Annotated in this window: 52 protein-coding genes; 33 read left to right on the top strand and 19 right to left on the bottom strand. The window is 64.2% G+C overall.

The window, feature by feature from the left end; genetic code table 11:
• Window positions 1-94: 94 nt before the first annotated feature.
• The 3 genes from Q0O95_RS04125 to Q0O95_RS04115 all read right to left on the bottom strand — a co-directional run bounded on the left by Q0O95_RS04125 (window position 95) and on the right by Q0O95_RS04115 (window position 2180).
• Window positions 95-664, bottom strand: coding sequence for a hypothetical protein (locus Q0O95_RS04125; RefSeq protein ID WP_293695599.1), 570 nt, complete (start codon window positions 662-664; stop codon window positions 95-97).
• A 37-nt stretch (window positions 665-701) separates the two neighbouring features.
• A complete protein-coding gene (locus tag Q0O95_RS04120; protein ID WP_293695596.1) occupies window positions 702-1472 on the bottom strand; it encodes a hypothetical protein in 771 nt (256 codons plus the stop codon).
• Window positions 1473-1823: 351 nt separating this feature from the next.
• A complete protein-coding gene (locus tag Q0O95_RS04115) occupies window positions 1824-2180 on the bottom strand; it encodes a sterol carrier family protein (RefSeq protein ID WP_293695594.1) in 357 nt (118 codons plus the stop codon).
• An 81-nt stretch (window positions 2181-2261) separates the two neighbouring features.
• On the opposite strand from Q0O95_RS04115, the gene purD reads away from it, so the two are divergent.
• The 10 genes from purD to Q0O95_RS04065 all read left to right on the top strand — a co-directional run bounded on the left by purD (window position 2262) and on the right by Q0O95_RS04065 (window position 13150).
• Window positions 2262-3527 carry a phosphoribosylamine--glycine ligase gene (gene purD, locus Q0O95_RS04110; RefSeq protein WP_293695591.1) on the top strand — a complete coding sequence of 422 codons (1266 nt, stop codon included), beginning with the start codon at window positions 2262-2264 and terminating at the stop codon, window positions 3525-3527.
• Complete coding sequence (locus tag Q0O95_RS04105) at window positions 3524-4372, top strand: phosphoribosylaminoimidazolesuccinocarboxamide synthase (protein WP_293695588.1); 849 nt, start codon at window positions 3524-3526, stop codon at window positions 4370-4372. The genes purD and Q0O95_RS04105 overlap by 4 nt, the downstream gene beginning before the upstream one ends.
• A 174-nt stretch (window positions 4373-4546) precedes the next feature.
• The gene (purS, locus tag Q0O95_RS04100; RefSeq protein ID WP_293695586.1) at window positions 4547-4801 is read left to right on the top strand and encodes a phosphoribosylformylglycinamidine synthase subunit PurS; all 255 of its coding nucleotides are present in this window, start codon (window positions 4547-4549) and stop codon (window positions 4799-4801) included.
• Window positions 4798-5490: a phosphoribosylformylglycinamidine synthase subunit PurQ gene (gene purQ, locus Q0O95_RS04095; protein WP_293695584.1), complete on the top strand. Its 693-nt coding sequence runs from the start codon at window positions 4798-4800 to the stop codon at window positions 5488-5490. Before purS ends, purQ begins: the two co-directional genes overlap by 4 nt.
• Window positions 5491-5608: 118 nt before the next feature.
• Window positions 5609-6775 carry an acyl-CoA desaturase gene (locus tag Q0O95_RS04090; RefSeq protein ID WP_293695582.1) on the top strand — a complete coding sequence of 389 codons (1167 nt, stop codon included), beginning with the start codon at window positions 5609-5611 and terminating at the stop codon, window positions 6773-6775.
• 208 nt (window positions 6776-6983) lie between these two features.
• Entirely contained in the window at window positions 6984-8141 is a 1158-nt protein-coding gene (locus Q0O95_RS04085; protein WP_293695579.1) for a peroxidase-related enzyme, read from the top strand.
• A gap of 119 nt (window positions 8142-8260) precedes the next feature.
• Window positions 8261-9373 (top strand): ABC transporter substrate-binding protein, encoded by a 1113-nt coding sequence (locus tag Q0O95_RS04080; RefSeq protein ID WP_293695576.1) that lies wholly within the window; start codon window positions 8261-8263, stop codon window positions 9371-9373.
• Entirely contained in the window at window positions 9370-10455 is a 1086-nt protein-coding gene (locus Q0O95_RS04075) for an iron ABC transporter permease (protein ID WP_293695574.1), read from the top strand. Before Q0O95_RS04080 ends, Q0O95_RS04075 begins: the two co-directional genes overlap by 4 nt.
• Window positions 10452-11237 carry an ABC transporter ATP-binding protein gene (locus Q0O95_RS04070; RefSeq protein WP_293695572.1) on the top strand — a complete coding sequence of 262 codons (786 nt, stop codon included), beginning with the start codon at window positions 10452-10454 and terminating at the stop codon, window positions 11235-11237. Before Q0O95_RS04075 ends, Q0O95_RS04070 begins: the two co-directional genes overlap by 4 nt.
• Window positions 11234-13150, top strand: a complete 1917-nt coding sequence (locus Q0O95_RS04065; protein ID WP_293695571.1) for an FAD/NAD(P)-binding domain-containing protein — start codon at window positions 11234-11236, stop codon at window positions 13148-13150. Before Q0O95_RS04070 ends, Q0O95_RS04065 begins: the two co-directional genes overlap by 4 nt.
• Before the next feature lie 18 nt (window positions 13151-13168).
• On the opposite strand, the gene Q0O95_RS04060 is transcribed toward Q0O95_RS04065, so the two are convergent.
• A complete protein-coding gene (locus tag Q0O95_RS04060; protein WP_293695570.1) occupies window positions 13169-14284 on the bottom strand; it encodes a histidine kinase in 1116 nt (371 codons plus the stop codon).
• A 329-nt stretch (window positions 14285-14613) separates the two neighbouring features.
• Between Q0O95_RS04060 and Q0O95_RS04055 the strand changes: the two genes are divergently transcribed.
• A complete protein-coding gene (locus Q0O95_RS04055) occupies window positions 14614-15288 on the top strand; it encodes a response regulator transcription factor (RefSeq protein WP_293695567.1) in 675 nt (224 codons plus the stop codon).
• A 321-nt stretch (window positions 15289-15609) separates the two neighbouring features.
• Here the strand turns inward: Q0O95_RS04055 and Q0O95_RS04050 are convergent, their stop codons facing one another.
• Window positions 15610-16449: a transporter substrate-binding domain-containing protein gene (locus Q0O95_RS04050; RefSeq protein ID WP_293695564.1), complete on the bottom strand. Its 840-nt coding sequence runs from the start codon at window positions 16447-16449 to the stop codon at window positions 15610-15612.
• A gap of 75 nt (window positions 16450-16524) precedes the next feature.
• Between Q0O95_RS04050 and Q0O95_RS04045 the strand changes: the two genes are divergently transcribed.
• Window positions 16525-17085, top strand: a complete 561-nt coding sequence (locus Q0O95_RS04045; RefSeq protein WP_293695561.1) for a DUF3817 domain-containing protein — start codon at window positions 16525-16527, stop codon at window positions 17083-17085.
• A gap of 146 nt (window positions 17086-17231) precedes the next feature.
• The gene (gene purL, locus Q0O95_RS04040; RefSeq protein ID WP_293695558.1) at window positions 17232-19526 is read left to right on the top strand and encodes a phosphoribosylformylglycinamidine synthase subunit PurL; all 2295 of its coding nucleotides are present in this window, start codon (window positions 17232-17234) and stop codon (window positions 19524-19526) included.
• 104 nt (window positions 19527-19630) lie between these two features.
• Here the strand turns inward: purL and Q0O95_RS04035 are convergent, their stop codons facing one another.
• Window positions 19631-19924: a chorismate mutase gene (locus Q0O95_RS04035; protein WP_293695555.1), complete on the bottom strand. Its 294-nt coding sequence runs from the start codon at window positions 19922-19924 to the stop codon at window positions 19631-19633.
• Window positions 19925-20087: 163 nt separating this feature from the next.
• Between Q0O95_RS04035 and Q0O95_RS04030 the strand changes: the two genes are divergently transcribed.
• From Q0O95_RS04030 to Q0O95_RS04020, 3 genes are all read left to right on the top strand, one after another.
• Entirely contained in the window at window positions 20088-21416 is a 1329-nt protein-coding gene (locus Q0O95_RS04030; protein WP_293695552.1) for a glycosyltransferase 87 family protein, read from the top strand.
• Window positions 21417-21497: 81 nt separating this feature from the next.
• Window positions 21498-22841, top strand: a complete 1344-nt coding sequence (gene gdhA, locus Q0O95_RS04025) for an NADP-specific glutamate dehydrogenase (protein WP_293695549.1) — start codon at window positions 21498-21500, stop codon at window positions 22839-22841.
• A gap of 51 nt (window positions 22842-22892) precedes the next feature.
• Window positions 22893-23276 carry a hypothetical protein gene (locus Q0O95_RS04020; protein ID WP_293695546.1) on the top strand — a complete coding sequence of 128 codons (384 nt, stop codon included), beginning with the start codon at window positions 22893-22895 and terminating at the stop codon, window positions 23274-23276.
• A 79-nt stretch (window positions 23277-23355) separates the two neighbouring features.
• Here the strand turns inward: Q0O95_RS04020 and Q0O95_RS04015 are convergent, their stop codons facing one another.
• Window positions 23356-25821, bottom strand: a complete 2466-nt coding sequence (locus Q0O95_RS04015; protein WP_293695544.1) for a metallophosphoesterase — start codon at window positions 25819-25821, stop codon at window positions 23356-23358.
• A 179-nt stretch (window positions 25822-26000) separates the two neighbouring features.
• Here Q0O95_RS04015 and Q0O95_RS04010 point away from each other — a divergent pair, with 179 nt between their 5' ends.
• On the top strand, window positions 26001-26183 hold the full coding sequence (locus tag Q0O95_RS04010) for a hypothetical protein (protein ID WP_293695541.1): 183 nt from the start codon (window positions 26001-26003) through the stop codon (window positions 26181-26183).
• Window positions 26184-26248: 65 nt separating this feature from the next.
• Here the strand turns inward: Q0O95_RS04010 and Q0O95_RS04005 are convergent, their stop codons facing one another.
• Window positions 26249-27532 carry an adenylosuccinate synthase gene (locus Q0O95_RS04005; protein WP_293695603.1) on the bottom strand — a complete coding sequence of 428 codons (1284 nt, stop codon included), beginning with the start codon at window positions 27530-27532 and terminating at the stop codon, window positions 26249-26251.
• Between the two features lie 56 nt (window positions 27533-27588).
• Complete coding sequence (locus Q0O95_RS04000) at window positions 27589-28128, bottom strand: TetR family transcriptional regulator (protein WP_293695539.1); 540 nt, start codon at window positions 28126-28128, stop codon at window positions 27589-27591.
• A gap of 86 nt (window positions 28129-28214) precedes the next feature.
• Here Q0O95_RS04000 and Q0O95_RS03995 point away from each other — a divergent pair, with 86 nt between their 5' ends.
• Both Q0O95_RS03995 and Q0O95_RS03990 read left to right on the top strand, forming a co-directional pair.
• Window positions 28215-28958, top strand: coding sequence for a hypothetical protein (locus tag Q0O95_RS03995; RefSeq protein ID WP_293695537.1), 744 nt, complete (start codon window positions 28215-28217; stop codon window positions 28956-28958).
• The gene (locus tag Q0O95_RS03990) at window positions 28955-30892 is read left to right on the top strand and encodes a YhgE/Pip domain-containing protein (RefSeq protein ID WP_293695535.1); all 1938 of its coding nucleotides are present in this window, start codon (window positions 28955-28957) and stop codon (window positions 30890-30892) included. The genes Q0O95_RS03995 and Q0O95_RS03990 overlap by 4 nt, the downstream gene beginning before the upstream one ends.
• Here the strand turns inward: Q0O95_RS03990 and Q0O95_RS03985 are convergent.
• Window positions 30882-31733: a helix-turn-helix transcriptional regulator gene (locus Q0O95_RS03985; protein ID WP_293695533.1), complete on the bottom strand. Its 852-nt coding sequence runs from the start codon at window positions 31731-31733 to the stop codon at window positions 30882-30884. The two genes, Q0O95_RS03990 and Q0O95_RS03985, sit on opposite strands and share 11 nt — an antisense overlap.
• Window positions 31734-31751: 18 nt before the next feature.
• Here Q0O95_RS03985 and Q0O95_RS03980 point away from each other — a divergent pair, with 18 nt between their 5' ends.
• Both Q0O95_RS03980 and Q0O95_RS03975 read left to right on the top strand, forming a co-directional pair.
• Window positions 31752-32123 (top strand): VOC family protein, encoded by a 372-nt coding sequence (locus tag Q0O95_RS03980; protein WP_293695530.1) that lies wholly within the window; start codon window positions 31752-31754, stop codon window positions 32121-32123.
• Window positions 32124-32125: 2 nt separating this feature from the next.
• Complete coding sequence (locus Q0O95_RS03975) at window positions 32126-32545, top strand: DUF6157 family protein (protein ID WP_293695527.1); 420 nt, start codon at window positions 32126-32128, stop codon at window positions 32543-32545.
• 7 nt (window positions 32546-32552) lie between these two features.
• On the opposite strand, the gene Q0O95_RS03970 is transcribed toward Q0O95_RS03975, so the two are convergent.
• Complete coding sequence (locus Q0O95_RS03970) at window positions 32553-33374, bottom strand: TSUP family transporter (RefSeq protein ID WP_293695524.1); 822 nt, start codon at window positions 33372-33374, stop codon at window positions 32553-32555.
• Between the two features lie 55 nt (window positions 33375-33429).
• On the opposite strand from Q0O95_RS03970, the gene Q0O95_RS03965 reads away from it, so the two are divergent.
• Window positions 33430-33930: a CGNR zinc finger domain-containing protein gene (locus Q0O95_RS03965; protein WP_293695521.1), complete on the top strand. Its 501-nt coding sequence runs from the start codon at window positions 33430-33432 to the stop codon at window positions 33928-33930.
• Between the two features lie 159 nt (window positions 33931-34089).
• Here the strand turns inward: Q0O95_RS03965 and Q0O95_RS03960 are convergent, their stop codons facing one another.
• On the bottom strand, window positions 34090-34713 hold the full coding sequence (locus tag Q0O95_RS03960) for a TrmH family RNA methyltransferase (protein ID WP_293695520.1): 624 nt from the start codon (window positions 34711-34713) through the stop codon (window positions 34090-34092).
• A 145-nt stretch (window positions 34714-34858) separates the two neighbouring features.
• Here Q0O95_RS03960 and Q0O95_RS03955 point away from each other — a divergent pair, with 145 nt between their 5' ends.
• Both Q0O95_RS03955 and Q0O95_RS03950 read left to right on the top strand, forming a co-directional pair.
• Complete coding sequence (locus Q0O95_RS03955; RefSeq protein WP_293695519.1) at window positions 34859-35338, top strand: hypothetical protein; 480 nt, start codon at window positions 34859-34861, stop codon at window positions 35336-35338.
• A complete protein-coding gene (locus tag Q0O95_RS03950) occupies window positions 35328-35642 on the top strand; it encodes a transcriptional regulator (protein ID WP_293695517.1) in 315 nt (104 codons plus the stop codon). Before Q0O95_RS03955 ends, Q0O95_RS03950 begins: the two co-directional genes overlap by 11 nt.
• Here Q0O95_RS03950 and Q0O95_RS03945 read toward each other — a convergent pair.
• Both Q0O95_RS03945 and Q0O95_RS03940 read right to left on the bottom strand, forming a co-directional pair.
• Window positions 35611-36108, bottom strand: coding sequence for a GNAT family N-acetyltransferase (locus Q0O95_RS03945; protein WP_293695515.1), 498 nt, complete (start codon window positions 36106-36108; stop codon window positions 35611-35613). The genes Q0O95_RS03950 and Q0O95_RS03945 overlap by 32 nt on opposite strands.
• Before the next feature lie 18 nt (window positions 36109-36126).
• Complete coding sequence (locus tag Q0O95_RS03940) at window positions 36127-36624, bottom strand: GNAT family N-acetyltransferase (RefSeq protein ID WP_293695513.1); 498 nt, start codon at window positions 36622-36624, stop codon at window positions 36127-36129.
• Window positions 36625-36688: 64 nt separating this feature from the next.
• Between Q0O95_RS03940 and Q0O95_RS03935 the strand changes: the two genes are divergently transcribed.
• From Q0O95_RS03935 to Q0O95_RS03925, 3 genes are all read left to right on the top strand, one after another.
• Entirely contained in the window at window positions 36689-37474 is a 786-nt protein-coding gene (locus Q0O95_RS03935; RefSeq protein WP_293695511.1) for an HAD-IIA family hydrolase, read from the top strand.
• A 242-nt stretch (window positions 37475-37716) separates the two neighbouring features.
• Complete coding sequence (locus Q0O95_RS03930; protein ID WP_293695508.1) at window positions 37717-38283, top strand: hypothetical protein; 567 nt, start codon at window positions 37717-37719, stop codon at window positions 38281-38283.
• A gap of 12 nt (window positions 38284-38295) precedes the next feature.
• A complete protein-coding gene (locus tag Q0O95_RS03925; protein WP_293695506.1) occupies window positions 38296-38424 on the top strand; it encodes a hypothetical protein in 129 nt (42 codons plus the stop codon).
• A gap of 271 nt (window positions 38425-38695) precedes the next feature.
• Here the strand turns inward: Q0O95_RS03925 and Q0O95_RS03920 are convergent, their stop codons facing one another.
• Genes Q0O95_RS03920 through pyrE form a run of 3 tightly spaced genes read right to left on the bottom strand, consistent with a single transcriptional unit; the run spans window position 38696 to window position 40811 of the window.
• A complete protein-coding gene (locus Q0O95_RS03920; RefSeq protein ID WP_293695504.1) occupies window positions 38696-39307 on the bottom strand; it encodes a hypothetical protein in 612 nt (203 codons plus the stop codon).
• A gap of 28 nt (window positions 39308-39335) precedes the next feature.
• The gene (locus Q0O95_RS03915) at window positions 39336-40259 is read right to left on the bottom strand and encodes an AEC family transporter (protein WP_293695501.1); all 924 of its coding nucleotides are present in this window, start codon (window positions 40257-40259) and stop codon (window positions 39336-39338) included.
• Window positions 40260-40262: 3 nt separating this feature from the next.
• Window positions 40263-40811: an orotate phosphoribosyltransferase gene (gene pyrE / locus Q0O95_RS03910; RefSeq protein ID WP_293695499.1), complete on the bottom strand. Its 549-nt coding sequence runs from the start codon at window positions 40809-40811 to the stop codon at window positions 40263-40265.
• Between the two features lie 98 nt (window positions 40812-40909).
• Between pyrE and Q0O95_RS03905 the strand changes: the two genes are divergently transcribed.
• The 3 genes from Q0O95_RS03905 (at window position 40910) to Q0O95_RS03895 (ending at window position 43962) form a co-directional block, all read left to right on the top strand.
• Complete coding sequence (locus Q0O95_RS03905; protein WP_293695496.1) at window positions 40910-42391, top strand: peptidase S10; 1482 nt, start codon at window positions 40910-40912, stop codon at window positions 42389-42391.
• Window positions 42392-42658: 267 nt separating this feature from the next.
• Window positions 42659-42997, top strand: a complete 339-nt coding sequence (locus tag Q0O95_RS03900; protein ID WP_293695493.1) for a helix-turn-helix transcriptional regulator — start codon at window positions 42659-42661, stop codon at window positions 42995-42997.
• Entirely contained in the window at window positions 42994-43962 is a 969-nt protein-coding gene (locus Q0O95_RS03895; RefSeq protein ID WP_293695490.1) for a permease prefix domain 1-containing protein, read from the top strand. The genes Q0O95_RS03900 and Q0O95_RS03895 overlap by 4 nt, the downstream gene beginning before the upstream one ends.
• Here the strand turns inward: Q0O95_RS03895 and Q0O95_RS03890 are convergent.
• The gene (locus Q0O95_RS03890; RefSeq protein ID WP_293695488.1) at window positions 43959-44657 is read right to left on the bottom strand and encodes a hypothetical protein; all 699 of its coding nucleotides are present in this window, start codon (window positions 44655-44657) and stop codon (window positions 43959-43961) included. The genes Q0O95_RS03895 and Q0O95_RS03890 overlap by 4 nt on opposite strands.
• 40 nt (window positions 44658-44697) lie before the next feature.
• On the bottom strand, window positions 44698-45237 hold the full coding sequence (locus tag Q0O95_RS03885) for a hypothetical protein (RefSeq protein ID WP_293695486.1): 540 nt from the start codon (window positions 45235-45237) through the stop codon (window positions 44698-44700).
• A gap of 45 nt (window positions 45238-45282) precedes the next feature.
• Here Q0O95_RS03885 and Q0O95_RS03880 point away from each other — a divergent pair, with 45 nt between their 5' ends.
• The 3 genes from Q0O95_RS03880 to Q0O95_RS03870 all read left to right on the top strand — a co-directional run.
• Window positions 45283-46095 (top strand): exodeoxyribonuclease III, encoded by an 813-nt coding sequence (locus Q0O95_RS03880; protein WP_293695483.1) that lies wholly within the window; start codon window positions 45283-45285, stop codon window positions 46093-46095.
• Between the two features lie 509 nt (window positions 46096-46604).
• A complete protein-coding gene (locus tag Q0O95_RS03875; protein ID WP_293695600.1) occupies window positions 46605-47984 on the top strand; it encodes a DUF6421 family protein in 1380 nt (459 codons plus the stop codon).
• A gap of 300 nt (window positions 47985-48284) precedes the next feature.
• Window positions 48285-48781, top strand: a 497-nt coding sequence (locus Q0O95_RS03870; RefSeq protein WP_293695480.1) for a PTS transporter subunit IIC, incomplete at its 3' end; no start/stop codon positions are given.

The raw sequence follows: 48781 nt of genomic DNA, 5'->3' as shown, positions 1-48781 counted from the left end.
GCCCGCACGGCCCCCGACTGCACCGCATCCGCCCACGTCAGCTCGCCGACCGCGAATGCAGCTATCCAGTATGCACGCCGCTCGTAGTCGCCGATCAGCCTTGCCGCATGAATCCTAGATCGTATTCGATGATTTGATATTCGCGATTGTGCCTCGCTACAAATCGCTGGCCATCAGTGGTCCAGAGCACCGTGGCATCCGGTACATATGGATTCTCCGGCGCAAAATCGTGAATCGTCCAGAAATTGCTCGAACCGTCGAACACCCCGAGAAAGATTGGCGAAAGCTCCGCACCCTTGATCATCCGCGTCCTGATCGGAAACCGCTCCAAGACCTTATCTACCGGAGGACGGTAGCGAGGATCTCCTGTGCGGATGTACCACTCGAAACCCTGACGATCGTGCACGGTGAAATACGGAAACCCCCGCACACCCGCCGAATTTTCGGGTAAAAGCCGCTCCAACTCTAGCTTCTTCGCAAGACTACACGGCATGTCTGCTCCGCCTCGTCGCAGGTACGCAGATCCTTTCGGCGTGATACCCATTTGAAGGTGCCGCGGCAATCGTTCGACAGGAGATCGCGTGACGCACTGGTGCGCCTCTTCAAACGCGTTCAACGCGTGACCGCAGCGTGGACACGACAACTTCTGGATGCCCGTGTTCATTGGCTAGCACCCGTGGCACGATCCAAGAGCACGAACATCACAGCCCCCAACGCCTGTTCCGCTCCTTAGCCGCAATCCGTTGCTCTCGATCGATCATGGTCTGCATGTAATCTCTCGAGAGAGCCTCGTCCGACCTCGCCTGCTTGTTGGCACTGTGCTGCAACGACGCACCGACAGCCCAGAGTGCGGCTCCGCCTGCAAGGAGGCCAACCGACTTCGCGGTTTCCCGACGTCTGCGACTCATTTCAGCTTCATAAACCATGCGTTCTTGATGCATCGCTTCTGCGTACATTCCAATAAGCTCGAGTTCTTCCTGCTCCGTACTCACATGATCCGTGTTCCATTGCATAGGATCCAGAACTGTGCCGCGCAGCGTCTCCTCGTCCGAAAGTGGAGTGCTGTTGCGTGGTGCTCGGCCCGTCCGGTACTGAATGATTTCCGCGAACTGTTTAAGATACCGTCGTGCCACGAACACTCGTTCCGTCACGAAGGCCTTACTCACATACGCTACGAACTCGTCCTCGACAACGGCGGCGTACTGCACTCCTTCACGCGAAGTAACCCCCATGCGAGATCCGAGCTCCCACTCGTAACCCAGTAGTAACCGTTGCTCGAGAATCCCACGCACAACCCAATCGAGTCCGGCCGGGTCATTGAAGATCCTGCGTCGTTCTTGCTCGTCTCGAATGGCTGATTCATTTTCCGCCCGAGTCAGCCACCGCATGAAGTTCACGACGCGCTGCTGCCGCTCCTCTGGATCCAGCACATCGATGTAGCTCGCCGCAATCTCGTCCGTTGCGGCGACCATGTGCTGACGGACTCTCTTTACGGTGAGTTGCCGGATACGATCCGGCGATACTACGCCGTCGAGTTCCTCATAACTGTCTACGATCTTCTGATGTAGCTCGAAAACGCCAACGGACATAGGCGACGCTGGCACGTTCACGAGTGCGGGGGCAACGCTTCTGTGATTGTCGCAAGATTCCCGGTTGTCCTGCGTGCTGAAACCACAATCGACGCAAAGCATCGCAACCATGCGAACCTCCGAAACTCACGCGGAAACTAACCACAAACATATTAGTCCTTTAGCGTCAATATATCTTGATCACCCAGACCTGAGTCAGTACCGAACGCCCACCAACCGGCATCAAGGCCAGCGTCAGCTGCGGACGAGCGGTAGCCACGCCGCTATGTCGGCGCGCGAACCGGATGCCCGCACGGCCCCCGACTGCACCGCATCCGCCCACGTCAGCTCGCCGACCGCGAGTGCGAGCCAGGTTTCGGCGTCCGTCTCGACGACATTGGGCGGTGTCCCGCGATTGTGCCCGGGCCCCTCGACACACTGCACGGCGCCGAACGGCGGAACCCGCACTTCCACGCTCTTGCCGGGCGCGCGTTCGCCCAGCGCCTGCAGGGTGTAACGCACGGAGGTCGCGATGTTCCGGCGCTCGACCGACCCGTCTTGCACGGCGCGAACGGCATCCATGCCAGCGGCATCGGCGATTCTTTTCGGCATGCGACCAAGCGTAGGAGATTCGTCGGCAGCGCGAGGCGGAGAAAACAGCGAGCGAAAGCCGGCACACGTAGACTGGATTCTGTGAAGATTCTGGTTTTGGGCAATGGAGCACGCGAGCACGCGATAATCACTGCGCTACTGCGCGAGGATGATCTGGAGATCGTCTGCGCCGGCGGGAACGGCGGTATCGCGCGGCAGGTGCGGGTCGTCAGCCTCGATCCCCTCGACGGAGCAGCGGTCGCCGCCTTCGCGAGCGACGAAGGCTTCGACCTGGTCGTGATCGGCCCCGAAGCCCCTCTCGTCGCGGGTGTTGCGGACGCAGTGCGGGAAGCGGGTGTTGCCGTCTTCGGCCCCTCCGGCGCCGCTGCGCAGCTCGAAGGCTCGAAGTCCTTCGCGAAGCGCATCATGGCGGAAGCGAACGTGCCCACCGGCGCGGTCACGCGCGTCACAACCGTCGAGGAGGCGGAGGCCGCTATGGACGCCTCCGGTGCTCCCTGGGTGCTGAAGGCGGACGGACTCGCAGCGGGCAAGGGCGTTATCGTCACGGATGATCGCGAAGCCGCGCTGCAGCACGCGCAGACCTATCTCGCGGAGGGCCCCCTGCTGGTCGAGGAGTTCCTCGAGGGGCCGGAAGTCAGCCTGTTCTTCTTCGCAGACGGCGAGTCTGTTGTCCCTTTGGCTCCCGCGCAGGACTTCAAACGTCTGCGCGACGGTGACGAGGGCCCGAACACGGGCGGTATGGGCGCGTACTCGCCGCTGCCGTGGCTGGATGACCGCTTCGGCAGCGAGGCGGCGTTCGTCGATGAGGTGCGCAGCACGATCGCTGAACCCACCGTCCGGCAGATGGCGAAGGAGGGCACCCCCTTCTCGGGGCTCCTGTACTGCGGACTCATCCTGACGGACGCGGGCATCCGCGTCATCGAATTCAATGCCCGGTTCGGCGACCCGGAGACGCAGGTGGTGCTGCCGCGGCTGCTCTCGCCACTCAGCGAAGCCATGTTCGCGGCCGCGACCGGCTCGCTGGACAGCCTGCCGCCGCTCGAGTTCGATGCGGGGGCCGCCGTGACGGTCGTGCTCGCGAGCGAGGGCTACCCGGAGGCCCCCATAACCGGCCGCTACATGGCCGGCTTCGACGGGGCATCCGGCGTCGAGAACATCACGCTGATTCACGCCGCGACGAAGAAGGAGGGCTACCAGTGGTTCGCCACGGGCGGTCGCGTCCTGAACGTCGTCGGGCAAGGGGCGACCATCGCGGTCGCCCGAGCCCGCGCCTACGAAGCACTCGGCCACATCGACCTGCAGGGTGGCCAGTACCGCACCGACATCGCCGAGCGAGCCGGGCAGTGAACCTCGCCGGATTCGAGCTCGCCTACAGCGGGAAGGTCCGGGACCTCTTCGTACCCATCGGCGAGACACTCGCCTCGGCCGACCGACTGCTGATGATCGCCAGCGACAGGGTGAGCGCGTTCGATCACGTGCTCGAGCCGGCGATCCCCGGCAAGGGCGCCGCGTTGACGTCGATGACGCACTGGTGGTCGAAGCGGCTCGATCTCGGCGGCCAGTTCCTGGATGCCGCGGTGCCCGAGGAGGTCGCTGGCCGCGCGGTGCTCGTGAAGTCGCTCGATATGCTGCCCGTCGAATGCGTCGTGCGCGGCCGGGTCACGGGGTCTGGCCTGCAGGAGTACCTGGCGACGGGTGCAATATCCGGTGTCGAACTTCCCTCCGGTCTCGTCGACGGTGACGAACTCGTGCCGCCCATCTTCACTCCTGCATGGAAGGCACCGCAGGGAGAGCACGACGAGAACATCCCCTTCCAGCGCGTTGTCGAACTCGTCGGCGAAGAAGCTGCCGAGGAGATTCGTGAGCGCTCGCTCACCGTGTTCTCTCGGGCGGTGAAGATCGCGGCATCGAAGGGCCTCGTGCTCGCCGACACCAAGTTCGAATTCGGGCGAGACCGTGAAACCGGCGAGATCGTGCTGGCCGACGAGATCCTGACCTCCGACTCTTCGCGTTACTGGGATGCCGAAGCTCTGCAGCAGGGTCGCATCGAGTCGTTCGACAAGCAGATCGTCCGCAACTGGTTGAGCGAGACCTGGAGCGGCGAGGGCACCCCTCCCGAGCTGCCCGAGACGATCGTGCGCCGCACCTCCGACCGATACGCTGAACTGCTCGAGCGCCTGCAGCAGGACTGATTCGTGCGTCGCGAGAAGGTTTTTACGGGTTCAGACGCCGTCTCGACCCGTAAAAACCTTCTCAAGACACGGTTTCCGCGGCATGAGCGTACGTTCTCCCGAAGGTGACGAGCGGCCACGAAACTGCCCGGCGGCGCGATAGGATTACAGCAGTCGTCCCCGAGGAGATCCACTATGCCGCTCGTCGTCATCGAAGTCATGCCCAAGGCCGAGATCCTGGACCCCCAGGGCAAGGCGATCACCTCGTCACTGGCCCGCAGCGGCTACGAGGGCATCGCCGAAGTGCGCATGGGCAAGCGCTTCGAACTCACCGTCGAAGGCGAAATCGATGCGGCACGTCTCGAGCAGCTGCAGGAGATCGCGGAGGAGACCCTCGCGAACTCCGTCATAGAAGACGTCGTCGGCATCCACGTGATGGACCAGTCGTGAGGGTCGGGGTCGTCACCTTCCCCGGCACACTCGACAACCGGGATGCCCAGCGGGCGATTCGCTTCGGCGGCCACGAGCCGGTAGCGCTCTGGCACGGCGACCACGATCTGCAGGGCGTCGATGCGCTCGTGCTGCCCGGCGGATTCTCGTACGGCGACTACCTTCGTTCGGGGGCGATCGCCGCGCACTCCCCCGTCATGCGGGAGGTGATCGGGGCAGCCGAGAGCGGGATGCCCGTGCTCGGCATCTGCAATGGCTTCCAGATGCTCACCGAGGCGAGGCTGCTGCCCGGCGCACTCGTCCGCAACGAGAAGGGCCTGTTCATTCGCCGCGACCAGAAGCTGCGCGTGGAACGGGCGGATACCGCCTGGACGAACGGCTACGAGCAGGGCAGCACCATCACGATTCCGCTGAAGAACGGCGAGGGCAGGTTCGTCGCGACCGAAGAGCAGCTCGCGCACATCGAGGGGGAAGGGCTCGTCACGTTCCGGTACGTCGACGGCAACCCGAACGGTGCGTTGAACGACATCGCCGGGCTGACGAACGAGCGAGGCAACGTCGTCGGGCTGATGCCGCATCCTGAGCACGCCGTCGAACTGGGCTTCGGCCCCGACACCGACGAGCGCATGCGCTCCGGCCTCGACGGTTTGCCGATGTTCACGAACATCCTGGAGACCATCGCGGCCTAACGCTGCTGCCTCTGCGGAGCGCACACCGCCCCGGTTTCTTCCTATACCCGAAGTATGAGTTCGCCTTTGGCTCTCAAGAGTGACGACAACGGCATACGTCACTGTTTAGGGTATATACATGGGACCCACAGGAGAGACCTCAGCATCAGAGACGGACACGATCGAGCGCGAAGCGACCGGGATCACCTCTGCAGGCAGACGCCGCCCCGTGCGCAACCAAGCGACGAATTCCGATCCCGATCGCATCACCGACCAGCCGAACGACTTCATCGAGCTGAGCCGCAAGGTCAAGGATGCCGGACTGATGGATCGCAAGGCGGGCAGCTATGTGCTCCGCCTCGTCATACTCTCCGTCGCCTTCGCGGGGGCCGTAACGCTGCTCGTGACGCTCGGAAACACGGCCTGGCAGCTCGCGGTCGCAGCCCTGTTCGGCATCCTGTTCACGCAGCTCGCGTTCCTCTCGCATGACAGTGCGCACCAGCAGGTCTTCAGCACCGGCCGCCGCAACGAATGGTTCTCGCGCATCGTCGGCAACCTCGGCGTGGGGCTCAGCTACGGCTGGTGGGTGAAGAAGCACAACCGTCATCATGCCCTCCCCAATACGATCGGCCGCGACGGCGATATCGCAACGGGGGCACTGGTCTTCGTTCCCGGAGAAGCAGAGGGTCGCAAGGGCTTCATGGGCTGGATTACACGCAGGCAGGGCTGGCTCTTCTTCCCGCTGCTGAGCCTGTTCGCGTTCTCGCTGCACTACAACGCCGTTCGCACCGTGCTGCTCGCACCCAAGGTGAAGCACCGAGTCCTCGAAGCCGTGCTCGTGGCGGTCAGGCTGATCGGATTCCCTGCGCTCGTCTTCCTCGCTCTCGGACCTTGGCTGGGGCTCGGCTTCCTCGCTGTTCAGCTCGCCGTGTTCGGCATCTACATGGGCGGCAGCTTCGCACCGAACCACAAGGGCATGCCGCTGATTCCGAAGGACGAGAAGGTCGACTTCTTGCGCAGGCAGGTGCTCACATCTCGGAACATCCGCGGCGGACTGCTCGTCGAATGGGCCATGGGCGGGCTGAACTACCAGATCGAGCACCACCTCTTCCCCCGCATGCCGAGCATGAACCTGCGGAAGGTGCGGCCGATCGTGCGCGAGTTCTGCTCCGAACGCGACATCCCGTACACCGAGACGGGCATCGTCGGGGCCTATGTCATCGTGATCCGCTATCTCAACCGCGTCGGACTCGGTCACGCCGACCCCATGGAGTGCCCCATCACGGCGCAGTATCGCCCGAGCTGATGGTGGGCCCGAAGGCTACGGCGGCGGTTTACGTGGTCGGGGCCCGGGTACGCTCCGGCCGTCACGGTTCGTAACGTCGTTCGACCTACGGGTCGAATTGGGTCAGGATTATGGGGTCACGCCATAGCGCTGATTATGGGTACAATAAGTGAGTCTCATACGTTCGGCAGCGCGGCTGTGCGTGGCACCAGCACCCAGGAGCACGACCATGACACAGCCAGCGACAGCTATCCTCGACGCCCTCGTCGGCGATTCCGCCTACCTTGCCGAACTGCGCGCAGCCAAGCCGGAGGTCTTCGAACAGACACAATCGGCATACGATGCGCTCTATCGCGACCAACACGCGATCGGCGCGGCCACACTGCGCGGTTTCGCCGCTCGTGTCGCTGCGTGGCACGGTGTTGCTCCGCTCTTCGACCTGCACGTCGCAGCGGGAGCAGACACGACTGTTATCGAGGGCGAGGTCACCGACTCCGAAACGCAGCTGCTGCGCGATCACCTCGACATCCTCGCGGTCTCGCCGGCGCTGGCCGCACGGGACGACATCGAGCTCCTCACCGGTGCCGGCATCTCGGCCGACGACATCGTGCTCGTCAGCCAGCTCGTCGCCTTCGAGAGTTACCTGGCGCGTGCCGTCTACGGCTTCGCGGCGCTCGACGACCGCACGCTCGGTGACCAGCCGACTCCGGCATCCACGGTCCGCCCGAACGGCCGCGAAAAGGACCTCAGCGGAGTCACGAGTTCCGGTGACCCGAAACCCGTCGAGTTCACGCGCGACGTCCTCCAGTGGCAGCCGTGGGTCGCGCCGATCGATACCGAGGACCTGACAGCGGAACAGGCCGATTCGTTCGCCGCGAAGACCACGACGAACAGCCCGTACTTCCGGCTGCTCGCGCGAGTACCGGCCGTGCTCAAGGCCCGCAGCGCCCTCGACAACGCGGTCTTCCTGCCCCGCGAGGGCCTACCGAAGGCCGAGCGCGAGCTGAGCGCGGCCGTCGCGAGCAAAGTCAACGACTGCATCTACTGCGCATCCGTGCACGCGAGGAAGTCGGCCACGTTCAGCAAGCGCCCCGACGATGTCGATCGCCTGCTCACGATCGAACTCGAACGGGATGCGGACTGGCAGCCGGCGTCGGTAGCACCGCTCTCCGATGGCCAGGATGCGCGCTGGAGTGCCATCGTGGACGCTGCCGCGGGGCTCTCCCTCCTCCGTCCGCAGCTGCGGCCCGACGTCCTGCAACGTCTGCGCGATCTCGGCCTCCAAACCGGCGAGCTCGCGGACCTCATCGCCGCAACGGCGTTCTTCGCGTGGGCCAACAGGCTCATGCTGACGCTCGGCGAACCGACTGTTCCCGGCACCGACTGACCGCTGAGCAGACCGCTCTCCTGGCAGAGCAGCCGCGGTCGCACCGCAGGCACAGCTCAGCACGCGAGAGACTCCTCGCGATCCAACCCACCCCGCGCACCGCCCGAAAGGACCCCGCCATGACACTCCCCCTCCCCTTCACCAGCGATCGTAGATCGGGGCGTACTCCGCTCGAGACCCGTCACCGCGTACGAGGCTCGATCGCGCTGCTCGCGGCATCCGCCGTCGCGCTCACCGGCTGCGGTGCTGTCACCGTCGACACCGACGAAGCGAACGAGATCATCACCGTCACCGATGACCAGGGGCGCGAAGTCGAGATCGAGGGCCCCGTCGAGCGCGCTGTCGTGCTCAACAGCTACGGCAACGAGTTCGTCCGGGCGATCGGGGCCGGTGACACGGTCGTCGGTGTCGACCGGACATCTCTCGACCGCCTGCCCTACCTCGATATCGACGAGAGCGACCTCATCGCCGAGGGCCTCGACCAGCTGAACTACGAAGCCATCGCCGAGCTGAGCCCCGACGTCGTCGTGCTGCCCCGCAATGCAGTCTGGCAGGAAGCATCGACGCAACTCGAAGCCTTCGGCATCCCCGTCGTGGTCGCGACCGCGTGGGACTACGCGGCGTTCGAAGACACCGTGCACCTGCTCGGAGAAGTCTTCGACGCGCAAGAGGGCGCCGAGCAGCTGCTGGGTTTCAACGAGGAGATCCACGGGTTGCTCGACGAGCGACTCGAAGGTGTCGAGCCCGTCTCGGTCTACTTCGAGACGGCCGAGCCCTACCTGACCGTGCTGCCGGGCTCGGGTTTCCACGCGATGATCGAGGCCGCAGGCGGCGATAACGTCTTCGCCGACGTCTCCGGCGGCGATGCGCAGGAGGAGATCACGGTCGATCCCGCCGAAGTCGTGACACGTGCTCCCGACGTGATCTTCCACGAGTTCAACCCGAGCTTCACCCCCGTCGACCAGTTCGAGACTCTCGCCTCCGACGTGCACGCACGGCCCGGGTTCGCGAGCATCCCCGCCGTGCAGAAGGGCGAGATCTACGTCGCCAACGGCTGGGCGACGAGCGCGAGCGCGAAAGCGATAGGCGCACTCTACCTGGCGACCTGGCTGCACCCGGAGCAGTTCGAAGGCGTCGACCCGGATGCCTTCCTCGAGCGCTGGGTGACCGAGTTCCAGCAGGCGGAGTTCACGGGTTCCGGCGACTACGTGCAGGGGCCGTTCGAGGGATGACCGCTACCGTTCCCGAAACCGCAGAACCGGAAGACGACGCCGGGCGCAGCCGAAAGCAGGGCGCCTGGAAGTCCGTCGCCATCGCGATCGGCGTGGTCGCCAGCGTCCTCGGCATCGGCCTCGCCGTCGTGATCGGCACCTCCGGCATCACGCTCGCCGATGTCGCGCAGTCCGTGTGGCTGTCGATCGTCGGCGGTACGCTCTCTGGCGATCTGATCGACAAGTACCCCGTCATCATCGAGCTGCGCATGCCGCGCGTGCTCCTGGCGTTCGCGGCAGGCGCCGGTCTCTCCCTGGCCGGCGCCCTCATGCAGGGCCTGCTGCGCAATCCGCTGGTGAGCCCGTTCACGCTCGGTGTCTCTCCGGCGGCCGCGTTCGGGGCAGCGCTGGCAATCACGCTCGCGGGCACGAATTCGCTGCCGCCGTGGATCACGATCGGCAGCGCCCTCGTTGTCGCGCTGCTCGTGTCCGGCCTGGTGCTGTCGCTGGCATCCGCACGCAAGCTCGCCGTCGCCACCCTGCTGCTGCTCGGCATCGCGATGACGCAGCTGTTCGAGGCGCTCACGGCCGCGCTGCAGTTCGTCGCGAGCGAGAACACCCTGCAGGCGATCGTGCGCTGGACCTTCGGTTCGGTGAACGACGCGAACTGGAACGACGTCTGGGTCGTCGGCATCATCGTGGCGATCTCGATCCCGGTGACGCTCTGGTTCGCCAAAGATCTCAACGCGGTCGCGTTCGGCGGCGACGACGCGGCTCGCTCGTTCGGCGTGAACGTCGGGATGCTACGACTCGGGCTCATCGTACTGTCGGTCGTGCTCGCGGCCGTCGTGGTGAGTTTCTGCGGCATCATTGGGTTCGTGGGCCTCGTCGGCCCCCATATCGCACGCCTCGTGATCGGCTCCGACCACCGCTATCTGCTGCCGTTCTCCATCATCACGGGAGGATTGCTCCTGCTGGTCGCCGACACCGTCGGCCGCACGATCATCGCGCCGGCGGTTGTTCCCGTCGGCATCGTGGTCGCATTCATCGGCGCACCGATCTTCATCAACCTGATCCTCACTCGCAGAACGGCCATGAAGTGACCATCGACATCAAGGGCATCCGCTTCAGCTACGGGAAGCGCGAAGTGCTGCAGGACGTCTCGTTCTCAGTACCGGACGGAAAGTTCGCCGCGCTGCTGGGACCCAATGGCTCCGGTAAATCGACGCTCGTCAAGGTGATCGCACAGGTGCACAAGTCGGCGGGAGGAGAGGTGCTGCTGAACGGCCGAGAAGCCTCGACGCTGACCCGCCGTGAGCACGCACGCGAAGTCGGCTACGTTCCGCAGTCGGGTGAGGCGCCCTTTGACCTGACCGTGAGGGAAGCCGTGCTGCTGGGCCGTACGCCGCACTTCGGGATGGCGCCGCGGACGGTCGACTGGCGCAAGGTCGACGAGGCGATCGAGCTGCTGGGCCTTGCCGAGCTGGTCGACCGCAACATGTCGGAGCTCTCCGGCGGCCAACAGCAGCGCGCGTTGATCGCAAGAGCGATCGCACAGGATACGCGCATCCTGGTGCTCGACGAGCCCACGAGCGCGCTCGATCTTCGCTACCAGATCGAGACACTGCAGCTGGTTCGTCGCGTCACGCGCGAACACGGGATCACGGCGCTCATCGCGATTCACGACCTGAACCACGCGGCCAGATTCTGCGACCAGATCGTGCTGCTGCACGGCGGCAAGATCGTCTCGGACGGAACCCCCGAGGAGGCGCTGCAGTCGGATACGCTCGGTGACGTGTACGGATTGCCGGTCAAGGTGCAGAACATCGACGGGTACGTCGAGGTCCGTCCGCTCGTCGACGATGGAATCGAGTATCGGATTTGACGCCTGACGACGCCCGTTTCGACGCGGTCTTCGTCGGTGGCGGGCCACGTGCGGTTGCGACCGTAGTGCGGCTCGTCGACAGGCTGCGGGATGCGGGAGAATCACAGCCAGTTCGGGTCGCGATCATCGACGCCGTCGAGATCGCCGCGGGTGCCACGTGGCGCACTGACCAGCCCGCGGAGTATCTGAACAACACGACGGTCGCCGCCACGACGATCCACCCCGACGACTCGACCAGGATGACCGGGCCGGCCGCGCCGGGGCCGAGTCTCGCCGACTGGATCTCGGAGATCGAAGCCGCAGGTGCGCATCCCTTTGCCAGCTGGGTCGCCGAGGAGGCGCAAGGGCTGCGGCCAGCGGACTTCCCGACCAGACGTCTGCAAGGCGTCTACTATCGCGACCGGCTCGACGCGGCCATCGCGAGCGGGCTGGCCGAGGTTACGGAAGTGCTCGGGAGCGTCGTCGATCTGGTGACTGCCGGCGACCTCAGGCGCGTGCTGCTGGCGGACGGAAGCGTCTATTCGGCTCCGTCACTCGTGCTGGCGCAGGGCATGGTGCAGGCGCTGCCGACGCTCGAAGAGCAGGCGCTGCAGCGCGCGGCATCCGATCACGGGCTCACCTACATCGCACCCGGGATGCCCGCCGAGCAACCGTGGGATCTCGTCTTTCCGAATGCCGACGTCGGTCGGGGTGACACCGTGCTCGTCCGCGGGCTCGGCGCGAACTTCTTCGACGTCGTCGGTCATCTGAGCAGACAGTGGGGCGGTCGATTCGAACGCGTCGACGGCGACGCCTTCGGTCGGCTGCGTTACGTGGCCAGCGGCAGGGAACCCAAGCTCGTGGCGGGATCGCGACGCGGATTCCCCTACCGCAGCAAACCGGACGGCGATGCCGTCCCGGCGCCGTTCGAACCCCGCTATACGACACGCGAGTGGTTCGACGAGCTGGGCGAACGCGAGGGGCTCTCGCTGCAGCACGATGTCTTTCCCACACTCGCCGCCGAGTTCGCGTACGCACATCTCTCGGCGCTCGAACGTTGGGCCCCGGACGCTCTCGAACCGGGCTGGTCGGAGCGGCTGGATGCGGCATCCGGCCTGCTCGAGGTCGAGTCGGTGCTCGAGAAGCACGTGCTCGACGAGCGCTACCGATGGCTCGTTGACGAGCTGCGCAGGCCGACCCGCGGCGAACACGTCGGGCAGGAACGGTGGCGGGAACTCGTGCGCCGACACGTCGAGGACGAGCTCGGTTCGATGACGCAGCCCTCCCGTCATCCGCGCGCAGCAGTGAATCGGGTTATGAGCATGGTGCGCGGCAGCGTCTCGAAGCTCGCCGTCGTCGGCGCGCTCAGCGGGGATTCCGCAGTGCACGATCTGCACGGCTGGTTCGACGGCGATGCGCTGTTCATGGCCTCCGGCCCTCCGTCGTCGCGCACACGCGAGGTACTGGCCCTGATCGAAGCCGGCGTCATCGAACTAATAGGACCGGAGACGAAGGTCGAGTTCGACGAAGAGGAGCGGCTGTTCCGGCTCTCATCACCCGTCTCGGGGCGCAGAGAGCTAGCGAGAACGCTGGTCGAAACGCGCATGTCGAAAGGCAAAGTGCCGGGCACCAGCGACCCGCTGCTGCGCTCGCTGCTGGAGACCGGCCGTGCGCGCATCCACACGATAGAGGGTGTTCCGACGGCAAGCCTCGACACGACGCTCGCCGACATCGACGAGGCCGTTTCGCACGGTTTCAACCTCGTCGATGCCGACGGCAATCCGGATAGGCGAGTCATCGTGCTAGGCATACCCGCCGGCAGCACACAGCCCGGCAGCGCGATTGGCGCAACGCCCGGCAAGTCCTCGCCGCTCCTCGCCGGGGCTGACATAGCCGCGAAGCAGATTCTGGCGGCGCGCAGGGATCGCGGATGACGCCGGCCACCGGAGGGGCTAGATGCGCGGAAGCACTGCCTCGAGTTCCCAGCCACCTTCTCGAGGGCCGGTTGCGAAGGTTCCGCCGAGGAGTTCCACGCGCTGATTCATGCGGCGAAGGCCGAATCCGGAGTTGAGTTCGGGTACGTTCTTGTCTGATCCGAGAGCGTTCCAGACCCGCAGTGTTACCGAGGTATCCGTGACGAACAGGTCAATGCGAACCTCGGTGCTACCGGGCGTGTGCTTCAGGATGTTCGTCACGCTCTCGCTCGCGATATGCCGCAGCGTCGCTTCTACGCTGCTCGAAATGGGTAGTTCATCCGGAATGCTCATTTGGACGGCGATACCTGATGTCTCTAGTTCTTGTCTGAGAATCGGGAGGCGATCCAGTAGCGGCAGGGTTTCGGTCGGAACCGCGCTGTCGGAATCCCAGTCGTCATTGACGATGCGCAGCATTCGGCGAATATCCGTCATCGCCTGGGTCGCCGAGGTCATGATGGCCTGCTCCGACTGCTTTCGCTCATCCGTCTCTTGCGTCAGACGCAGCGCTCGGGTGTGCATAACGACGATCGTCAAGTCGTGCGCGATGATGTTGTGGAGTTCGTCGGCAATGCGATCGCGTTCGCCCTTCACGACCTGATCGGCCTCGTGCGCGACGCGCTCGAGGTCGGCTTTGAGCCCGATGACCCGCTTTCGGTTGCGGCGAAAAGCGAATCCGACCGTGGACGATGCCAGCGCAATGGCGATAGTACCCACGGTCCCGCCTGCAGCCATCTGCTGCCCAAAGGTTTCTACGACGACCGCAAACATCAGCGTGGTCGCTCCATACAGCGCAATCAGCCAAGCGCGGCAAGTATAGACGACCAGTCCACTGATCAATGCCAGTGCGAGGACGAATGTGGCACCCTCTCGCACAGCAAGTGCAGTCGTGGCGACGACAAGAAGAACGAGCGATGCTATCGGGGGCCGCCACGCGAACAGGGCGGCGGCTGCAAGCGTCGCAACTTCCAGAAGGGCCGTCGGCGAACCCTCCTCTGTGAAGAATTCGATGAGGGCGGTTGCTACTAACGCTACTACGGCAACGGCAAGGAGGGAGAAACGAGCAGCGGCGGGCAACGCAGTGAAATCCCACATCGCCCGCCACCAAACGTGACGGTGTCGCCGCCCGTCTGCAGTTCCTGAAGAACTCGAATCGGCAACACTCATTCTTGAATTATTGCAGTCGTGCCCCAGAGCCTACTTGCAGATGCCGATGGTCTTGCAGAACCAATTGAAAAACCCGTTGGGCTGCATTACCGGCTTCAATACGATGAAAGAAAACATGAACCCTCGTCTCTGTTTGGGAAGTACTATGTATATAAATCGTACCGCCTCAACTGGGCGCAGAACCGACACTTTCGTCTATATTATGACAGCACTTTAGTGAATTTTTGTGCGTGCGGTTGCGGTCTACACTGGCGGTTGTGACTATCCGAGTGTTGATTGCAGACGACGAAGCCCTGATGCGCCAGGGTCTTCGAATGTTCGTGAATTCCGACCCGCGCACAACCACTGTCGGGGAGGCGACAGACGGCTTGCAGGCAGTCGAACTCTGCGAGGAGCTGAAGCCGGACGTTGTTCTCATGGACATTCAGATGCCGAAAATGAACGGCATAGAGGCAACCGCTGAAATCACCAAGAGCCAGGAAGAATCCAAGGTACTCGCGCTCACGGTGTTCACTTCCGAACCGCATGTCGTGTCGATTCTGCAGGCAGGGGCGTCCGGATTCCTCGTCAAGGACACAACGCCGGAGCAGCTCGTACAATCCATCGTCGACATCCACGACGGCAAAGCCGTACTGTCTGCTGAAATCTCGAGCCAACTGATTTCCGCAGTCCGCTCCCAGCCCCACGGAAACGCCGCGCAGAGACTCGAAGAAGCCAACCAGCATCTGGACGTGGACGTCACGGAACGCGAACTTTCGATTCTCCAGCTTTTGGCCAAGGGGATGTCCAACGCCGAGATGGCCGAAGCGCTGAATCTTGCAGAGGGCACGATCAAAGCGAATTTCGGAAGAATCATGAGCAAGATGGAAGCCCGCGATCGAGTACAGGTACTCATTCGCGCTACCAAGCTCGGGGTCATCTCGCTCGACTGACCTCGCAGTCTCGTGAGTCGCATTGCGTTCGATTGGCAGAGTCCCGACACGAAACCATGACAGTAACGTGTGCGTCATCAGCTAGAAGGCGCTGTTGCCCCGGGTGCAGGTTCACGAGTCGGCCCTGAAGGGTCGCTTGGGTGTTGATGAGGTGATCCGCACGTGGGTCGAAGGCTCCGAGCAGACGCGATAGTGGAGCCCAGCACAAGCGCGAAGCCCATTCCACAGTGGCACGCTGAAGGAACGAAAGCTTCACAGCAGCCGATAATCCGCAGGAGTACGCGGGCACGACGAGAATCGAGACTTTTCGTTGTTCAGGGGTCAGCCCTCCCCGCGCAGGTCGACATCGCCGACCCACGGTTCCGCGATGTCGTCATACGTGCCGTCATTGAGGGCTATCGTCAGCCACTGGTCGACGTAGTGCTTGAACACCGTGTCGCCCTGCGGCAGCATGTAGCCCATGACGGAGTAGTCGAATGTCTCGTCGGGATTCGTCGCGCACAGCTCTTCGTACTCGTTCGCGATGAAGAGCACTTCGGCGCGGTCGGTCGTCATGACGTCGGCGTTACCTGCGACGAGTTCGTCGAAGATCGTCAGATTGTCGTGCGTGATCAGTTCGCCGTCCGGATAGTTGGCCCTCGCGAAGTCTTCGTTCGTGCCGCCTTCCGGGAAGATCGACACGACCCCCGGCCGATTGATGTCGTCGATCGTGCGGTACTGATCGGCTTCGTCGCAGCGCGCGATCGGTGTCTTGCCGTCTTCCAGGATCGGTTCGGTGAAGAACACCTGCTCTGCGCGCGCCGGATTCATCGAGATACCGCCGACCGCGATGTCGCAGTCGGCCAGGAAGTCGTCCATGAGATCGCCCCAGCTGGTCAGCACCCATCGCACGTCCACCTCGAGCGTCTCCGCGAGGTCGCGTGCCATGTCGACATCGATGCCGTCCGGTTCGGCTGCGTCATCCGAGAGCTCCGTGAACGGCGGATAATCGCCTGTCGTGCACACGGCGATCTCTCCCGCGCTGAGCACTGCGTCGAGCCGCGTTTCCTGTGCTCCCTCGCCATCCGGTTCGGGCGCTGTTGACGAACACGCGGTGAGCACCAGCAGGGATGCCGCGGCGGCCAGCCCCCACCATCTGCGAAGAGCGGGTCGGGAGTTCATGACTGGGTCCTTTCCATCGACGGTGATAGCCGATGCACAGCCTAGCGAGCGACCCGTTCGCGATAGCCTAGAGACATGGCCTCTGACCCGTCTGACACCGATTTCGACCCCGATGCAGGCGCGGGTACCGGCACACGACAGCAGCCTCTCCCTGACGCGGATACGACGAAGGGCATGACGCCGAAGCGACTCTACGGCATCGTCGCAATGGCGGAGATGATCACCTGGGCGCTGCTTATCGTCGGCATGGTCGGGCGCTACGGGTTCGACTTCCACGCGCTCATGTTTCCGGTCGGCCTCGCGCACGGCACGGCATTCGTCTCCTATGCCGTGGTCTCCGGTGTCGTCGGGTTGAACCAGCGCTGGAAGTTCGGACACGTCGTGGGCGCAGTTGCGCTCGCCGTCGTGCCCTTCGCAACTTTGCCGTTCGATCGCTGGCTGAACCGCCGCGGGATGCTGGACGGCCCATGGCGCAAGGAAGCAAGCGATGACCCCCGCGACAGGTCGATCATCGACCGCACACTGCGGTTCTGGCTGCGGCACCCCATCGCACTGTTCCTGACGCTCGCGGCTGCCGTCGTGATCGTCGTCGTGGTGCTGCTGCAGCTCGGCCCGCCGACGCAGTGGTTCTCCTGACCCGGCCCTGCGAAGGGTTCGAATGCGGGGCGTGACGCGTCAAATCGTCAGCGCGCAACGCGGGTCGGAATCGACGGACGAGCGGGATCTGGAACCGCCCGCAACGCCGTAGGATTGATTCGGTAGTCCATCGCACGAGGAGAGCCGTGACCGACCAGCGCCCCGCACCCGATTCCGTCGACGACGCCGCCCGCACCCCGGAGCGCGACCAGCCGTACGCAGAGCTCGGGCTCAAGCCCGACGAGTACGAACGCATCCGCGAGATCCTGGGGCGCCGACCCACCAGCGGTGAGCTCGCCATGTACTCGGTGATGTGGAGCGAACACTGCTCCTACAAGTCGTCGAAGAAGTATCTGCGCGCGTTCGGACAGAAGGTCACACCCGAGATGCAGCGACACCTCATGGTCGGGATGGGCGAGAACGCGGGCGTCATCGATGTCGGCGAGGGCTGGGCGGTCACGTTCAAGGTCGAGAGCCACAACAGCCCCTCGTTTGTCGAACCCTTCCAAGGCGCTGCTACGGGTGTCGGCGGCATCGTCCGCGACATCATCTCGATGGGCGCCCGGCCCGTGGCCGTCATGGATGCGCTGCGATTCGGCTCGATCGACCACCCGGACACCGACCGCATCGTCCACGGCGTCACCGGCGGCATCTCGTTCTACGGCAACTGCCTCGGCCTGCCGAACATCGGCGGCGAGACCGTCTTCGACAAGGCCTATCAGGGCAACCCGCTCGTCAACGCACTCGCTGTCGGCGTGCTTCGCCACGAGGACCTGCATCTCGCGAGCGCAACAGGAGCCGGCAACAAGGTCGTGCTCTTCGGAGCCCGCACCGGCGGCGACGGCATCGGCGGTGCATCCATCCTGGCCTCCGACACGTTCACGGAAGGCGGCCCGACGAAACGACCGGCGGTCCAGGTTGGCGACCCGTTCGCAGAGAAGGTGCTGATCGAGTGCTGCCTCGAGCTGTATGCGGGAGAACTCGTCAACGGCATCCAGGACCTCGGTGCCGCCGGCATCTCCTGCGCGACCAGCGAGCTCGCCGCTAACGGCGGTTCCGGCATGAACATCGAGCTCGATAACGTTCTGCTTCGCGACCCGACGCTCACTGCGGAGGAGATCCTGATGTCCGAGTCGCAGGAGCGCATGATGGCCGTTGTCGAGCCGTCGAAGCTGGAGGCGTTCCAGGCGGTGTGCGACAAGTGGGAGGTCGAGTACTCGGTGCTCGGCGAGGTCACGGGTGACGGACGTCTCACGATCACCCACGGCGGCGTCACGATCGTCGACGTCGATCCCTCGACCGTCGCGGTCGACGGCCCCGTGTACGACCGCCCCGCCGAGCGCCCGGAGTGGCAGGACGATCTGCAGGCCGACACCTCCTCGAAACTGCGCAGGGCATCCTCGTACGAAGAGCTTCGCGAGCAGTTCTTCTCACTGCTGTCGAGCCCGAACCTCGCCGACGCGTCCTGGATCACCGAGCAGTACGACCACTACGTGGGCGGCAACACAGCCCTCGCGACACCCGACGACGCAGGCATGGTGCGCATCGACGAGCAGTCGGGGCTCGGCTTCGCGGTCTCGCTCGACTGCAACGGCCGCTTCAGCATGCTCGACCCACGAGTCGGCGCAGCCAACGCGCTCGCCGAGGCGTACCGCAATGTGGCTGCCACAGGAGCGACTCCGATGGGGGTCAGCGACTGCCTGAACTTCGGCAACCCGGAGGTGCCGTTCGTGATGTGGCAGTTCGCGGAGGCCGTCGACGGTCTCGCAGACGCCTGCGTCGAGCTCGGCATCCCGGTCACGGGCGGCAACGTCTCGTTCTACAACCAGAGCGGTGAGGACCAGATCCACCCGACACCCGTCGTCGGTGTCCTGGGTGTGATCGACGATGTCGACCGCCGCATCCCGAGCGGATGGCAGGACGAAGGACAGCTGCTCTATCTGCTGGGCACGACCCGCGATGAACTCGACGGTTCGGCGTGGGCCGACGTCGTACACGACCACCTCGGCGGGGTTCCGCCGGAGGTCGACCTGGCGGCCGAGAAGCGCCTCGCGAACCTGATGTCGAATGCCGCCCTCGAGGGCCTCGTATCGGCAGCGCACGACCTCTCGGAGGGTGGGCTTGCAGCCGCTGTCGCAGAAGGTTCGCTCCGATTCGGTATCGGCGCCAGAGTCGTGCTGAGTGAACTCATGGAACGCGACGGGGTTGACGCAACGGCTGCGCTCTTCTCGGAAACGGGCGGCCGGATGCTCGTATCGGTTCCGCGAGAAGAGGACGTCAAGTTCGTCGGCATGTGCGACGCCCGCGGCGTCCCTGTGATGCGCATCGGCGTGACGGACGCCGAGAGTGACGCGATCGAATTCCAGGACCTCTTCACGGTGCCGCTGGACGAGCTGCAGCGTGCGAACCGCGGCACGATCCGCGAGCGCTTCGGGGCGTAGCGACACAGAACCACGACGGACCGCGCACAACACCTTGCGCAAGACGGAAACGGCGCGCTCAGCATGACGCCAGGCGTGCCGAAACCGTCGAGAAGGTGGCTGTTCTACTCGCGACCGGCGATGTGCTCGTGGTGCCGGATCACCTCGGCGATCACGAACGTGATGAAGGTCTCGGCGAACTGCGGATCGAGGCCCGCCTCCTGTGCGAGGTGCCGCAACCGTTCGATCTGCCGCTCCTCACGGGCGGGGTCGGAAGCGGGGAACGAATGCCCCGCCTTGAGGCGGCCAACTGCCTGCGTCAGCTTGAACCGTTCGGCCAGCGTATGGATGAGGATCGCGTCGAGGTTGTCGATGCTGTCGCGGAAACGCAGGAGTTCGTCGCGGGGGTCATCACTCATGGCAGAAGTCTACTTCCGCCACACCGAATCAAGAACTCAGCCGACGCCGCCCGGAAGTACCGTTCGATCGTCGATCACGCACGCGTCATCGCATGGTCCTCGAGAACGATTCCGGGCTCGGTGTCAGGCATTCGACTCCGGAAGAAAGTACGCTGAGAGGATTATGACGACGATCGACGCGAGCCCCCAGCCGCCGGCTGCGTCACAGTGGGCTTGGATGCGGCAGCCTGCCGTCCGTCAAGGTTTGATCGCCTTCGCCATCGTGCACATCCTCTGCCTCGTGTGGCTCTGGCCGACCATCGCCCGTGGCGACGCGCTCGGTGACCTCGAGATCTACAGAAGCTGGGCGGTCAACGCCTTCAGCGGCGAGGAAGTGCCGGGGCTGCGGCAAGACTGGGTGTACCCGCTGCTTGCCTGGCTGCCGATCGGCATTGCCAATCTGTTCGGCCCGGACGCCTACCAGGCCGTGTGGTTCGGGATAGTCACGGTACTGAATCTCCTGGCGACCCTGGTGGTGCTCGGCAGTCTCCGCGACGAGCGGCGACCCTATGCCGCCCTCGTATGGCTTGCGGGCATCCTGCTCCTTGCACCGGTGTCCATGCTGCGAATTGAGGGATTCGTTGCGCCGCTCGTCGTTGTAGCTCTCATGTGGATCTCGCGGTTTCCCTTCGTCGCCGGGTTGATCCTCGCAGTCGGTGCCTGGATCAAGGTGTGGCCGGCCGCCATCATCGCCGCTGTCATGGCCGCGCGACAGGGTGGCGGCCGCATCCTGCCCGCCGGCATCCTGGTGACAGCCGCTGTCACGGTTGTCGCGTCACTGACGGGTGGGCTGCACCACCTGATGAGCTTCCTGACCATCCAGGTGGGGCGCGCGCTGCAAATCGAGTCGCCGCTCGCCACGTTGCCGATGTGGCTCGACCTGTTCGACGAATCCGGCTACTACACGTATCACAACCGCGTTCTGCATACGCCGGAGATGGGAGGAGCGATTCCGTCGTACGTCGCGGCAGCCTCCACGTACGTGCTGGTTGCAATCGTGCTCGCGCTGGCCGTTGCGGTCGTGGTGCAGGGGCAACGCGGCATCGACGGAACTCAGCTCATGCTCACGGGGGCGCTCGCGCTCGTCAGCACGCTCGTCGTCTTCAACAAGGTCGGCGAGCCTCAGTTCGTGCTCTGGCTGCTGCCTGTCGCGGTCGTGGGGCTCGTCTCCCGCGACGCATGGTGGCACCGCATCGCGTGGCTCCTCCTCGTCGCCTGCGCGCTCACGACCGTGGTGTTCCCGTTCATGTACGCTGCGCTCGAACAACACCACATCTTCCCGCTTCTCATCCTCACGTTCCGCAACATCATTCTCGCGGTGATTTTCGTGCTGGCGACCGCAAGGCTCATCAGATTCAAGACCGTGCCTCCTGCCGCGGTGGATGCCTCGGTCAACGACGAACAGACGCCAGAGACTGCGGATGCGTCAACAGAGTCTGCGCAAAACGCGTGATTTGGGCGTAGCATGGAAATCTGCTGTGCTGATTTCTCGGTTGGCGCAGCTTTTTTGCCTTGACCAACGGAAGGCCCACCTTTGCTGCACGAAAAGCTTCAGCCTGTTTTCGACGATGTCCTGCACCGCAACCCGGGTGAATCCGAGTTCCACCAAGCGACGTACGAGGTACTTGAAAGCCTCGGCCCCGTCGTCGCGAAGCGCCCGGACTATGTCGACGCACAGATCCTGAGCCGCATCGTGGAGCCCGAACGACAGATTATCTTCCGCGTGCCCTGGGTCGATGACTCCAGCCGGGTGCAGATCAACCGCGGTTTCCGCGTGCAGTTCAACTCGGCGCTCGGTCCGTTCAAGGGCGGTGTCCGGTTCCACCCGAGCGTGTACCTCGGCATCGTGAAGTTCCTCGGGTTCGAGCAGATCTTCAAGAACTCACTGACCGGCCTCCCCATCGGGGGCGGCAAGGGTGGCAGCGACTTCGACCCGAAGGGCAGGTCGGATGGCGAGATCATGCGCTTCTGCCAGTCGTTCATGACTGAGCTCTCGAGGCACATCGGCCAGTACACGGATGTCCCCGCAGGGGATGTCGGCGTCGGCGGCCGCGAACTCGGCTACATGTTCGGGCAGTGGAAGCGTCTCACCAATAACTACGAATCGGGTGTGCTGACTGGGAAGGGCCTCACGTGGGGTGGTTCCCAGGTGAGGAAAGAAGCGACCGGTTACGGCACGGTGTACTTCCTCGACGAGGTGCTGAAGGCCCGCGGCGAGTCGTTCGAGGGCAAGAAGGTCGTGGTGTCCGGATCGGGCAACGTCGCGATTTACGCAATCGAGAAGGTCAACCAGCTCGGCGGTACGGTCATCGCCGCAAGCGATTCCGCAGGTTACGTCGTCGATGAGGACGGCATCGACCTCGAGCTGCTGAAGGACATCAAGGAGGTCCGTCGATCGCGCATCTCCGAGTACGTCGACCGCAGAGCGGGCGCGTCCTACGCTTCGAACGGCACCACGATCTGGTCGGTGCCCTGCGATATCGCGGTGCCCTGTGCCACACAGAACGAGCTCGGCGAGGACGATGCCGTGACGCTCATCCGTAATGGATGCACCCTGATCGGCGAAGGGGCGAACATGCCCGTCACACAGGCTGCGCTCCGCGTGCTGGCCGAGTCGGAGATAACCTTCGCGCCCGGCAAAGCCGTCAATGCGGGCGGCGTCGCAACCAGCGCGCTCGAAATGCAGCAGAATGCGTCGCGTGACTCCTGGACGTTCGAGCACACGGATGCTCGCCTGAACGAAATCATGCGGGGCATCCACAGCCGCTGCGCAGAGACCGCGGAGGAGTACGGTCGCCCGGGCGACTACGTGACAGGAGCCAACATCGCAGGCTTCAACCGCGTCGCGGATGCGATGCTCGCCCTTGGTGTCATCTAGGGTCTACCGCGGGGCACCGCGGCTTTCTGTTGCGGCGTGCATACTGGGAACGTGACCGAAGAGAGCGGCCTCGAACGCGAAGGGATGCCACGGCGCGCCAAGTTCGCCCTGCTGTCTGCGGTCACGGTGAGCGTCATCGTCCTACTACTCCATGTGCTGGCCGTCGGCGTATCACCCTGGTTCGGTGCTTGCGCCGTGCTCCTGGCGTTCGCAAGCTTCGCGCACTACCGCGCCGCTGCATCCGGGCACGCTGCGCTCACAGCCCGACTCAGGATTCTCGAAGGACAGCAAGACGGTCCTGCGAACAGGGAGCGACCGGGGATGATCGCCGACCGGTCTGCACTACCGAGTGCGTGGACGCAGCTGTTGTGGGAGCTGGCTGCGGCGGCAGCGGCGTTGGCTGCAATGGCCATCACGTTCGCGCTGGCCGGCTGAGTATCTATTCCGAGCGGATTGCCGACCCGCAGTCGAGTCGGCAATCCGTCGGTAACACTGGGCCGTAACGCGCCGGCGGTTAAACTCGCGCGGTACGTCGACGAATCATCACGAAGCCCGCGACCAGCAGAACAAGGGCTGCTGCGATCAGGAGCAACGAGAGAGTCGTACCTGTGCGCGGGAGTCCGTCGGTCCCATCATCGTTCGAAGCATCTCGGTCGGTCTGCGCAGGGTCCGATGGATCCGTCTCCGATGGATCAGTCGTGCCCGGCTCACTCGGGTCGGGCTCAGTCGGATCCGTCCCGCCATCATCTGTCGGCAACATGACCTCGACGGGCAGCACATCGGAGACGCGGTCCCCGAACCCCTGTTCCGCATAGAGCGTGACGGAACCGTCCGCAGCCGCATACCGACGCAAACTCGCGATGTCGATTTCAAGTCGCCACACGCCGTCGTCCGAGACAGCGCCCGAGGGCGCGACAGCAGCTTCCTCGTCCGGCAGCACCCGCACATCCGCCGCAATGACGCCCTCGCCACTGACGATGACCGTCTCGTCCTCAACTACTACAGACGCGGTCAGGACGGAGAGATCGGGGCGGGCGGTCAACCACTGATCCTGCGCCGTCGGACGGTCGATGATGCGGGTCTCGCCGATGCAGCCGTTCCACCCGTTGCCCGCTGCGTCGTCGACCCAGTCGGCTCCGAGAATCCAGGGCATCCCCTCGTTGAACGACATACCGTAGGTGTCCTGCGCCGTGCGCAGCACAGGAGCGCCGTTCACGTACATCACCGTTTCTTCGGCAACGGGATCGTTGACGAGCACCACGTGACTCCACGTGCCCGGCAGTATCTCGCCCGACCAGTTCGTCTTGTCGCCTCGTGTGGCGTCTGCTCCGACCTCGGTCCATTGGAACTCGCGCAGGTTCGAGATGCCGAGCGACGCGGGAGAGGCCGTGTAGTCCCACTGCGACCAGGGCATCCCGGGGATCTCCGAGCGGTTGCCGGTTCGCACCAGGATCTTGCTCCACTGGTTCGCGTCCGCACTCCACGACTCGTCGATGTAGACCATCGTCTCGATCGTGTAGCCGTTCGACAGGTCGGCGTCGTTCACGGCTGCATCCGCCGCTGTTGTGAGATACGAGAAACGATCCGCCTCCCGATCGGAGTTCGCGAAGCAGACAGCCTGCTGCGACGGCGCGTACAGCTGACTGCCCTCGGCAACGGTGACATCCTCGACCTCGGCTGTCGATGAGCCCGAATCGGCAATCGAGACGCGATGCAGATCGCTGTCTCCTGCGAGGTCGGCGAACACCGCGCCTTCTTCAACGACACCGGACTCACCTCCGAGCTGCCAGTGCGCCAGCGTGCCGGGAGCACGTACATAGTCTTCGGAGTTCCCAGCCTCGGCCAGCGGGCTCTCGGGCACACCGGGGAAGCCCCCGGTGATGATCTCGAGCGCTCGCGTTGAGAGGTCGGAATGGCTCGGCGCAACAGTTGCGAAGTCGTCGAATCGGGACTCGAAATCGATTTCGATTGAGTACTGCTCGTTGGCGCCCGTGAGAACGGGGACGTCGTAGCTCGTCAGCCGGTCGTGCGACTTCGACACGACCCACGGCGACACCGTATTCACGTTGATACGATCGTTCGTGAGGTCGAACTCCAGCAGGCCGAGATACCCGTTGCCACCTTCGTACGCCATCTGGTGGTCCATGAGCACCTGTGTGACGGTGCTGCCGGCCGCGTTTTCACGCGTGATGTGCGTCGAGCCGTGGAAGTGGCCGTTCAACGTCAGGAAGATCTGATCGTTCTGGTCGATGAGCCCGTTCCACAGCCGTTCGCCGTTGTCACTCGTAACGCCGGTGACGCCATCGTTCTGCACACCGATGATGTCGTGCGACAGCACGATGGTCGGGATGCCGGGATTCGAATCGAGCACGTCGTTCGCCCAGTCGATGGTCGCGTCAGACACCCGCCAGCTGAGCGACAGCACCAGATACTCCTGGCCTTCAGCTTCGAAGATGTGGAATCGGTTGAGCCCCGTAGGATCCGCCCCTCGGAACGTGGCGTCGGCAGCGGAGCGCTCGGCGGGGAAGGTCGCGAGGTATGGCTCGTCTTCCAGGTCGTAGTCGGTGTCGACGACGGAGTTGCTGGAGTTCCGTACATCGTGATTGCCGGGGACGACCGCGTAGGGAACGCCGGCATCTTCAAGTGTGGTCATGGCTTCGTCAGCCACTCTCCAACCGTCTTCCTGGCCGACGACGTCCACGACATCGCCGACGTGGGTGGCGAACGGGATGTTCAGCGCTTCGGCGTGCTCCGCGAGCCATTCGGTCTGCACCGCGAACGGGTTCGTGCCGTAGTCCGGCTCGAAGTTCGACCCCGCGTAGCGCGAGTAGAACTGCGTGTCCGGCAGCACCGCCAGGGTGAACGCAGAACGGGCATCCTGCTCCTGCGCTGTTGCTTCGTCGATCGTCGGCATTGCGATGACTGCAGCACTTCCGACGACTGCCGCCGCGAGCATCGCGGCGATTCTGGATCTGGGCAAAGGGGGCCTCCTCGAGTACGGAGGCAACCCTATGAGTGCATGATGACGCGCTGCCCTCTCGGATGTGAACGACAGGAGAACGACGGTTGACCGACCGTCTGCTCTTCAGCGACATCACAGGGGGCGCGCGTAGGCTCGTGCAGCACCGGTCATCACCGTCGAAACGGGAGGCAACTCACATGAGCACTTCATTCGGACTACTCGCGCTCCTCCTCCTGGGACTCGGAGCCTTCGTGATTGTGGGTGGCGTAGCCACACTGATCATCGTGTTGATCGTTCGCTCGAACAGGAAGCCGGATCTGCCCCCGGCAGGCTATGCCCAGCCGCAGCACCCCCAGCAGAATCGGCACGATGCCCCGTAGTACGGCCCCCGGTCGCTGATAACCGCAACTGAACGGCGGAAGCTTCCGCCGCCCTAGCAGTACCCCTAGATCAGATCGTGGATCTGGATGATCGCGTCGCGCGCAGCCCCGACGCCGATCGCCGAGATCCGCGAACCGGAGTGCTCCTCCAAGAAGCGCACGTACGCTTGCGCATTAGCGGGTAGATCCGAGAACTCGCGGGCTCCAGTAATATCCTCACTCCACCCCGGCAACTCCTCGTATATGGGCTTCGCGTGGTGATAGTCGCTCTGCGACAACGGCATCTCATCGAAGCGCTCGCCGTCGACGTCGTAGGCGACGCAGACGGGGATGCGCTCGATGCCGGTCAGGACGTCCAGCTTCGTGAGCACGATATCGGTGAGCCCGTTGACTCGGCTCGCATATCTGGTGATGACGGTGTCGTTCCAGCCGGTGCGACGCGGCCTGCCGGTTGTCGTTCCGAACTCGAATCCGTTGGAGCGCAGCAGATCACCCCACTCGTCGTGCAGCTCCGTGGGGAACGGGCCGGATCCGACTCGCGTCGTGTACGCCTTGACGATGCCTACGACCCTGTCGATCTTCGAGGGAGCGATGCCTGCGCCGGCCGCGGCTCCCGCCGACGTCGTCGTCGAAGAGGTCACGAACGGATACGTACCGTAGTCGATGTCGAGCATCATGGCCTGCCCGGCCTCGAACACGACGTTCTTGCCCGCTTCGAGCGCGTTGTGCAGTTCGAGCGAAGTGTCGCCGACCATCGGCCGGAGCCGCTCGACGTACTGCTGCAGGTCGTCGAAGATCTCGTCGCACGTGATGGCGCGGCGGTTGTACACCTTCGTCAGCATGTGATTTTTGGTTTCGAGCGCACCCTCGATCTTCTGGCGCAAAATCGACTCGTCGAAGAGATCCTGCACGCGGATGCCGAGCCGGTTCACCTTGTCGGCGTACGCGGGCCCGATACCGCGGCCGGTCGTGCCGATCGATCGCTTGCCGAGGAAGCGTTCCGTCACCTTGTCGAGGATGCGGTGATAGTTCGTGATGATGTGCGCGTTCGAGGAGATGCGGAGCTTCGAAGTGTCGACGCCGCGCGACTGCAGAGCCGTCAGCTCGTCGAAGAGGACCTCAAGGTCGACGACCACGCCGTTGCCGATAACCGGGGTGACGCCGGGCGTCAGAATGCCGGACGGCAGTAAGTGCAGTGCGTACTTCTTATCGCCGATCACGACCGTGTGACCGGCGTTGTTTCCGCCGTTGAACTTCACGACGTAATCGGTACGGCTCGCCAGCAGATCGGTAGCCTTGCCTTTTCCCTCGTCGCCCCACTGGACGCCAACTATCGCAATTCCGGGCATGCTCATCCCTTTCGGTGTAGGCCAAACTCCATTCTAGGGGCGAGCACTGACGTACGTCAGGAAGCCCCTTCGATCGCTGCGACGGCTTCGGCAAGACTGAGCCGATCGGCGAACAGCATGCGCTCGAAGCCCACCATGATCGTCGACCCGAAGATCGCAGCAGCGTTCGCGGGCCCCGCCGGCCGGTCATCTTTCTCGAGCGCTTCCGCGAACATCGAGAAGAAGAGCGAACGGTATTCGGCCAGCGACTCTCGCCAGGGCCGGTCGAGCCGGAACAGTTCCGCTGCGACCACTTTGCTGGAGGCGGGATGCTCTTGCAGGCCCCGCAGGAAGGCCTCCGCAACAGAGCGCACGGCATCGCCCGCCACCGCGGTATCGAGCGACTCCCGCAAACGCTGCCCCGCGCGCTGCAGCGTCTCGCCCAACAGCTCCGCGTAGAGCCCCTCTTTGGAGCCGAAGTTGTAGTAGACACTGCCCTTCGCAACGCCCGCAGCTGCGGCGATGTCATCGACCGCCGTTGCCGAGATGCCGCGTTCGGCCGCCATCTGCGCAGCAGCCGACAGGATCTTCTCTCGCGTCTCGCCCCGCTTCGCCATGGGACCTCCGAAAACTATTTGTACTGACCAGTCAGTTTAGTTTAGCCTAGAGGAGCACAATACTTGCAAGATCATCGGGAGCAGCCATGCGAATCGAACTCAGCGAAGTCTCGAAGGGCGAAAGCCTGCCCTCCATCAGCGCGGCATTCTCCTCCGGCACCGCCACGAGAGTCGCCGTGGAGACGGAGCAGCGCCCGACCCTGCTCGGCCTCATCGCAACGGGCCGCATGCTGCCCGACAGCGGCAGTGTGACCATCGACGGAGCATCCGACCGGCGCCTCCTCCGCAATGCCGTGGCACTCGTCGACGCGCCCGGCGTGAGCGACCCCGACCCCGACGTCACGCTCGGCGGTCTCATCAGCGAGGAACTCATGTTCGCCGGCGGCAACAGCACTCACGTCGCCGCGCGCATGTGGGCACGCAACATGCATGTGCGAGAAGACACGAACACGCCTCTGGCCGCCCTGGCGCCGGAGGAGCGCGTGCGGGTACTCCTGGAGCTTGCGGCAATGCGCGAGCAGCGCCGGGGGAAGAAAGTCTCCGGCCTCGTGCTCGTCAGCCCCGATCGCCACGGAGGCGACCCCGAGAAGTGGTGGCGCATCGCGAAACTCATGGCCAGACGGGGCCTCGCGATCCTCGTGATCACCGGACGCGCCGCCGACAGACTGCTGCACGAACTCGATGCATCTGTGTCGAAAAACTTGCAAGGTGTGCACGACACAACGCAAGTTTCTCGCCACAAGGATGCGGGAGGGGCGTCTGTTGAGCCCCAAGTCGACGAGGGCGTGCGCAACACCGAATCGCAAGCAGCTACGGAGACAGAGCAGTGAAAATTCCGCAGATGATCCTGGCCGAACTGCGCCGGTTGACCGCGACACCCATGGCACGCATCGCGCTGATCGCGCTGTGCACCGTGCCACTGCTCTACGGTGGCGTCTATCTCTGGGCGAACCAGGACCCGTACGAGCGACTCGATCAAGTACCGGTCGCCCTCGTCGTGCTCGACGAAGGCGCCGAATCCGACGGCGAGCGCCAAAATCTCGGCCAGGATGTCGCCGACGAAGTGGTCGACGACGGCAGCTTCGACTGGCACGTCGTCAACGAACACCAGGCGCAGGCCGGCGTCGAAGACGGCACGTACGACTTCTCCCTCACCTTCCCGGCAAGTTTCAGCGACGACCTTCTGTCGGCCGCGACGGAGAACCCTCGACCCGCATCCCTCGTGCTCACGACGAACGACGCGAACAGCTACCTGGCCACGACGATCGGCGAACAGGCCGTGCAGCGCATCCAAGAGCAGGTGCGCGAACAGGTCGGCCAGGAGGCAGCGGTTCGGCTTCTCACGTCGATTCAGCAGATCCGTGACGGGATGGTCACTGCGGCCGACGGCGCCGCGCAACTGGAAGACGGCATCGGTGCAGCCAGTGACGGTATCGGCGAGCTCGAAGACGGTGCGGCAACGCTGACCGAAGGCGCCGGGACGCTTGCCTCGGGAGCCGGGGAACTCAGCGACGGGCTCGGCGAGATGCGCGCGAGCACGGCATCCCTGCCCGGACAGACGCGCGAGCTTGCCGACGGCGCCGAGCGGGTCGCTGACGGCAACCGGCAACTCGCCGACGCGGGCGGTCACGCCGCCGAGATTTCGCAGACCGTCGCCAACGGTGTCGGATCCACGCGCGACGAAATCGTGGAGCGCCTGCGCGAGCAGGGCCTCACCGAGCAGCAGATCGCCGAGGTCATGGTGCCCCTCGACGAGCTGGGAGGGCTCGTGCACGACGGCAACGACCGCGTGCAGGGGCTGAACTCGCAGCTGCAGCAGCTCTCCGACGGTTCGCGTCAGGTTGCGAACGGGGCGGATGCCCTGGCGTCCGGCACCGACCAGCTCGCGCAGGCCATCGTGCGCGCCGATGAGGGTTCGTCCGCGCTCGCCGACGGCAGCACGGAACTCCACGAGGGAGCCGGGGAACTGCAGAACGGTGCCTCGCAGCTGAGCGACGGGATGACCGAGCTGCAAAACGGTGCGCAAGAGCTGCGATCGGGCCTGGACGACGGCGTCGAACAGATACCCGAGTCGAGCGATGAACTCATCCGTGAACAGGCCGCGGCGATCGCCGATCCGGTCGAGGTCGACAGCGAAGCGGTAACACGAGCGGGAACCTACGGTGCCGGACTAGCGCCGTTCTTCGTCGCACTCGCCGCATGGATCGGCATCTACGCACTACTGCTGATCATCAAGCCGGTCTCTCGACGCGCGGTCACAGCATTGCACCAGCCCGTTCGGGTCGGGCTCGCGGCCTGGTTGACGCCCGCACTGTTCGGCCTGCTGCAGATGACTGCACTGTTCGGCGTGATCGCAGCGTGGCTGCAGTTCGACATCGCGCATCCGCTGCCGACCTACGGGATCATGGTGCTGGCCTCCGCGACATTCGCCGCGATTATCGTCGCGCTGAACGTCTGGCTGGGCAGCGTCGGCCAGTTCATGGGGCTCGTGCTGCTCGTGCTGCAACTGATCACGGCGGGAGGAACCTTCCCGTGGCAAACGCTGCCGGAACCGCTGGGGACCCTGCATCACCTGCTGCCGATGTCGTACGCCGTGGATGCGATGAGGCAGGTGATGTACGGCGGCAATATCGAGTCGGCCACAACCGGTGCGCTCGTACTGCTGGGCTTCTTGGTCGCGGCACTCGCGTTGACTGCCGTGGGGGTAGCGCGCATGATGAACCATCGCACTCTGCGCGACCTCAGGCCGAGCCTCATCGGCTAGCGGTCGGGCTTGCAGCGAAGGCCGCCGGCGTTGTTCCGGTGACCTGCCTGAAGTCTCTCGCGAAGTGCGCCTGGTCGAACCAACCGAGCGCGGCGGCGAGGTCTGCCATCGAGTCGCTCCAGCCTCGCTCAAGAAGCGCGGCGGCCCGGAACACCCTCGCGCGCATCCGTATGCGTTTCGGCGTGACTCCGACGAGCCTGCTGAACTGCCGCTGCATCGTCCGCTGGCTGCAACCGATACGAGCCGCTATCGATTCCATGGATTCGAGCGGATGCGCCTCGAGCGTCGCGAGCATCGCTCGCAGTTGCCGGAACTCTGCGGTATCGCTCGGCCCGCGCTGCAGCAGCCAATCATCCAGCACACCGGCCGCATCGGATGCATTGCTCGGCACAGTCAACAGCGCTTCTGCACCTGAGAACAGCGGCTCGGCCGGGTGCGTAACATCGGCTTCGAGCCGAAAACGATCGTCGGCGAACTCGAAGCATGCGCCGGGGCGGAAGCGAATCCCGACGACGGATCCACTGCCGAAGAGGCGCACATCCATACGCTCTTCGGCACCCGGGCCCGTAAACCAGACTCCTTCTGAGGCCGCGCCACGTCGACTGAACGTGCCGCGCTCTACCGTGAGGTTGGTCGCTGGATCATCGAGCGTGGCCGTCCTGTGCTCCTCCCCTTCTTCGAAGCTCCACTCGACCGACCAGTACCGTTCGACCCAGAGGCGAAGATCTTCCGCGGGTTCGGCGAATCGATATCGAGTTCGCGTGAGCAGCTCTTCCGGGCGCAGCACGTGGCCGAGCATGTGCGACGGTGTCGCATTCGTACTATTCGGCGCCTTCGGCATGCAGCAAGAATCGCACACATGAATGCACAACCCGCCACACTTGCGATGGTCACCCTCGATGCCGCTGACGTGGCCCCCGTCGCGGACTTCTGGTCGAAAGCGCTCGGCTGGCCGATTCTCGCCGCGACCGAGGAGTACGCGATGCTGCAGGGGCCGACGCACGCACTCGGTATCAGTCGAACACCCGATTATCAGCCTCCCCGGTGGCCCGATGACGGGCACAAACAATTCCACTTCGACCTGAGCGCTGACAACATAGAAGCCACGGCCGACCACCTCGTCGAACTCGGAGCCACACGGCCGGCAGACCAGCCCGGCGACACTTGGGTCGTCCTGCTCGACCCTGCCGGGCATCCCTTCTGCCTGACCGATGCGAAAGCGTGGGGCTGAGGATGGAGAGCGTCGACTACTTCCGGACGTTCGTCACCGTGGCCCCGGATTCGGAGGCATCGGCAACGCAGCCCCGGCTGCGGGCCGGCAGGGCCACGATCGCCTCGGCGACCTGGGAGCTCCTCCACGAGCACGAGTACGAACTGACCTCCGGTGACGTGATCTTCACCGTTTGGGCTGATCGCCAGGGCATTCCGGAGAACGAGCGCGATACCGCCAGGCGCGAGTATTTCGCGAAAGGCAGACCTTGCCTGCGGGCGAGCGACCTCGGCAAGAAGTTCGGTTGGGGGATTCATGCGGATGAGGACGGTAAGCTCGCGCTCTACCCTGTCGACTCGGAGGAGTATGCGATGCTCGCGGGCGGTACGGCACCCGACGGAACCGACGTGAAAGTGCTCCGGGCGATGCGATCGAAACGGTAGCCGCGCATCACGACGCCCAGAACTCGACCGCGACATCCCAGGCGAGCTTCACGACCAGGATTCCCATCACGACCAGGAACACCCTGCGGACGAACGCGTTGCCGTTCTTGACCGCCATGCGCGCCCCGACGAGCCCGCCGATGATGTTCGCTGCGGCCATCGCGAGCCCCAGCACGAGCAGTACCTCGCCGTGCACGCCGTACACGACGATCGCTGCCAGGTTCGTGGTGAGGTTGGCGACCTTCGCGTTGACGCTCGCCTGCAGGAAGCCGTAGCCGAGCAGCGCCACGATGAAGATCACGAAGAACGAGCCGGTGCCCGGCCCGAGTATGCCGTCGTAGAACCCCACGACGAGACCGATCAGCGCCGATCGCCACGCCACCGAGAACGCGCTCTCGTGTTTGGGCTCGTGATGCAGCCCGAGCTTCGGCTTGCAAAGCGTGTAGATGCCAACGCCGATAACCGCGACCAGAACGATCGGGGCAAGCACTTCTCGCGGCAGAAATCTGGAGATCGCGGCTCCTCCCGTCGACCCGCCGTAGGCGCCGGCGATCAGCGGAACTAGCATGATCGCGTGCACCCGGATCCGGCGCAGATACACCCAGCTCGCCGAAAGCGTGCCCGCAAACGATGAGAGTTTATTGGTGCCGAGCACGAAGGGCGTCGCGATCTCCTTCGGCAGTCCGATGACGAGCGCCGGCAGCTGCACGAGCCCCCCGCCACCGACGACGGCGTCGATCCAGCCCGCGAGCGCCGCCGCCAAGACCAGCATCACGAGAGCGGCGACGCTGAGGGGCAGCCAGTCGGCGATCACGGGTCCGTCGAACACTTGAACATCATGATGTAATGGGTTTATGCATCTCAACCCTTATGGGGCGGAACCGGTGAAACTCGCGACTCGGCTCGCGAACCTCGCACCGTGCAGCGCGGAGGAGATCGCCGCGATCTGCAACGAGGAGGGGCTGATCGTCGACCGACCCGTTGTCGAGGCAGACTACGAAGAGATCGCCCGATTTCTCGAGCTCTGGTGCGCGATCGCGGATGCGGATGCCTCCCATCCGGAAGGAGAGGAGACCAGGGCGGCGCTCACCAACGCGCTGCTCTCGGAATACTCCGGGCATCCCAGGCTGTCGAGTCACGACGGCTGGCACCTGCACTACCGCGATGACGACGTGACGTTCGCGCGTATGGTGCAGACGGTCATCATCGTCGGCACGGCACTCCACCTGACATCGCGGGGCATGGACAGGCTCGGACGGTGCGCAAGCGTCTCATGTACGAACGTCTTCGCCGACACGACGCGCAACGGGCGGCAGCGATTCTGCTCGACGCGCTGCAACAACCGGGATGCGCAGCGGCGGTTTCGCGAGGAGCACCGGAAGTAGCGGCGACTCCGATCCTCGAAGTCACGGATCGGCTGTCATGAAATGTTGATCGTACGGTCGATCGTCACGAAAAGTTGACCGTACGGTCCGCCTCTGCCCTTCGGATCAACATTTCGTGACACGGACACCGATAATCCAATACACGTTGCGGATCACCGGTTACACACTAGGGGCGTGCACGCGCACCCACTCGTGCATCACGATCGATGCAGCCGCTGCCGCGTTGAGCGACCTCGTCGAGCCGAACTGCCGGATCACCACCGCCGAGTCTGCTGCCGCGACAGCTTCGGCACTGAGACCTGGCCCCTCTTGTCCGAACAGCAGGATGCAGGACGCCGGCAGCGGCCGCGACTCCACGGGCACGGCATCCGGCAGCGTGTCCACGGCCACGACCGGTAACGCGCGCTCGGATGCCCAGCCCACGAACTCAGCGACGGTTTCGTGGTGGAAGATGTGCAGGTAGCGGTCGGTGACCATGGCGCCGCGACGGTTCCAGCGCTTGCGACCCACCACGTGCACACCGGCAGCGTTGAACGCGTTCGCGGTGCGGACGATCGACCCGATATTGATGTCGTGCTGCCAGTTCTCGATCGCGACGTGGAAGCCGTGGCGACGGGTATCGAGGTCGGCCTTGATCGCCTCGAGTGACCAGTAGCGAAAGTGATCGGCGACATTGCGGCGGTCACCGTGCTCGAGGAGCTCGGGGTCGAAGTGGTCGCCCTCCGGCCACGGGCCCTCCCAGGGGCCGACTCCCACCTCGTGCTGCGGTTCCTGCTCGTTCACTCCCCTACGGTATCCGACCGGCAGCGAGGGAAGCATTCGCGGCGCAGTCGAGAACACCGCGGGTCGGATCTCCCGATCCTGCTTCCGTCTCCGACAGGACTCGCGTAAAATTTCTTAGACAGAGGAGACATATCGGGAGCGAGGGGTGAGCGACATGCAGGAGGCTGAGAGGACACTCAGCAGAGAAGAAGCCCAGGAAGCTCTCGACGAAGTGCAGCGCGTTCGCAAGACCAACGAGCAGCGGTTGCGCAAACCCGGTCGCTACTGGATCATGGTCGGTGGCTTTCTCGGCGTCCTCGCACTCATTCCGTTATCCCGTGACTACCTCACCGAGCCGTGGACTTATCTGGCACCACCGGCGCTCCTGATCGTGATCGCGGCCGCATGCATGTGGGGGCAACCCGTCGCCGGACGCCAGTACCGGATGACCAGACCGATGGCAGTGCAACTGGTCAGGTTCCTGCTCATCCTCTGCGTGCTCACGAGTGTCGGACCAGGCCTATACGGGGCCTTCGAACACTGGTGGATTCCCGTGCTCTTCGCGTTCGCCATGTTCGGCACGAGTGCCGTGCTGGGTTCCCGAATGGATCGAGACTGGGCGAAGGTGGTCAGCCGTGGCAACTGACGGATTCGACCCCGTGATCCACCCGCCGCCGGTACTGCGCATCTGCGCCTTCCTCGAACCCGTGAGGGAGGAGGACTTCGTTGCGCTACGCGACCTTCTGGGCACGAGCGACTCCACGCTCAACCACCAGCTTGAGACTCTGGCAGCGGCACATTACATAGATCAGTGGCGTTTCAAGCGGATGGGGCGCAACACTGTGCGTATCGCTCTCAGCGCGTCGGGACGACGAGCCTTCAGAGCACATCTCGCGGCCCTCGAGCGACTGGTCGAGGCTACTCCCGAGCAGCGCTCCCGAAACGCATGAGCGCATCCCCCGCCAGACGCATCGTGTCCCAGTCGTCCATCGCGACCGCTCCGAGCGAGCGATAGAACTCGATCGACGGCGTGTTCCACTTGAGCACACTCCACTCGACGCGCTTGTATCCGCGCGTGTTCGCGATATGCGCCAGATGCAGCAGCAGCTGTTTGCCGAGGCCCGTGCCCCGTGCTTCCTGCCGCACGTAGAGGTCCTCGAGGTAGATGCCGTGCTCGCCCTCCCAGGTCGAGTAGTTCAAGAACCAGAGGGCGAACCCGTCGATCCGGCGACCGCCGCCCTCCGGCGCTGTCGCGACGTCGGCGTAGATGGCGGGATATGCACCGAACAATTGCTCGTAGAGACGCTCGGGGGTCAGCTTCACGGCGTCGGGCTCGCGCTCGTACACCGCAAGCTCGACGATGAGCTCGACGATCTCGGTGACGTCCTCGGGAACTGCTTCGCGAATCCGGTTCATGGGGCAACGATAGTCGCGCTACTGCTGCGCCGCGAGAGCACGCAGAGCGTCGCCGTCGACCTGATAGCTCTCCCACTCGCTCATCGCCCTCGCGCCCTGTGCGAGGTAGAAGCGGATGCCCGGCTCGTTCGTCTTCGCCACCATCCATTCGATGCGCAGGTAGCCGTCGCTGACGGCGATGCGAGCGAGATTGCTGAGCAACGCCTTGCCCGCACCCGTGCCGCGCGATTCGGGGCGAACGTAGAGGTCTTCCATGTGGATCATCCGGCCGCCCTCCCATGTCGAGTAGGCCGGGAACCAGAGCGAGAAACCGTTGAGACGGAAATCGCTGTCCGCAGGAGCTTCGACGACGTGCACGGAGAAGTGCGGGCGTTCAGAGAACAGATTCTGCCGCAACCGTTCCGGGGTGTTCTTGACGCTGTCGGCTTCGTCGTGGTGATCCGCGAGCGCGAGAATCATGTCCATGAGCTCGGGAACGTCAGCTTCAACTGCTTGCCTAATCACTGGTGCTGTCACGAAACCAGAGTAGCCAACGCGCTCGACGCTCCCGCCCGAAGCGTTCGCTCAGTACGCTGGAGGCATGCGTACACGTGACGATATCGAGTGCTGGCTCACCGACATGGACGGCGTGCTCGTCCATGAGAACCACGCACTGCCCGGCGCCTCCGAGCTGATTCAACAGTGGCTCGCCAATGGCACCGAGTTCCTGGTGCTGACCAACAACTCCATCTACACTCCGCGCGATCTCGCGGCCAGATTGCGCGCATCCGGCCTGGATGTTCCGGAAGAGCGTATCTGGACGAGCGCGAACGCGACGGCCGAGTTCCTGCGGCAGCAGAAGCCCGACGGCACGGCATTCGTCATAGGGGAGGCAGGCACGATCACGGCGCTGCACGAAGCCGGCTTCACCATGACCGATCACGACCCCGATTTCGTCGTCGTCGGTGAGACGCGCACCTATTCGTTCGAGGCGATAACGCAAGCGATCCGCCTGATCGCGGCCGGCGCCCGCTTCATCTCCACCAACCCCGATGCGACGGGGCCGAGCCGAGACGGCATCATGCCCGCGACCGGCGCCATCAACGCACTGATCACCAAGGCGACAGGGCGCGAGCCGTACATCGTCGGCAAACCGAATCCGATGATGTTCCGATCGGCGCTGAATCAGATCGGTGCGCATTCCGAAGTCACCGGCATGATCGGCGATCGCATGGACACCGATATCGTCGCCGGTATGGAAGCCGGCCTGCATACCGTGCTCGTCATGACCGGCATCTCATCGCGTAGCTCGATCGTCCAGTATCCGTTCCGGCCGAACGAGATCCTCGAGGGAGTGCACGAGCTCGTGAACGGCGACGTCGGCTGACGGAACGACGGCGCTCCTGCTGGCGCCCACAGCCGCGCGCAGGTCTTAGTTCAGCGGAAGAGCTTATGCTCGCGTCACGAGAACGCTCCGCAGGGCAGTGGTATTCGCGCTGGCCGCAGCTGCGCTGGTCGAGACGGGATACCGGCGCTTCTCGCAGGCCGGGCAGAGCGCTGTGACCGTTCGCAGCTTTCCATCAGCGTGAAGGCAGCGAACGTCGAGCGAGAGGGCCTACCGTGGCAGACATGGAGCCTGAACCTCGCGCTGCTCGACGCCGCGGCCCCCTGCGCTTCGCGGCCGTCGCATTGGCCATCGCGCTGACCCTGGCAGGGTGCCAGCTGCAGCCTTCTTCGACTCCTCCTCCAGCCGACACGCAATCTCCCGCGCCTTCGGAAGGAACGGACGGCAACGTCGACTATGACGTCGGGGAAGTCGTGGAGATCTGGACGCAGGCGTCATCGCGCGGCGAAGGGTACAGCGAAGCCGTCCGCGACCTCATGCGCGCGCATCCGACTGCCATGGTGTTCACGAACATTCAGGCATGGGAAGTGTGGGTGGATGCGCTGCCCGAGCCGCTCATCGAACACGGTCGAGCCATCCAGCCCGACTTCGCAGACGAAGCGCTGCTCATCGGCAGCTACGACGACTGCATGATGGTTCCGAGCGTCGACCACGTCGGAGACGGGCAACTGCGATTCACGGCGACGCAGGCGCAGCACGTCGATTGCGAATGGGCTCCGAGCACCGTCGTCATCATGTCGATTCCGTTGTCAGCGCTGGGTGTGGATGCCGACGACGTCGGGCTCGTATAGGGTCCGGCAATCATGAGGCGAGCGCGATCGGCGTGCCACGCTCTCACGCTTGCCATTGCGCTGGCCGCGTGCGGCGAGACAGCGGTGCCGGACGATGCCGAGCCGAGCAACGTCGAAATCGGTCATCCCTTCGATGTCTGACCGTGGTGTTCACACGAGGAGAAGGTGTCGGTGAGGCGGTCAATGCCTTTGCAGATTCGAATGCGAACCCGTCGCTGTGCACCGGCAACGACTGAATGCTGTGACTCGATGATCTCCCGGACTCGCTGCGAGATCCCGGCAATCGAATAGAGGTCGACTACGACCCGGATATCGTGTGCGAGATCACGCCGACATCGCTCGCGCTCCTGACGGTATCACTCGCCGATGTGGGCGTTACCGCCGACGGGCTGACGCTACGAGGGGCCCAGGGTTAGGTGTTCGTCAGTAGACGGAACACGTGCAGCGCGAATGCCCCTCCCGCTCCTGCCGCGACCGCTGCGGCGCCGGGCAGGACGACGGAATCGATGCCGCGCATCCGCACTTCGCCGGCATCCAGTCCGTCGAGTCGGGTCCAGCCCGCGAGCGCTTGCTCCCGCTGCGGCAGGATGAGCGCGACGAGCACGACGGCGACGACCATCAAAGCCAGCGACACTAAGACCGGCGGCAACGGTACGGTCCCGCTGCCGGCGACGGCATCCAGGAAGATGACGACGCCGAGGCCGCCGACTGTCCCGGGAGCCGCCCACCATGCGGCGGGAGGCCCGAACCCGCGAGCGATCGTGATGCTCCACAGCACCGCTCCCGCTACTGCTGCGACACCTGTCGCGGCTCCCCCGAAGTTCGCGACCCTGCAGATCTCGGCGTCGTAGGTTGCGCAGACCCCGTGATCGACGGAGAAGAACCCGGCGATCGACACGACGGCGAGCGTGACCCCGCCTCCCAGGAACACCCAGCTCACGAGCAGCCCCAGCCATCCCGTGCCGACACTGCCGCGGACGTGCGTGCGCGGCTTCCGGAACAGCATGTGCGAGAGACGAAGCATGGTTACTCCATCGTGCCAGCGATCCCGGCTACGGGTGCACGAGCCAGGCGATGACGAGCATGACCGGTATCGACGCGAGCGTCGTCACGAAGATCACATCGCGCGCGATGATCTCCCCGGTGTTGTAGCGCAACGCGTACTGGTACATGTTCTGCGCCGTCGGCAGCGCGGCCATGACCGTGACCGCGTAGACGTGCACGGGTTCGAGCCCGAAGACGAAGGTGGCGAGCACCCAGGCGATAGCCGGCATCACGATGGCTTTCAGCGCGGATGCGGCGAGCACTTCGCGCCGGCCCGTGCCGCGCTCGAGCGGGCGAGTGCCGCGCAGCGAAACACCGAAGGCCAGCAGCATGAGTGGAATCGCGGCACCGCCCAGAATCTCGAGGGGAGCCTCTACGAATTCGGGCAGCTGCAGTCCGGTCGCGGCGACGACGACACCGAGTGCAGAAGCGATCACGATCGGATTTCTCACCGGCTGCAACAGGATGCGCGCGATGGATTTCCGGCCCGGCTGCAGCAGGTCGAGGGCGCCGAGCACGATCGGGGCCATCACGACCAGTTGCAGAATCAGCATCGGCCCCACGTACTGCGCATCGCCGATGACGTAGATCGCGACCGGCAGGCCGATGTTGTTGATGTTCGCGTACACGGAGGCGCTCGTACCGATCACGAGCCGGCCGGGGTCCTTCGTGAACAGCAGGCGTGCGATAGCCCAATAGAGGACGGCGGCGATAGCAATTGTCGCTGCGGATGCGAGCAGCACGCCGGAGAACACGACGTGCAGGTCGGCGCGCGAAAGCACGAGGAACAGCAGCGCGGGGCTCGCGGCGAAGAACGCCACCCTGTTCAGGACGAGCCGTCCCTCCTGGCTGACGATGCCGAGTGCGCTGAGCAGCCACCCGATGAAGATGACGAACGCGATGATGCCGAAGCCGGTGAATACTCCAGCCACGGGTTACTGCGGCTTCAGGCCGAGGTCGTCAAGAGTGATCGCAGCCCTGTACGGCACGCCCTCGGCCTCGATGACGTCTTTCGCCCCCGTTGCGCGATCGACGATGACCGCGACGGCGAGCACCTCTGCGCCTTCGCGTCGCAGCGCCTGCACCGCTTGGAGCGGGCTGCCGCCGGTCGTCGATGTGTCCTCGACGACAACGACCCGCTTGCCGGCAATGTCGGGCCCTTCGACCTGCTTGCCGCGGCCGTGGTCCTTCGGCTCTTTGCGCACGACGAAGGCGTCAACGCTCTTGCCACGATGGATACTCCTGTGCAGTATCGAGTTCGCGAGCGGGTCCGCGCCGAGGGTGAGCCCTCCGGCCGCGTCGAACTCGAGGTCGTCGACGAGGTCGAGCAGCACATCGCCGATCAGCGGCGCTGCCCTGCTGTCGAGCGATAGCTTGCGCAGGTCGATGTAATAGCTCGCCTTCCGCCCCGACGAGAGCGTGAAGTCGCCGTGGAACACGGCTTCGTCCTTGATGAGCTGGATGAGTTCGTCGCGCACGGTCACATGCACAGCGTACTCCGGTAATGTCGCGTAAGCATGCTGACAGATCTGTCGGCCCGATCTGTGCGACACCCGCGGATCTACCGTTGCGAGGAGGCACTATGGCAGACGAGACGACGTCCATCGAGACCGAGCGGACGAGCGAAGAGCCGAAGGTGGTGCCGGACGAGCTGTCCGTAACGCAGCACACGCTCGAAACCGTCGACGGCGCTATCGAGTACACGGCCAAGGCCGGGCTCGTGACGCTCTACGAAGACAAGGTGGAGGACGGCGTCTTCCGTGGCCGCACGGCAACTGCGAGAGTCGGCGTGACCGCCTACACGCTCGACGGAGCCGATCCGCTGACCCGGCCGGTCACGTTCGCATTCAACGGCGGGCCCGGCTCGGCAAGCGTGTGGCTGCACATGGGCATCTTCGGCCCTCGTCGCGTCGTCATGGGCGATGCGGGCGACCTGCACGCCCCTCCATATACCATCGCCGACAACGCGGAATCACTGCTAGCGGTCAGCGACCTCGTGTTCATCGACCCCGTCTCCACCGGCCATTCGCGGGTTGTCGACGGCGGCAAGCCGAAAGATTTCCACGACTTCAAGGCCGACATCGAGTCGGTCGGCGAGATCATCCGCCAGTGGGTCACGGTCGAGGGTCGTTGGCTCTCGCCGAAGTTCCTGGCGGGCGAATCGTACGGCACGCTGCGCTCCGCGGCGCTCGCCCAGCACCTGCAGGGCTCCGGCATGTATCTCAACGGGCTCATGCTCATCTCGACGGTGCTGAACTACGGTCTGCACGACTTCTCGCACGGTAACGACAACGCCTATCCCCGCTACCTCTCGTTCTACGCAGCGACCGCTCACTTCCACGGCAAGCATCCCGGTCGCTCCCTCGAGGAGGTCATCGCCGAAGCCGACGAATACGCGGCACGCGACTACCCGTACGTGCTCGCACGCGGATCACGGCTGGCGCATGCGGAGCGCGCATCCGCCGTCACGAAACTCGCCGGCATCATGGGGCTCTCGGAAGACTACGTCGACCGCGCGGACCTGCGCGTCGAGCACTGGCGCTTCTTCGGTGAGCTGCTGCGCGATCAGGGGCTCACGGTCGGCCGCCTCGACTCGCGGTTCACGGGGCCCGCTGCGAGCGGCATCGCAGAGCACATGGATGCCGACCCCTCCATGGATGCGTTCCTCGGGCCGTACGCCGCCGCCTACCAGCACTACCTGCGCACCGAACTGAGCGTTGAGAACCCGAGCCCCTTCCACGTCTTCGGGCCCGGAGTCATACAGGAGTGGAGCTACGAGGAGTTCAAGGACAAGTACGCGACCGTGACCGACCGGCTTGCCCGTTCGATGCGGCAGAACCAGCACCTACTCGTGCACGTCGCCTTCGGCTACTACGACGGGGCCACGCCACCGGCGCGCGCTGAGGACGACCTCGCACATCTGCCCATCCCGGCTCACCTGCACGACAACATCGAACGCCGCTACTACGAGGCCGGGCACATGATGTACGTCCACGAGGCGAGCCGACTGCAGCAGGCAGCAGATCTCAAGGCGTTCGTCCTGCGCGCGACGGGACGGAGTTAACGGGCCTCCCGCCGCCTCCGTCTCCGGCTCCTCGCCCACAAACCGGCCGCGCGACATCCGCCGTGCCGAATGTATGGATTGTGCCGAATGCATGGCCGTTGTCCATACATTCGGGCCCGGCTGCCGATTTTCCATACTCTCGGCACACCTCGCTGCGCCGCGCCTCGCTCCATCCCCTTGCGCACAACTACTGCATGACATACAGTAACTACTACACGACATGAAGTAATAACTGCATGACGTGCAGTACCAGGGGAGGAGACCGCAGTGCTCAGCAGTGATCTTGTTCGCAGCACCATCGACCTGGTCATCCTCAGCGTGCTTACCGAGGGCCCTTCGTACGGCTACGCGATCGCGAAGCGCGTCGACGAGATCTCCGACGGCGAGTACGTCACGAAAGAGACCACGCTCTACGCAGCGATCAGACGACTCGAGCAGCGCGGCCTTCTCGATTCGTTCGCAGGAACCGAATCGGGCGGCCGCGCACGCACCTACTACCGCCTCACGCCGGAAGGCGAAACCCAATTGCAGACAAGAACCTCCGAGTGGCGAGCCGCTCACAGCATCGTCACCCGATTCCTCGAACGGGAGGGAAACACTCCATGAATACCGCAGTCGAAACCTACATCAACGGGCTCTTCACCAATCTGCCGAAGACGGGCGAGCTCGAACGCGCCCGCCACGAACTGCTGCAGATGAGCGAAGACAAGTACGAGGAACTCATCGCTGCCGGAGTCAGCCCCCACGAGGCGACGGGCCGCGTAATAACCGAGTTCGGCGATCTCGACGAGCTTGCCGACGACCTGGGCATTCGCGCTGCGCTCGACAGCGCCGGGGATGCCGACACCCTTCCCGAAGTCGGCCGTGAGGAAGCTGAGCGCAGCCTCCGCGAAACTCGCATCCAGAGCCTTCTCATCGGCAGTGGCGTCGGCATGATTATGCTCGCAATGGCCGGGTTCGCCTGGATAAACCCGGGTGAGGACGCAGCGCTCCCAACAGCTCTGATGTTCACGGTGATCGCGATCGCGGTCGTCATGTTCATCATCAGCGCATTCGTAACGCCAACGGCCTCGAAGTTCTCGAATAGAGAGATCGCGCTGGACCAGCGCACTCGGGCCGAATACGAGTCACGCTCGGAGCGGTCTACCTGGAAGTACGCAATAGGGATCGCCGTCGGCGTCGGCGTGATCATACTCGGGCTCGTCCCCACCGTGATTCTGCGTCAACTCGATACATTTCAATCATCGGGGGCGGCATTCCTCGCGATGGCCGCCATCGGAGTTACTACGCTCATCGTCAATGGCGTTAACCGCAGCGGGCTCACGGCACTGATAAACGCTGGACCACCGGACCCACGTGACGAGATAGAGGAGCAAGTCGACAATCGGATCGGACTCATTGCGGGTGTGTACTGGACGCTTGCGGTCACGATCTACCTTGCCTGGAGCTTCATCTGGAGCGCCTGGCACATCTCATGGATCCTGTTCCCCATCGCTGGCGTGGGCTTCGCAGTGGTTGCCACAACGACGTATGCCGTCACGTACTGGAAGAAGACAGGCAGTTCGCGCTAACCCTGGGCACTGCTATTCGTCGCGGGTTGCCAGCCCGCGCGAGCACCCGGTATGGAACCGAGCGCCATCCCCCCTACGCCGCGCAGCCGCTGCACACCGAACGATGCCGTCTGGTACGCCACTTCGGGCGGGTAGCCACTGCGCTCCAATCCGGCTCGAATCAAGTGAGCGATCTCCTCAGCACGTTGCGAACCGAAGATCACGTATCCCTCACCTGGAGCGAACGGACGAGCATACGTGCCGATAGTCGTTCCGCGGTCGGGTCCGACGAACGTAACGGCAAGGTCGGCACCTCCGCTGAAGTGCCATCTCGAGGAAAGGCTCCGATACGGCAGGCTGCGCACCGAGTCGATATCGTCGAACACCCTGATGGAGGCAGGATGAACCTCCGAGAACCACACGTGACGCACTGGACTACCCGGAAACCGCCTTCCAACGACAATGCCGTATGCGTACACGTCCAGAAACGCGGACGTGCTCCACAGCACAACGATCCCGGCACAGATGAAGAGCGCGATCCCAGCAGCGGCCGCCGTCACCCACCACCACGACCCGGTCTCTTCACGCACGAGTCCTGTTACGCCTGCAGCGACCGCGATGATGGGCCCAATCGAAAGCTGCCAGAGCACATGCCACACCGATACCGTTGTGCGATACCGCTGGATCAGCGGACCGAACTGCGTGGCATCGTACATGTTCACAGATTGGGCTCGAAGCCTTAACGGGTGCTGGTAGCTAGTTCGAAGACGTGCGGCCGGCCCACGCCATGAACTTGGTGGTCGGGCTGGCCGCGGAAAGCGTCGGCTGTTCCGGCCCGAACATCCCCGGCCTCCGAATCAGCTCCTCCGGCGCGTGCTTCTTGAATGCCTCGAGCCACGTGAGCGTTCGGCTGTCGAACTCGAGCGGCTCCGCAAGATCGGCAGCAACGAGCCCGGCACGGAGGTCCCAGGCGTGCACTGTCGCATCGAAGGTCGGCAGCACGAACCGGTCGGTGAGCTCCTGACGCTCGCCGACAACCGTGCGGATGCCCGCAGCGACTGCCCGCCAGGCTTCCGGGGCCGCGTCGTCGGGGATGTCGAGCATCCCGAGCATCCGCCCCGGCTCCTCGTCGCGCAGCAGGGACAGCGTGATCTCCCGCTGCACGTGCACGACGTGACGGATGACCTGCCCTATCGTCCAATCCGAGCAGCCGGATTGCAGCGCGAGGTGCTCCTCAGCACGGTCGACTTCGGCACTGAACAGTTCGAGCGTAGAGAACAGACGAGCGGTATCCACGCGTTCGATTCTGTCACGAGACGCCTGGAAGAATACGCTGGTGGCATGCGCATTGCCTCCTGGAACGTCAACTCGATCCGCACCCGCGTCTCCCGCGTCGTCGACTGGATGGAACGTGCAGACGTGGATGTGCTCTGCATGCAGGAGATCAAGTGCAAGCCCGAGCAGTTCCCCTACGAGCGGTTCGAGGCGGCCGGGTACGAGGTGCAGGCGCACGGACTGAACCAGTGGAACGGCGTCGCCATCGCATCCCGTCTGCCGATGACGGATGTGCGACTGCAGTTGCCGGAACAGCCCGGATACGCGAACACGGGCGATCCCGTCGTCGAAGCGCGCGCGATGTCTGCCGATATCGAGGGGGTGCGGCTCTGGAGCCTCTACGTACCGAACGGCCGCGACCTCGATCACCCGCACCTGCAGTACAAGATCGACTGGCTGCGCGTTCTGCGCGCCGAGGCTGAGAAGACCGCTGGTGATCTCGTCGCCTACCTGGGTGATTTCAATATCGCCCCTCTCGACGGGGACGTCTGGGACATGGCCGCGTTCGAGGGCTCCACACACGTTTCGCAACCGGAGAGAGACGCGTTCAACGCGCTCCTCGCCACGGGCCTCCACGATGTCGTGCGCGACTACGCGGAGGGCTATACCTACTGGGACTACAAGGCCGGACGCTGGCCGAAGAACGAGGGCATGCGCATCGACTTCGTGCTCACGACCGAGTCGCTCACCGACCTCGTGACGGATGCGAGCATCCACCGAGACGAGCGTGCCGGCGACGCCCCGAGCGACCACGTTCCCGTCGTCGTCGACCTCGACCTCGAGACGGGACTCGACGACGATCGGCCCATGATCTTCTGAACGACCCGAAGCACTGCGACGCGCGGCCGCCGAGACGGAACGCGACCTGCGACTGCCGTCCGGTCGATAACGGGAATATGCGCCGAGTGGCTCCGGCTCAGCGCATGCACGAAAGACTGAAGAATTGCGCTTGGTGCACCAAAGACTGACGAACGGTCAGTCTTTGGTGTTTTCCGAGTTTTCCGGCACCACGAGAGGGTCCGGGATAATGGTGGAGTGAGCCGGCGGTGCATCTGTCGAGAGTCCCGGTGACGTCTGCGTCGCCGGCTCACCCTGGTTGACACCCCTTGGCTGTCACCAAGGTAAGGCTAACCTAACTCGATGGATTTTGCACCATCCCGTCGGGCATTTCCTTCCCCCGCAACTCTTTTGCGACTCACGAGCCGCCGATCCGTGAGCGCAGGAAACTCGCAACTCTACTCCCCGACCGCGCAACCCTTTTGCGCAGACTCCCGCCTACGCTGAAGGAACACGCAAAAGACCCGGTAGAGAAGGAGCATCCGATGTCGATGGAGACCACGCTGACAGCACCGGCTGAGCTCGCAGTCCACCCCGCTTGGCAGCGCATCAAGCAGGCCGCCTCGGACCTGCAGCCACTGCAGAATGCCAAGGGCGCCATCGAGGATGCCGGTGAACATGAGCGCGCAGAAGCGCTCATGCGCGACATCGCCTCCGGCATTCGCGAGATGGCTCCGCTCTTCCCGCACAATGCCGACTACATGGAGCAGAACGCCAAGGACTTCGAGCGCTGGATCGAGAATGGCGTCGGAACAGAACCCGACTTCCTCGACTCGCTCGTGCTGTTCCAGCCGCAGCAGCACCGTATCGACGGGCTGACGCACCTGGTCGTCTTCCCGATGCTGACGCAGAACGGGTCACGCGAGCGCAAGGTCGAAGCAGTGCTCGCGGAGGTCATCTGGCCGGAGTTCATCGCCGAGCTCGAGGACGGCGACTACGGCAACAAGCTCTTCGTACCGCTGCGCTTCATCGACTTCACGGCCGGCTACGACACGAACTCGGCAGTGCTCTTCCCTGAGACCGTGGCGATTCGCGAGATTCCACAGTTCACGTGGGGCGCGATCTTCCAGGACCGCGAGGCCGCCCGCTACCGCCGCGTCGTGGATGCCGCGCTCGATGTCACGAAACTCGAACTGCCGGAGCTCGCGCAGGAGATGCTCGAGAGCCAGAGCCTCACGGAAGAAACGTTCGTGATGTGGGATCTCATTCACGACCGCACCCACATGCGCGGTGACCTGCCGTTCGACCCGTTCATGATCAAGCAGCGCATGCCGTTCTTCCTCTACTCGCTCGAGGAGCTGCGCTGCGACCTGACCGCCTTCCGCGAGTCGGTGCGCATCCAGCGTCGCCTCGAACAGCAGAAGACCCGCGACGAGGCCGACGAGAAGATGCTGAAGATGGCGAAGGCGACGCAGTACGCGATCATCTTCGATCGCATCTTCCGCTTCCCGATCACGGGCGGCCGCGTCAAGAACTACGACGGGCTGGGAGGCCAGCTCCTGTTCGCGTGGATGCATCAGAAGCGCGTTCTCCACTGGACGAACAATGCGCTCTCGTTCGACTGGGAGGAAGTGCCCGACGTCGTGAACCAGCTGGGCGAAGAGATCGAGCACCTCTACTGGGCGTCGATCGACCGCCCGAAGAAGTCGCACTGGCTGGCAGCGTACGAACTCGTTTCCAGCGTGCTCGAACCGAATCCGGCATCCAAGTGGAAGACGCGCGAACTCCCGCTCGACGGCACGCCGCGCGAGATGACCGATCTCGTGCACCAGGATGAGTTCCCACTCTCGATGTTCTACGAAGCGTTCGAGAAGAAGATGCGCGACGTCATCGCGTCGACGAAGGGCATTACGGGCAAGTCCAGCGCCTGACCCCCCTGTCCTAGACGGAACCGGCACGCTCAGCATCGGCTAGGCGTGCCGTTTCCGTCTTTCGGCGCTTTGTTCGCCGCTCAAGGCGGAGCATCCGACCGGCAGGGAGGAGCGTCCGATCAGCGGCGCTAGGCCACGCTAGAAGGTTTCCCACCGGTACTGGAAGGAAAATACGGGTGTGGACGGCGTCCATACCCGTAAAAACCTTCCGGCGACAATCGCGCGCGAACTCTCGACACGGGGGAAATTGGGCTATACCATTTGAGGAGACGTCTCCTCACCTCCAACGACGGGAGTGCCATGAGCACCTTCGAAGAAATCGTCACACTGATCACCGACAACCTGTTCAGTCAGGTCGCGATCCTGATCGGGCTCATCGCGCTGTTCGGCCTGCTGCTGCAGCGCAAACCCATCGAGCAGGTCGTCGCGGGAACGCTGCGCGCCACGATCGGCGTCGTCATCCTGAACATCGGCGTCGAGATCTTCGTTGGCGGGCTCGTCGCCTTCCAGGCGATCGTCTCGAGTGCGCTCGGTCTCGAACCGCCGGCCGCGGCATCCTCGCTGACCGACTTCAATGCGGGCCCGGGCACGGTCGTGCCGCTCATCATCGCTGGTGGTTTCGTCGTCCACCTGATTCTCGTGCGCATCTTCCCCGCCGCGAGGTATGTGTACCTGACCGGTCACCTGATGTACTGGATGAGCGTCGTCATCGCCGCAACGCTCGTCGAGTCCTTCGGTGACGTCAACCGCTGGGTGCTCGCCGGCGTCGGTTCGCTCCTGATCGGCTGCTACTGGGT

It is taken from the genome of uncultured Agrococcus sp., from assembly GCF_945915485.1.
Classification (GTDB): domain Bacteria; phylum Actinomycetota; class Actinomycetes; order Actinomycetales; family Microbacteriaceae; genus Agrococcus.
This window is presented reverse-complemented; position numbering and strand designations above follow the sequence as displayed.

What these genes read in the sequence shown, in the direction of transcription:
- Q0O95_RS03995 (WP_293695537.1), top strand. Translation starts at nt 28,215, where the DNA reads ATGCGAATCGAACTCAGCGAAGTCTCGAAGGGCGAAAGCCTGCCCTCC.
- Q0O95_RS04120 (WP_293695596.1), bottom strand. Translation starts at nt 1,472, where the DNA reads ATGGTCGCCGCAACGGACGAGATTGCGGCGAGCTACATCGATGTGCTG.
- Q0O95_RS03985 (WP_293695533.1), bottom strand. Translation starts at nt 31,733, where the DNA reads ATGCCGAAGGCGCCGAATAGTACGAATGCGACACCGTCGCACATGCTC.
- Q0O95_RS03925 (WP_293695506.1), top strand. Translation starts at nt 38,296, where the DNA reads ATGAGGCGAGCGCGATCGGCGTGCCACGCTCTCACGCTTGCCATTGCG.
- Q0O95_RS03935 (WP_293695511.1), top strand. Translation starts at nt 36,689, where the DNA reads ATGCGTACACGTGACGATATCGAGTGCTGGCTCACCGACATGGACGGC.
- Q0O95_RS04125 (WP_293695599.1), bottom strand. Translation starts at nt 664, where the DNA reads ATGAACACGGGCATCCAGAAGTTGTCGTGTCCACGCTGCGGTCACGCG.
- Q0O95_RS04005 (WP_293695603.1), bottom strand. Translation starts at nt 27,532, where the DNA reads ATGCCCGGAATTGCGATAGTTGGCGTCCAGTGGGGCGACGAGGGAAAA.
- Q0O95_RS03880 (WP_293695483.1), top strand. Translation starts at nt 45,283, where the DNA reads ATGCGCATTGCCTCCTGGAACGTCAACTCGATCCGCACCCGCGTCTCC.
- Q0O95_RS04050 (WP_293695564.1), bottom strand. Translation starts at nt 16,449, where the DNA reads ATGAACTCCCGACCCGCTCTTCGCAGATGGTGGGGGCTGGCCGCCGCG.
- Q0O95_RS03875 (WP_293695600.1), top strand. Translation starts at nt 46,605, where the DNA reads ATGGAGACCACGCTGACAGCACCGGCTGAGCTCGCAGTCCACCCCGCT.
- Q0O95_RS03975 (WP_293695527.1), top strand. Translation starts at nt 32,126, where the DNA reads ATGGAGAGCGTCGACTACTTCCGGACGTTCGTCACCGTGGCCCCGGAT.
- purS (WP_293695586.1), top strand. Translation starts at nt 4,547, where the DNA reads ATGCCGCTCGTCGTCATCGAAGTCATGCCCAAGGCCGAGATCCTGGAC.
- Q0O95_RS03920 (WP_293695504.1), bottom strand. Translation starts at nt 39,307, where the DNA reads ATGCTTCGTCTCTCGCACATGCTGTTCCGGAAGCCGCGCACGCACGTC.
- Q0O95_RS04030 (WP_293695552.1), top strand. Translation starts at nt 20,088, where the DNA reads ATGACGACGATCGACGCGAGCCCCCAGCCGCCGGCTGCGTCACAGTGG.
- Q0O95_RS03890 (WP_293695488.1), bottom strand. Translation starts at nt 44,657, where the DNA reads ATGTACGATGCCACGCAGTTCGGTCCGCTGATCCAGCGGTATCGCACA.
- Q0O95_RS04035 (WP_293695555.1), bottom strand. Translation starts at nt 19,924, where the DNA reads ATGAGTGATGACCCCCGCGACGAACTCCTGCGTTTCCGCGACAGCATC.
- Q0O95_RS04115 (WP_293695594.1), bottom strand. Translation starts at nt 2,180, where the DNA reads ATGCCGAAAAGAATCGCCGATGCCGCTGGCATGGATGCCGTTCGCGCC.
- Q0O95_RS04085 (WP_293695579.1), top strand. Translation starts at nt 6,984, where the DNA reads ATGACACAGCCAGCGACAGCTATCCTCGACGCCCTCGTCGGCGATTCC.
- Q0O95_RS03905 (WP_293695496.1), top strand. Translation starts at nt 40,910, where the DNA reads ATGGCAGACGAGACGACGTCCATCGAGACCGAGCGGACGAGCGAAGAG.
- Q0O95_RS04000 (WP_293695539.1), bottom strand. Translation starts at nt 28,128, where the DNA reads ATGGCGAAGCGGGGCGAGACGCGAGAGAAGATCCTGTCGGCTGCTGCG.
- Q0O95_RS04080 (WP_293695576.1), top strand. Translation starts at nt 8,261, where the DNA reads ATGACACTCCCCCTCCCCTTCACCAGCGATCGTAGATCGGGGCGTACT.
- Q0O95_RS04010 (WP_293695541.1), top strand. Translation starts at nt 26,001, where the DNA reads ATGAGCACTTCATTCGGACTACTCGCGCTCCTCCTCCTGGGACTCGGA.
- Q0O95_RS03945 (WP_293695515.1), bottom strand. Translation starts at nt 36,108, where the DNA reads ATGAACCGGATTCGCGAAGCAGTTCCCGAGGACGTCACCGAGATCGTC.
- Q0O95_RS03930 (WP_293695508.1), top strand. Translation starts at nt 37,717, where the DNA reads ATGGAGCCTGAACCTCGCGCTGCTCGACGCCGCGGCCCCCTGCGCTTC.
- Q0O95_RS04090 (WP_293695582.1), top strand. Translation starts at nt 5,609, where the DNA reads ATGGGACCCACAGGAGAGACCTCAGCATCAGAGACGGACACGATCGAG.
- Q0O95_RS04060 (WP_293695570.1), bottom strand. Translation starts at nt 14,284, where the DNA reads ATGTGGGATTTCACTGCGTTGCCCGCCGCTGCTCGTTTCTCCCTCCTT.
- Q0O95_RS04045 (WP_293695561.1), top strand. Translation starts at nt 16,525, where the DNA reads ATGGCCTCTGACCCGTCTGACACCGATTTCGACCCCGATGCAGGCGCG.
- Q0O95_RS04075 (WP_293695574.1), top strand. Translation starts at nt 9,370, where the DNA reads ATGACCGCTACCGTTCCCGAAACCGCAGAACCGGAAGACGACGCCGGG.
- Q0O95_RS03895 (WP_293695490.1), top strand. Translation starts at nt 42,994, where the DNA reads ATGAATACCGCAGTCGAAACCTACATCAACGGGCTCTTCACCAATCTG.
- Q0O95_RS03980 (WP_293695530.1), top strand. Translation starts at nt 31,752, where the DNA reads ATGAATGCACAACCCGCCACACTTGCGATGGTCACCCTCGATGCCGCT.